At 34.8% G+C, this 43,081-nt stretch carries 39 protein-coding genes and 3 pseudogenes (1 of these 42 cut by a window edge); 20 read left to right on the top strand and 22 right to left on the bottom strand.

All coding sequences use genetic code 11. The annotated features are described in order from the left end of the window. The 10 genes and pseudogenes from K345_RS23415 to K345_RS0102755 form a co-directional block, all read left to right on the top strand. On the top strand, positions 1–1,161 hold a 1,161-nt coding region (locus tag K345_RS23415), incomplete at its 5' end, for a PAAR domain-containing protein (RefSeq protein WP_053228007.1). 2 nt (positions 1,162–1,163) lie between these two features. Then, a complete protein-coding gene (locus tag K345_RS23030; protein WP_156888276.1) occupies positions 1,164–1,319 on the top strand; it encodes a hypothetical protein in 156 nt (51 codons plus the stop codon). Positions 1,320–1,326: 7 nt separating this feature from the next. After that, positions 1,327–2,664: a tetratricopeptide repeat protein gene (locus K345_RS0102790; protein WP_028972884.1), complete on the top strand. Its 1,338-nt coding sequence runs from the start codon at positions 1,327–1,329 to the stop codon at positions 2,662–2,664. A 109-nt stretch (positions 2,665–2,773) separates the two neighbouring features. After that, the gene (locus K345_RS0102785) at positions 2,774–6,127 is read left to right on the top strand and encodes an N-acetylmuramoyl-L-alanine amidase (RefSeq protein ID WP_169714755.1); all 3,354 of its coding nucleotides are present in this window, start codon (positions 2,774–2,776) and stop codon (positions 6,125–6,127) included. Between the two features lie 33 nt (positions 6,128–6,160). After that, the gene (locus K345_RS0102780) at positions 6,161–7,534 is read left to right on the top strand and encodes a hypothetical protein (RefSeq protein WP_028972882.1); all 1,374 of its coding nucleotides are present in this window, start codon (positions 6,161–6,163) and stop codon (positions 7,532–7,534) included. Between the two features lie 101 nt (positions 7,535–7,635). Further along, a complete protein-coding gene (locus K345_RS0102775) occupies positions 7,636–9,039 on the top strand; it encodes an SH3 domain-containing protein (RefSeq protein ID WP_028972881.1) in 1,404 nt (467 codons plus the stop codon). Positions 9,040–9,264: 225 nt separating this feature from the next. Beyond that, positions 9,265–10,053, top strand: coding sequence for a M23 family metallopeptidase (locus K345_RS0102770; protein WP_028972880.1), 789 nt, complete (start codon positions 9,265–9,267; stop codon positions 10,051–10,053). Between the two features lie 149 nt (positions 10,054–10,202). Then, positions 10,203–11,306 (top strand): SH3 domain-containing protein, encoded by a 1,104-nt coding sequence (locus tag K345_RS0102765; RefSeq protein WP_169714754.1) that lies wholly within the window; start codon positions 10,203–10,205, stop codon positions 11,304–11,306. A gap of 49 nt (positions 11,307–11,355) precedes the next feature. Then, a pseudogene (locus K345_RS22755) lies at positions 11,356–12,211 on the top strand (transposase). A gap of 192 nt (positions 12,212–12,403) precedes the next feature. Beyond that, positions 12,404–13,117 carry a hypothetical protein gene (locus K345_RS0102755; protein ID WP_028972877.1) on the top strand — a complete coding sequence of 238 codons (714 nt, stop codon included), beginning with the start codon at positions 12,404–12,406 and terminating at the stop codon, positions 13,115–13,117. Positions 13,118–13,397: 280 nt separating this feature from the next. On the opposite strand, the gene K345_RS19410 is transcribed toward K345_RS0102755, so the two are convergent. The 3 genes from K345_RS19410 to K345_RS19405 all read right to left on the bottom strand — a co-directional run bounded on the left by K345_RS19410 (position 13,398) and on the right by K345_RS19405 (position 16,323). Beyond that, a complete protein-coding gene (locus K345_RS19410) occupies positions 13,398–14,924 on the bottom strand; it encodes a DNA/RNA helicase domain-containing protein (protein ID WP_169714753.1) in 1,527 nt (508 codons plus the stop codon). A gap of 107 nt (positions 14,925–15,031) precedes the next feature. Beyond that, entirely contained in the window at positions 15,032–15,364 is a 333-nt protein-coding gene (locus K345_RS0102745; RefSeq protein ID WP_028972876.1) for a nucleotide pyrophosphohydrolase, read from the bottom strand. 215 nt (positions 15,365–15,579) lie between these two features. Next, positions 15,580–16,323: a DUF1963 domain-containing protein gene (locus K345_RS19405; protein ID WP_053228005.1), complete on the bottom strand. Its 744-nt coding sequence runs from the start codon at positions 16,321–16,323 to the stop codon at positions 15,580–15,582. A gap of 433 nt (positions 16,324–16,756) precedes the next feature. Here K345_RS19405 and K345_RS23750 point away from each other — a divergent pair, with 433 nt between their 5' ends. Next, positions 16,757–17,020: a phage integrase N-terminal SAM-like domain-containing protein gene (locus K345_RS23750; protein ID WP_425423277.1), complete on the top strand. Its 264-nt coding sequence runs from the start codon at positions 16,757–16,759 to the stop codon at positions 17,018–17,020. 107 nt (positions 17,021–17,127) lie between these two features. Next, positions 17,128–17,262, top strand: coding sequence for a hypothetical protein (locus K345_RS23720; protein ID WP_083963597.1), 135 nt, complete (start codon positions 17,128–17,130; stop codon positions 17,260–17,262). A gap of 96 nt (positions 17,263–17,358) precedes the next feature. Here K345_RS23720 and K345_RS0102730 read toward each other — a convergent pair whose 3' ends face one another. From K345_RS0102730 to K345_RS23635, 3 genes are all read right to left on the bottom strand, one after another. Beyond that, positions 17,359–18,303, bottom strand: a complete 945-nt coding sequence (locus K345_RS0102730; RefSeq protein ID WP_028972874.1) for a hypothetical protein — start codon at positions 18,301–18,303, stop codon at positions 17,359–17,361. A gap of 147 nt (positions 18,304–18,450) precedes the next feature. Then, a complete protein-coding gene (locus tag K345_RS0102725; protein ID WP_211227818.1) occupies positions 18,451–18,972 on the bottom strand; it encodes a GNAT family N-acetyltransferase in 522 nt (173 codons plus the stop codon). Positions 18,973–19,256: 284 nt separating this feature from the next. Continuing rightward, a complete protein-coding gene (locus K345_RS23635; RefSeq protein ID WP_281169296.1) occupies positions 19,257–19,385 on the bottom strand; it encodes a hypothetical protein in 129 nt (42 codons plus the stop codon). Between the two features lie 80 nt (positions 19,386–19,465). Here K345_RS23635 and K345_RS0102715 point away from each other — a divergent pair, with 80 nt between their 5' ends. Next, positions 19,466–20,299, top strand: a complete 834-nt coding sequence (locus K345_RS0102715) for a glycoside hydrolase family 16 protein (protein WP_028972872.1) — start codon at positions 19,466–19,468, stop codon at positions 20,297–20,299. Between the two features lie 54 nt (positions 20,300–20,353). On the opposite strand, the gene K345_RS19400 is transcribed toward K345_RS0102715, so the two are convergent. The 3 genes from K345_RS19400 to K345_RS0102695 all read right to left on the bottom strand — a co-directional run bounded on the left by K345_RS19400 (position 20,354) and on the right by K345_RS0102695 (position 22,227). After that, positions 20,354–20,602, bottom strand: coding sequence for a hypothetical protein (locus tag K345_RS19400; protein ID WP_053228004.1), 249 nt, complete (start codon positions 20,600–20,602; stop codon positions 20,354–20,356). A gap of 172 nt (positions 20,603–20,774) precedes the next feature. Next, positions 20,775–21,035 (bottom strand): DUF3781 domain-containing protein, encoded by a 261-nt coding sequence (locus K345_RS0102705; protein ID WP_037570976.1) that lies wholly within the window; start codon positions 21,033–21,035, stop codon positions 20,775–20,777. Between the two features lie 328 nt (positions 21,036–21,363). Beyond that, positions 21,364–22,227: a hypothetical protein gene (locus K345_RS0102695; protein ID WP_028972870.1), complete on the bottom strand. Its 864-nt coding sequence runs from the start codon at positions 22,225–22,227 to the stop codon at positions 21,364–21,366. 225 nt (positions 22,228–22,452) lie between these two features. Here K345_RS0102695 and K345_RS22745 point away from each other — a divergent pair, with 225 nt between their 5' ends. Both K345_RS22745 and K345_RS23715 read left to right on the top strand, forming a co-directional pair. After that, on the top strand, positions 22,453–22,665 hold the full coding sequence (locus K345_RS22745; protein WP_083963596.1) for an ATP-binding protein: 213 nt from the start codon (positions 22,453–22,455) through the stop codon (positions 22,663–22,665). Between the two features lie 158 nt (positions 22,666–22,823). Further along, positions 22,824–22,922: pseudogene (locus tag K345_RS23715) on the top strand (tyrosine-type recombinase/integrase); the annotation flags it as partial. 382 nt (positions 22,923–23,304) lie between these two features. On the opposite strand, the gene K345_RS19395 reads toward K345_RS23715, so the two are convergent. Both K345_RS19395 and K345_RS0102680 read right to left on the bottom strand, forming a co-directional pair. Beyond that, positions 23,305–23,784 (bottom strand): YfbM family protein, encoded by a 480-nt coding sequence (locus tag K345_RS19395; RefSeq protein WP_053228003.1) that lies wholly within the window; start codon positions 23,782–23,784, stop codon positions 23,305–23,307. Positions 23,785–24,023: 239 nt separating this feature from the next. Further along, positions 24,024–24,836, bottom strand: a complete 813-nt coding sequence (locus K345_RS0102680; RefSeq protein ID WP_028972869.1) for an EFR1 family ferrodoxin — start codon at positions 24,834–24,836, stop codon at positions 24,024–24,026. Between the two features lie 354 nt (positions 24,837–25,190). Between K345_RS0102680 and K345_RS23630 the strand changes: the two are divergent. After that, positions 25,191–25,388, top strand: a pseudogene (locus K345_RS23630) (helix-turn-helix domain-containing protein); the annotation flags it as partial. A gap of 212 nt (positions 25,389–25,600) precedes the next feature. After that, positions 25,601–26,233 (top strand): IS30 family transposase, encoded by a 633-nt coding sequence (locus K345_RS23540; protein WP_083963594.1) that lies wholly within the window; start codon positions 25,601–25,603, stop codon positions 26,231–26,233. A gap of 108 nt (positions 26,234–26,341) precedes the next feature. Here K345_RS23540 and K345_RS0102670 read toward each other — a convergent pair whose 3' ends face one another. The 6 genes from K345_RS0102670 to deoD form a co-directional block, all read right to left on the bottom strand. Beyond that, positions 26,342–27,250 (bottom strand): hypothetical protein, encoded by a 909-nt coding sequence (locus K345_RS0102670; RefSeq protein ID WP_028972868.1) that lies wholly within the window; start codon positions 27,248–27,250, stop codon positions 26,342–26,344. Positions 27,251–27,368: 118 nt separating this feature from the next. Further along, positions 27,369–27,539, bottom strand: coding sequence for a hypothetical protein (locus tag K345_RS23020; RefSeq protein ID WP_156888274.1), 171 nt, complete (start codon positions 27,537–27,539; stop codon positions 27,369–27,371). After that, positions 27,518–28,825, bottom strand: a complete 1,308-nt coding sequence (locus K345_RS0102665; protein ID WP_028972867.1) for a toll/interleukin-1 receptor domain-containing protein — start codon at positions 28,823–28,825, stop codon at positions 27,518–27,520. Before K345_RS0102665 ends, K345_RS23020 begins: the two co-directional genes overlap by 22 nt. Before the next feature lie 217 nt (positions 28,826–29,042). Further along, positions 29,043–31,985, bottom strand: a complete 2,943-nt coding sequence (locus K345_RS0102660; RefSeq protein ID WP_083963593.1) for a DEAD/DEAH box helicase — start codon at positions 31,983–31,985, stop codon at positions 29,043–29,045. A 482-nt stretch (positions 31,986–32,467) separates the two neighbouring features. Continuing rightward, positions 32,468–33,166, bottom strand: a complete 699-nt coding sequence (locus K345_RS0102655) for an HU family DNA-binding protein (protein WP_028972865.1) — start codon at positions 33,164–33,166, stop codon at positions 32,468–32,470. Positions 33,167–33,754: 588 nt separating this feature from the next. Then, positions 33,755–34,453, bottom strand: a complete 699-nt coding sequence (gene deoD, locus K345_RS0102645) for a purine-nucleoside phosphorylase (protein WP_028972863.1) — start codon at positions 34,451–34,453, stop codon at positions 33,755–33,757. Positions 34,454–34,653: 200 nt separating this feature from the next. Here deoD and K345_RS0102640 point away from each other — a divergent pair, with 200 nt between their 5' ends. After that, the gene (locus K345_RS0102640) at positions 34,654–35,214 is read left to right on the top strand and encodes a glycerol-3-phosphate responsive antiterminator (protein ID WP_028972862.1); all 561 of its coding nucleotides are present in this window, start codon (positions 34,654–34,656) and stop codon (positions 35,212–35,214) included. Here the strand turns inward: K345_RS0102640 and K345_RS0102635 are convergent. From K345_RS0102635 to K345_RS0102620, 4 genes are read right to left on the bottom strand one after another with little or no spacing between them, the layout of a single operon-like run. After that, the gene (locus K345_RS0102635) at positions 35,207–36,028 is read right to left on the bottom strand and encodes a carbohydrate ABC transporter permease (protein ID WP_028972861.1); all 822 of its coding nucleotides are present in this window, start codon (positions 36,026–36,028) and stop codon (positions 35,207–35,209) included. The genes K345_RS0102640 and K345_RS0102635 overlap by 8 nt on opposite strands. Beyond that, positions 36,018–36,917 (bottom strand): carbohydrate ABC transporter permease, encoded by a 900-nt coding sequence (locus K345_RS0102630; protein ID WP_028972860.1) that lies wholly within the window; start codon positions 36,915–36,917, stop codon positions 36,018–36,020. The genes K345_RS0102635 and K345_RS0102630 overlap by 11 nt, the downstream gene beginning before the upstream one ends. A gap of 10 nt (positions 36,918–36,927) precedes the next feature. Then, entirely contained in the window at positions 36,928–38,220 is a 1,293-nt protein-coding gene (locus K345_RS0102625) for an ABC transporter substrate-binding protein (RefSeq protein ID WP_028972859.1), read from the bottom strand. Then, positions 38,213–39,031: an HAD family hydrolase gene (locus K345_RS0102620; protein ID WP_028972858.1), complete on the bottom strand. Its 819-nt coding sequence runs from the start codon at positions 39,029–39,031 to the stop codon at positions 38,213–38,215. Before K345_RS0102620 ends, K345_RS0102625 begins: the two co-directional genes overlap by 8 nt. A 315-nt stretch (positions 39,032–39,346) precedes the next feature. On the opposite strand from K345_RS0102620, the gene K345_RS0102610 reads away from it, so the two are divergent. After that, positions 39,347–41,668: a methyl-accepting chemotaxis protein gene (locus tag K345_RS0102610; protein WP_028972857.1), complete on the top strand. Its 2,322-nt coding sequence runs from the start codon at positions 39,347–39,349 to the stop codon at positions 41,666–41,668. Here K345_RS0102610 and K345_RS0102605 read toward each other — a convergent pair. After that, positions 41,663–41,995 (bottom strand): PilZ domain-containing protein, encoded by a 333-nt coding sequence (locus K345_RS0102605; protein ID WP_169714749.1) that lies wholly within the window; start codon positions 41,993–41,995, stop codon positions 41,663–41,665. The genes K345_RS0102610 and K345_RS0102605 overlap by 6 nt on opposite strands. Before the next feature lie 62 nt (positions 41,996–42,057). Here K345_RS0102605 and K345_RS0102600 point away from each other — a divergent pair, with 62 nt between their 5' ends. Further along, a protein-coding gene (locus K345_RS0102600; protein WP_028972855.1) for an adenylate/guanylate cyclase domain-containing protein crosses the window boundary here: on the top strand, positions 42,058–43,081 show its 5' portion. Its footprint extends 989 nt past the window's final position; the window shows 1,024 of its 2,013 coding nt (coding positions 1–1,024); its start codon is at positions 42,058–42,060; its stop codon lies off the right edge, out of view.

Here is a 43,081-nt window from a genome sequence, read left to right as displayed (position 1 = left end):
ACCCTCCTCCAATGTAATAGTTCCCTCACCATAGGGACAGGGGATGCCCTGAGTATTGAATCCTCCTCTGGAATGGATATAGTAGCCTCAGGGGATGCTGTACTCGAAGGGAGTAAGATCGACCTTAAAGGCTCCGGGGGTGTTACTGCTGAAATGAAGCAAATAGCCAAGGAGAATGATCAGGTCCTTGGTATCGACTTCCATGACATCCAAGTTCCTTCACCATCAGGACTTACTCTTGTCCCTATGATTCCTCATCCCTACCTGGGAAAACTCGTAGACGGTCTATCACAGGACGTTATGATATCTGGTTCCCCAGCGGCAACCAAAGATTCAACGAGTATGTTTGACACACCAGGACACATTCCCATGCCTCCTGGAGTTCAATTCAAAAAGAATCCCAGTAATGAAGGGGTTGTCTCCTCAGGAACATCTACCAAGGTTCTTATCAATGGTAAAGAAGCCGCCTGCTTAGGTTCTATGGTGAAAACCTGTAGCGATCCCCAAGATCAGGAGACCTGTACCATAGTAGCTGCAGGAGCGGCAGTCCCCCTGCCTATTATGCTCCCGGGTATGGATCCAGATCAGTTCAAACAGGATGGCGGGACGATCTTTAATGTGGAGAACCCTATCGCCAGCAAAGAGGCGGCAGAAGCCTCTCGACAAGAAAGAAGCCTATCCAGTCCTTCCTGGAGCGTCACTTCCGCCCTTATAGGGGAAGAAGTGACTATGAGTGTCTCCACCAGTAACGTTCCTGATATGAGTGTGGTTCACTTTACCATCTGGGATCAAAATGCTGATCAGGAAACTGATTCTCCAGAAAAGAAAGTCTGGGCTCGCGTAGAAGGGGGACAAGCAGAAGCGAAGTGGATTTATTCCTTCCAAGCAGATCCTCAAAATCCTTTGACCGAGAAGCCTAAGTTTATCTTTACAGCTAAGTGTTTTAAGTGTGAAAGAATCGCTAGTGACACAGTTGAAATGGGTGATAAAATCAAAATGGTATTCACTAACCAATTTGATAATCCCCTTAGTAATCTGTCCATCAAACTAATACATGATTCAGGTGATGAGATAACAGGTACAACTGACGACGATGGAGTCTTAGAACTAGAAGACTTAATACCAGGCCAATATCATATAGATCCAGAAGAAGAGGAATAGTCATGGCTAATGAAGAGAACACAACAGAAAGTGAAGAAGAGACAACAAAAACTATTGAAGTTAGCGATCTTGAAATAGTCCAAGGTAAAACTAAAGTTACAACGGGAATAACCAATGAAATCATCATTAAAATGTCTAGCTATAACGAATCGGAGTGAAGGAAATATGAATCAAAGAAAATTACTACTAACATTATTATTAGCCCTACTGAGTCTCCTACTATTAGGATGTCCTCAGAAAGCTGAGGCAGATCAGACAAAAGAAGAACCCTCTCCCAGTGTAGAAGATATCGTACAAACAGAAGAACCTATAAATCCTGGAGATATCGTTATAGAAAAAGCTCCTGTTAACACAGACACAGCTAATAGCCGTGATCCCTATTGGTCCACATTAGGATATGAAACATGGCAAGGAATTACTGATGTTACAGAATTACCTGAATCTTTGATGTTGGATATGCTTAATTTGAATTGGATGACTTGGCAAGCTAATGGTTATTTGACACTGGAAGAAGTGGTCATTAAATATCATCTTAACTTAGGAGAGCTTAATGCTGAAAACCTTAATAGTGCAGGCTATAACCTATATGAGAAGGGTGATTATGAATCAGCTATGGTCTTATTTACAGAAGCCATTGAGCTTGATCCGACCTATGTATATGCCCATTATAATTTTGCCTGTGCAGGATCGCTTTACCTTCAGTATTGGAATAATCAAGATAGCGGCTTATATGCCCAACAGGAAGGATATTATAATGAAAACTTCCTTAATAATGTCCAAGATGCTGTATTTCAAAATCTAAGCCTTTCTTTTTTTCTAGCCTCTAGATATTTAGAAAAATCAAAAACGGATACAGATCTTGAATATATACGAAGTTTAAAACGCTATTCGAACCTTCGCCAAAACTTATCAGAACCTAAGTTCTGGTTTCTCTACGGATTCTATAAAGTGGAACCCAATTCCTATTGGGAGTATCAGCCTGAACTTAATGAACTATCTATTACCCTTGATGGTGGATTTTATTCAGCTAGAGGATTCAAAAATCTATTTAGAGACATTAAAGGAAATACAACAAATCTATGGGAATATCATCTTCATCAATTTATTGACAAAAATCAGGTTAACTTTATTCAGCTAACAACGGATACATTACCCCAATTAAGTTATCGCCTGATTTGGAATATGTATGAAGCTTATGGGGAAAAAGGAAGTCAACCCTACCTCATGGCTCAAAATAATAAGATAGAGATAATTGGTGTGATGATAGTTGATGATTACTGGGATTATGATGGTATTGATCAACTGTATTCCTATCACATTGAGTATCCAAAGTTAGACACTAATGGAAACAGAGTATATTCTTCGTATATAGATTGGATACCTTCTAATAAGCAACACTTTTTTATGACTATAAGTGAATATTACAACAGAAAATCTGAATACTATAAAAAATTAATAAAAGAAAAATTTGAAAAAATGGAGAATAGCGATGGGTCTCTATAGCGATAACTGTGATATTAGCAAGATATCTGGCATAATCAACCGTTACTTAGACTCACATTCATACCTAATTGAAGAGCAGATTTTCGACATTGATTTACCCATCTCTAAAATGAGAAAATTAAAAAAAATCGATGAATATACGAAAGACACTGATCCTTTTAATGACCTTAAAGAAGTCATTAATGAAGGAAAGTTTAACAAGGAATTAATGCCTATTGGCAAAAAAGATAAAAAGGATAAGAAAGCTATATGTTTACATTTTACTGCTGGTGCTACTAAGGGCGCAGACGGTACTACATGTAAGACACCTTCAGATCTTGTTGATGCCAAGCGGCATGCCGTCAATTATTGGGTGTATAGAGACGGGACTATTGTGGAATACATGGAACCTGAATATTGGGCACATCATTCTTCTTGTGGGGATAAATATAATCCACAAGTTATCGCAATTGAAATTGTGAATTATGGGCCCATATATTTAGAAGGTAGTGATTTAAAATGGGTAGATCCACAAGGTAGAATATGGCAATATTGTGAACTTGATGCCGCCCTTAAAGGTCCAGATAAGGCCTATATAGACTTGATGGATAATGATTATGATAAACTTGGTCGATATAAAAAAAACTCTTATCGTGGCTATAGATACTATCCAGCATTTGCTTCAGAACAGGTAGTTAGTGTAGCTAAACTGTTAAAATCCTTATGTAATGAGTATGATATTCCCTATCGTTTTCTTCCTTACGACATGCGTTTTGATAAATTTAGCACAGGCGAAACTACAATGGTGAATGTTTCATTGAAAGAGCTAGTCACAGCTTGGAACTTCATGGACGAGGATAAGGACAAAGCTGGCATTTTTTCCCATGTTAATACGAACGGAGAAGCTAAATGGGATATTGGACCAGCCTTTGACTGGGAGTTTCTAGAGAATTATGGTCGTGGTTGTAATACTTGTTTTCCGCTTGAGATAAAAAGTAATACAATGACTCCTCTTCATTGGCTTAAAAACATCGAAAGTGAAAGTGCCTCTGGTTACTATCCTATTGGAAGTAATCTATCAGTACACACAGGGGTTCATATTTCAACAAGCAATCCAGACTTTACACCAGTTAGAGCAATGGCTAATGGTTATATCATAGCTTTCAAATTCTACACGGAGAAGGAACAATCGGAATTCCCTTTTTACATACCGAACATTAATCAAATAGGCCATGCCGGTTTTATACTTATGAAACATGATTTAAAAAATATAGAATCTAGCGAGGATAAGTGTACATTTTACTCGATGTACATGCATCTACAACCACCTGAAAAAGATCCAAAATACGAGGTACCATTATGGTACTCAAAATTAAAAGCTTTAGTTGAAGGAGGTAAGTTAGATATAAGTTATGGCAGTAGCTTTGGCACAGAGACAGATTCTACAGATAACTTCTATATGAGAGATTCCCATGATGATTTAAAAGAAATCACTTTTATAGAGGGAATACCGAGGATAGCTGGTACGGACAAAAACACATTAGATATAAATAAGTTTAAAATAATAACACTATCGGAACCTTGGTTGCACGTTAATGGTGGTGACATTATTGGCTATACAAAGCCATTAAAATCAGAACAAAATTATGTACACTGGGAAACATTTAGTACTTCTGAAGACAATGACCAAAATTTTAGTTATCTATTAAAGTTAATAAAATCAAAATTTAACACTAATGAGATAAGCTTTGAACATTTGGAAGCTGCAGATGACAGTATATATGAAGCAAATGAGTTAAATAATATGTTTGATAACTCTGAAGGTCGTTTCATTAAATCCCTATTACATAACACTTACTATAAAAAAACTAATAATGATGTTATTAGTGCTTATGATAAAATTAAAAGTGTTTATAATAATCAAAATCACAATTTTGATCTTACCATTCAAGTATTAGATGAGTTAGATTTTGAACTTAAAGATGATATCAAGCTAACTATAAAGAACTCAGAGAACACACTATATTCCCAAAATTATAATGAGTTAATTAATAATAATGGATCTCTTCCTGTTCAGTCACTAGAATTCATCGAATGTGTTTCAGATAGTAATACTTCAGTATCATTTAATATAGAAGAAAGAAACCAATTTGACTTATTCAAAGAATTTGTGAACACACCATATTCCTTTAGAAATAGCCAATTGAATCTACCTTCTACTTATACCTGTATTTATTTCGAAAGAATATTTAACAAGTTAAATAATCAGGGTCGAATAGATTTAAATTTAAACTATGATCAAGAGTTTTATACTAACCGTGCTCTATTTGATTCTCAAGAAGTACCTATCTTTGATTCCATCTTTTCTGGAGCTAATTCTCTAATTAATTTAAATAATAATTTATATTTTAATAATCCAGCTATAATATTATGGATGTTAACATTATTACAGGAAACAATCACTGATTGCTCAAATGATTTTTGGTCCGAAAGGGAAAATCCACTAACTAATTATGGATTTTGCATTGATGATGAAAACAAGAAGCTCGGAGGGGACTGTTATATTCTTATAGTAGCTAAATACTATAGAAGAGGTAAGCCGGATAAAGCCGATGATGATAATTTTCGAACAATAACAATTAATAGTACAGATAATGATGACAAGTCCCTAAAGGTACATTTAGATAACACAGGCAAGTACACTAGTAAATTCACAATTGATAAGTGGGGTAAATACAAAATTGATGAAGGATTATCAACTATACAGGGCTTAGAATCTTCATTTATGATTCCAAAACCTAAATGGGGTAAAATTACTCATGATAAAGAGAATAATGTTTTAACTTTTTCTGATATTGAACACCTTAAAGGTACTGTTAAATGGATAATACATCAAACATTCCATTACAATCATAAAAGTATTGATATTTTATATCCTCTAGAGACTAACTCAATTAGTACTTCTATAACACTTGATTTAAAGAAACTCAAAATGGATCTAAAGCCATATTTTAGCCTATTTGATGAAGAGGATAAGATTGATGAAAGTAAAGAAATGAGCGTAGAAATAAGTGTAAGACTATACAATGTTAGTAGCACTTTTTGGACTTCCTTACCTAAAGAGGAAGATGACACATATTGGGATAAACTAAGAACTCTTGAAAACTATGAATATACATCAAGGTGGCAAAAAACAAAAATGGACTCACTCACATATTTGCCTAATACTCAAATTTGTAATTCTAAAACTTCTAGTGTTCCTGTTCATTTAAGATATTTTAAAAGTGAAACAGATGAACAATTAACAAAATCCGAAATAAAACTTGAAAAGGAAACGAATGTTAAAGTGTTTACTCATCCAATAACAAAGGACTTTATACTTTACACATTGACCGATACTGATAATACAAAAAGTACATTCTGTAAAGTCATCTACAATGAAAAAATGTATTATGTATATGATTCAAGAGTTAAGAAACCATAGAACTTTACATCAGTTTCATCTAAGGAGAAACAATTGGCAAATTATACAAATCTAGGCTCTGCAAAAACTATATTTATCAAGCCTAAAATAAATTTAAAGAAGTTTAATCTCAGTTCAGATAAAGATGCAGATCAATTCAAATTTAAATTAACAATATTGGAATCCCCCTTCAAATCCATAGCAAATTGTAGTTTGACCTATAATACTAATAATGGAATAAATGATATAAGTGATAATTTCTCCTTTTCTTCACCAGACAATACGACATCATTGATTGAATGGGCTAACATTAGCGTTGATACGATTATGAAAGCATTCTATAGAAGTATTGTTTTTAAGAACAAAAATCCAGAAATAGATTTGATATGTAGAATAAAAAATGTGGATCTAATTGAGTGTAAGACAAATCTTGAAATTGATTATTCTATCAAATTAGACATAAAAAGTAACATAGGTGAACAAACAGATAAATGCAATAATGTAGGAAGTAACCGATTTGAGGCTTCTGGATTTAAAAAGACATATCAAAAAATAGGAACACCTTTAAAGTTCTATATAAAAAAAGGAGAAGATTTCTCAAATATGAAGTTCAAACTTTTTATCTGGGAGGCTGACTATAATGGTGAAAAACCAAAATGGCAAAAAATAAATAAAGACAGTGAAGAATATACATTATTTCTCAAAGATAAACCTTCGAATGCAAAAGTTCTTGATCTAAATCCTTCTAATAATCTTGATATATTGGAAACAGAAGAAATAAATATAGGATGGTATAACGACAAAATCAATGTTGGGAATATAGAGATTGGAACAACAGCAGAGTTATATGAGTGGTCAATTATTATAGCGGCATATAGCGGAAATATTGACCTAAATAGTGAGATAGTTTTTAACGACAAAGCGAATTTCTACTATGTCTTATATGACACATTCATGAAATCAAATAAGCTAGCATTTAGCACGCTCACTTACAAAGATAAAACAGATAACTATGATGAGTCTGGTGAAAAATTAGTAGATACCACCTATTCTGTTAGCTTTCAAATAGATAATTTCAGTGCACCACAAAGCTTTGATCCAAGTCAATTTATAAGTTTAAAAATCTATAATAAAAATAATGATATAAATCTCTCAGATACTGACATAGTAATCCAAGAAATCAAGCATGAGCAAAAAGATGTATATGTACTTGTAACCATGTCAATAAATATTTCACCAGAACAAAACGAACAATTAAAGAACTTATACTACTTTATTGATTTGAGACACTATTTTCATAATGGAGGATATATTATTAATTCTGTTGGCTCAAATATTGTAAAGTTAGACCAAGAAAAATTAAAAGTAGTTGATAAAGAAGATAAAGAAGATCAAATTATTGGATATATATATGCAGTAAATAAGTAAATCTCACAGATACAAATGCTTATTTTTTAGTATGATTTTGATATTAAAAAGTATCTATTCTTATTTAATAAAAGAAACCAGTTAAACATTCGGAGTTAAAAATGAAACATCTCGTTATCACAATTATTTTAATAATATTTTTAACTAATAATATGTATTCACAAAGTTTAGAGTTCATAGTTACGGAAAACTGTACAGCATATGATGTTTCAGATAAAAAGGATGATATATTCGAAAAAGGTGAGATATTGGTATACAATAAGGACGATTATTTTTTTTATGATCAAAACACAACTTATAAGATGCTAATCACAGTTTCACGTCCAAATACAAAACATTCTTATTATACTGATCTTGATTGTCTTGCATTACGTAATTCCATTCCTAAACATACAGAACTAGAGAATGATATTTGGATAGAGAAATATAATATTGACATATTGTTGTTGCCAGAGAATCAAAGAGAAAAGTTTATTAACTCAAAAACATCATACTGGAGTGATTATAAACAAGAGTATTTATATGATTTTGGGGATCCTATAAATGAGCCTTGGTACAATTTTTATTCACCACTAGATTTGAATATTGATACATACTATATGAACTTTTCTGCATTCCCAACTTTTTATTCAATGGACTTACTAATATCAAATATAGAGAAAGAAAGCAATAAATATACTTTTACTGTTTTTTCAAAACACCTAGGTAATGATAATAATGTGCAGTTTGAGTTTAGAGACCTTTATTACAAAGATTCTCCCTATAAACTTTTTTTAATCCAAGACGGCGACTACTTAGATATGTACTTAGGCATGATAAGACCTTCAAAAAATGTCTTCTCCTACATACGTGGAAACCAAGAAATGATTGAAGAAATAGAACACTTCGTCAGAAGAGAACCCTATGATCCCAGTAAAATCCTGTGGCCACGTCACGCTAATGGAACCAGTGATTATGACGATAAGACAATCCTTGACCATAAGACAGGGAATGCCTACTTAACATTACATAACTCAACAATAAGAACAGAGCCAGACTCTAACTCTGACATTGTCACTGACATCAAAAAGGACGATGTTGTCACAATACTTGAAAAGACTAACGGTGTAACAATAAACGATATCCAATCAAATTGGCTCAAAGTGAAAACAGATAATAATCAAACTGGCTGGGTATTTGGAGGAGACATATCCTTAAATGATGCCACCTCACGTGAAGAACAGGTACAATATGAAGCAGAACATGCTGAACTTCTCAAAGTAGCCCAGCAGTATCAGGAAAAATTAGAACAAGAACGAAAAGCAGAAGAAGAACAAAAAGCCATAGAGCAAAAAGCCCAAGCTCTCAGAGATGAAGAAGAACGATTGCTACAAGAAGCCATGGATAAATTAATAGATTTCGACGTCTTTCTTAATGTTACTGGAGGAATGCTTGTTTTCATAATCCTACTTATTGTTGTTATTTTAATTTTGAAGAGCAAAAAGAAAAACAGGAAGTCTAAATAACTATATTTGCGCTAGGATTCCAGATAGAAGAGAAATAGAGAATTAGAATATCTAGTTGATCTCATATAATATAAAAAATGATATAAGAGCTATTTTTGTTGATTTTGAAAAAGAAGACTAGTATATACTTTTTGAAAGAAAAAGGATTGAAATGCAAAAATAAGTGAATTTCAAATCACAGCTGAGAAAAGTGATATATGGGAAGGCAATTCTAAGTTAAACGAATTGGTCGATAATAATGGGGGCTTAAACTTTGTACATCCTATATATTTTGCTGATCATCTCCGCAAGGCTGCTGCGATTGATGAAAATCATAAATATAAAAACAAAGCCATTACCTTATATGGTTATCATAAACCTAGTGATGGGAGTATAGTTTCCAAAAAGATTGTTTATGCAAAAGATAATCCGGGATTCATGCCTGATGGTCAATTTTCTTGGACACAATGGTTTAACGAGAAGCCTTATTCATCTGACTATAGACATGAGGGGGTAGATATGGCTGTAGCGGCTGCACTATCCGGAACGGTTCCTATTAAAGCATTAATAAGAGGAAAAGTTGTTTGGAGTCATGATTATCTTAACGATCACTATGGACGTTGTATTATTATCCAAGCAAACCAGAAATATAAAGGATTATATAGGTATTACCTTTTAGCCCATTTAGAGAGAAAGGATTCAATACCTGAAGTTAATTCTATCATTGTTCCTAATCAAATTGTGGGCTACATTGGAAACACAGGACATTGCGTTAGTCATTGGCAATGGGATAATACTGATAAAAAATTAAAACGTGTAGAAAAGGCTATAACAATTAAAAACGAACATCATACTGATAGCAGAAAACATGGTGCTGGTGCACACTTACATTTGCAATTATTTTTGAGTAGTAAGGATCAAGACAAATTCTCTGTTCATCTAAATGAACATCTTAGAGATGAATTTAAATTAGATGAATTTAAAGTTTATAATCCATTCGCATATTCTGAACCGTATATTCTAAATAAGGATTAATAATGAGTTTAAAGAAAATTACAATTTCATTTTTTATATTTTTTTCAATTTTAAAAATATTTTCTCAAGATCTTTCATATGTAGCTAATCAAGATATAGAACTTAGTAAAAATGGATATAACCTGTTTTTAAATAAAGGATCACGAATTTTGTTCAGTAGAAAATATCAAAATGATTTATATTGTGAGTCACCATACTATGATGGTAATTTTAGAATCTATGGGTATGACACACAAAATAATGTGGAAACTTATATAAGTATAAAAGATTTATCCTTAGAAAATATAGTAGCTATATTGCCTAGTAATATTAAGAACTCAGTTTGGTTAATGAATTATTATATGGATCTTTTTGAAAGTAATGAACCAGATATAAAGAAAATTATTTTTTATAATGATAACTCATGGAATACTTGGTTTAATAATTTGAGTATAAATGAACCACCACCATATCCCAAATGGAATGAGAGGTTTAAAGCTCTATATCTAGTAATTAAAGATCAATACATAGTTGCATCAAGAAGCGATTATTGTCAGGTAAACTATATTTTAATAAATCAAATTGTGAATAGTAAAAATACTTTTACTATTTCAGTATATGCATTAAATAAAGAAAGCAATAGTCAAATACAACCGGGTTATGAATCACTATTCCAAATGGATACTCCCTACAACTTAATCTTCGTCCAAGACGGCGACTACCTAGACATGTACATAGACTCTGTCAATGAAGATAATCACATCTTCACCTACGTCAGGGGAACCAAAGAAATGGCTCAAGAAATAGAGCACTTTGTTAGAAGAGAATCCTATGATCCCAGTAAAATCCTTTGGCCACGCCATGCTGATGGAACCAGTGATTATGACAAGGATATAATCCTTAATCACACAACTGGATACTCTTATTTAACCTTACAGAACTGTAACTTACTAGAATCCCCTACTCTTAATTCTAAAGCCATTACAGAATTAAACAAAGATGAAGTTATAACTATTACAGAACAAGGAAAGGAAGAACTTATAGAGGGAGTACAATCCCATTGGCTTAAAGTTACTACTGATGATAATAAAGAAGGCTGGGTATATGGTGGAAATGTATCTTTAAATGATGCTGTATCTAAAACTGAACAAGAACAGTATAAAAAGGAACATGATGATCTTGTCAAATTAACTAGCAAAGTTGAAAAGCAAATAGAGAGAGAAGCGAAAAAAAAACAACTAATTAAAAATATCTGTAATCCCCCCAAGAATTAAGAGTCGATATTTGTAGAAAATTCAAATAATATATGAATGGAGATTCTACATGAGAAAATCAAAATTTACAGACAGTCAAATTATGGCCATGCTTAAACAGGCTGAAAGCGGTATCCCGATACAAGATATTTGCCGAGATAACGGTGTAAGTACTGCTATGTTTTACCGATGGAGATCTAAGTATGGTGGTATGGATACCTCAATGGTTAAGCGATTAAAAGAATTAGAAAGAGAAAATGCGTTGCTTAAAAAAATGTATACAGAAGAAAAACTCAAGAATGAAATTGTGACAGATGCTCTTGAAAAAAAGTGGTAAAGCCATCTGTCAGAAAACAGATGGCTATGTATTATAGAGTTAAGAGACATCTACCAATCAAACTACTGTGTAAGACATTTCATATTAGTGAAAGCTGTTATTACTACACACCAAAATTATCAGAAGAGAACAAACTAATAAGTGACTGGTTATGTAAGCTAACTAACACCCATAGGCGTTAGGGCTTTGGGTTATGCTATATGTACTTAAGGAATGTGATTAGGAATTGAAGTTGATTTTTCGCTTCCATCTGAAAGAATCATTGGATCACTTGAGCAAATAATAGAATGGAGAGGAAAACCACAAAAACTAAGGTGTGACAATGGACCAGAATACATTAGTGATGCTCTTAAAAGTTGGAGTAGAAAAAACTGTATCGAACTATCTTTTATCCAGAAAGGGAAGCAAACACAGAATGCTTACATGCAAATATGAATGGCTATAGTTGAATATCTTCAAATCTATCTATCATGCACAAGAACTTGCGACTAGATGGATGTGGATATACAATAATGAAAGACCTCATTCGTCTTTGGGCGGCATTACCCCTAGAATGGTTTTAAATAATTCTACAAATTACTCCTGTTAATAATGGGGGGATTACAGACCTTGCTCATCAATTATATAAATCTGGTTCATTAACCACCTCCTATTAGTATAAACGCTATAGAAAGTGTTGGCGATTCAGAATTTCTTGATTTTTTATTTTTTAAAAAAAACTAATTGTGTTCATATAGAAAACCTGGTTACAATCATATAAAAATCAATAAAAGGAACAGATATGAAAAAGCTAATTACATTTTTGTTAATTATCTCTACTTTTCTAGTGACAAGCTGTGACATGGATACGGGTTATTCTGAAAGTGAAAATTTTCAGTACGATGCAGTGATCAAGGCAACAGTAGATGATGTTTTTAATGACGACTCTATAACAAACGGTGATAAAAAGGCAGTTATAGACTCACGACTCGCAGAATTATTTCCTGAGTATCAAGGCAGTACAATAGAGATAGACGAAGAATCAACCTCACGATCTTTAACTCTTCTTCCAACTTTTTCAGATGATGATGGAAACTATTATCAATTTGATAAGGAGGATAATACCCTTTATTGTCTGTATGGGACTATTGGACCGCGTAAAGTTCAGATATTTGTCAACTTGTCTGGACTACATAAAATAACAATCTATGAATTTACTGTGAAGACAAAGAAAATTAAGATTAACAATATAACAGGATCTTATAATATCTCTGATTGGAAAGGAGATATACATGTGAAGGCACAGATAACTTGGGATAATGGGACTATTGATAGAAAAATAGCATCAGAGCGAACAGAAGCTGTAACTCTATCAAAGATCTTTTCAATTACGGGGAATCATACAGTTAAAGATTATTACTTCCATGTTTATGAATTTGATAACTATAGAAATTTTCCTAAGGATGATGAAGAAGTAGATTTTGATCATGTCCGATATGGTGGAGACAATAAATAGGAGCCATTTGGCTCCTTTCCTATTCCCTGCTCCCTCCCTGTTTATCAAGAACCAACAAAGCTCCAATAATCCCAAGTATTAGAGTAAGGGGCCAAAAAGCCCCTAATACTTGTACTTGGCCATATGTCCCCTCCCCAAGTTAATAGAATTTTACCATGAGGTTTTATAATCCAAAGGATTTTTGGGGGGATTACACGTACATGGCGGCAATCCTGCCTGTGAAGCAGAATAGTAGGATTTATGCCATAGGGAAATTTGGTTCATACGATTGTTATACGGTTTATTTGTTTTCACGTCCGTATTTTATTTTTGGCTCAGCAGCCATTTGTCTAGAACCTTCTTTTGATATAAAATGACTTAAATAACTAGTTAATTTTGAATCACAGGCATAAATAAACGTTCCCTTAATACCTCTAGTTAAAAGAGTTTTATAGATATTGATTATATATGCCTGTACTTGTTCGATAGATTGTGAACTATGCTTTCCATATTTATCTTTGTAATTTTCTGGAACGAAAAGTATCTTTCCATTTCTAAATATTAATTCCGGGCCAATTATTACTCCACAATAATTTAAATCGTAACCTTGAACAGTATGAATACAACCGATTTCATTAATTGAATTAGGTGTATTTATCCAATCCTCGGTAGTCGCATTCCAACGTAATTTTGTTGATTCTATTTCTATATCATATAGGTTTGGATCATCTTTGCTTATCCAATCCCAAGCATAACCAGCGACTATACGGCACAAACCAAATTGTCTATTAAGAGTTCTAATCTTCTTAACCATTTCGTCGATATTATCAAAAAGACAAAATTTATAATTATCAAAATCTAAATAACTATCTTGTTGTTTTTTTAGGATTCTCTCAATATAAGCTGGGTATTTATCTCCAGCTAAAACACGCTGCTGAGATTTTAGCGAAAACAGATTAGATGATTCTCTAAGATTTGTGAAAACAGCTAAATCGGCATCCGATGGTTTTACGGATTGATTTGGATCATGTAATAGCACAACATGTTTTCCTCTATTTATTATCCAATCCAACTGGCTACTATTTTGAGGATCAATACCTAATTTATTACAAGCATCATCAAATGTTTTATAGTTTGCGAGGTTTCTTCTCTGAGTCAATCTATGTGCTTCATCCACAATAAGAAGATCATATTTTTCTTGTTTTTTTAAAATGTCATAAGGCCCCATTACCATATTTACTTTTAATCCATGAATGTGCTTGAAAATTCTTCTAACAGTCTTTCGTAATGATGTTTGTGGAAATATAACTCCTATTTTGAATGAATTATACGCTTCATCTGAGGCAATATATTTTGCCAAATAAATAGCAAGTATTGTTTTTCCAGATCCAGGCTCACCGTTGATAATACTAGTCGATTCACTTTTCGATTTAAAGATACTATCAAGATTTTCAACTATTTCAAATTGATCCTCAGTTAAGGTTTTGTATGGAGAAAATTTGAATAAATCACTGTTCTCAATTTCAGGAATAGTATGAGATACAACTTCTAATGCCTTAAGCTCATCCCAAATATCATTAAAAAGTATTTTATATTTGTCTTTATTGTAATAGTTGTGATTTCTAAGTCCTCGATTATTATTTTGCAAGGAATAATGCCCATCAGCGGAAATATATTCAATTAATTTTGATTCTATGTCTAAAGTTGCAGATTTGTTAAAAGTTTCATCTTCTATTAAATATATGGTTTTAAATATATCTCTTTTTGAATTATCAAGATGATCTTTCATTCTCTTTACAGCACTTGTTGTTTCACCAACATAAGCCATATTTGAGTTTTTAAGTATATAAACGATTGGCCAATTCTTTCCCTTTGCTCTGAGACTAATTTCTTCTAATGAGTTCTTCTTAAAATGATATTGAGATATGCACCCGATCATAATTTATCTGTTCTCGTTTTTTTACCACTATTTCCTTTAACATTTTGTATCAGGAATCTTTCCTCATTTTCAGAAATTTTTTTGTTCATTATTTCTATTGGATCAACATTTAATTTTTCTGATAGCAGAAATGAATATATGAGGATATCAGCTAATTCATTTGAAACTTCATCCTTATTAATTGAATCACCCCATTGAAAGTGTTCAAGTAATTCACCTGCTTCTATAGAAATTGATTTCGCCAGATTCTCCTCTGTGTGAAATTTTTTCCAATCTCTTGCATTTCTAAAATCTAATATTCTCTTAATAAGTGCTTTATACTCGTTCATTTAGTATTCCTATTCAAAGGTTATATAGCATTATATCGTATTTCTTTTTTATTTTGTCCATTTTTTGAGGACAGTCTGCCGTATAACGCCTAGCTAACCTGCATAGCCGTCCCGAAGGGTTTGGCCCTGTTTTTGTGCCCGGAAAAACTGTGACAAAAGGATACGTCTGGTTCAACTTTATGTTACACAGCAGAAATCATCTTCATATATTTTAATTAAGATTGATTGTAATCAAATCTGCAATCTGAAAAATCTTTATTCTTTAAGTCTGTTTTATCGATAAAAACGCAATGTACTCCTTCACCTAAAAAATTAGAGCCAATATGTAACAATAAAATCTCTTCATTATTAGTATAATATCTAATCTCTTCCTCACTTGCTTGGCAATTTGTATATATACCATAAATTTTAGATACATCATCTCTAGCAAAATAATCCCATTCTTTAATTCCATCATTTACAATAAATCTATCATCAAAGGTCTCTCTGTCGTTTCGAATATTTCCAATTAATTGGCCTGAGTAATACCAATCATTGTGTTCATATTTAATTCTTTGTAATTCTTTTTTTGAACAAGAAGAGTAGAAGACTTTACCTTCATCTCCGTATCCTTTTTCCATAAAGAAATATAAAAAACCCTCTTTAGGAAGCAATCCTAAAGAGTCATGCTGAGAAAATTCAGATAAATTTAATTGAGCCATGAAAAAATGATTTTCAGGATATTCAATATTATTAGGTAAATCGACAATAGGGCCACCAATTCTTGAAGCACCAATAGGAATATCAATTTCTCGATAATCATCATACTTATTTCTATATTCAGCTTCTATTTCCTCTAAAGTCTTTTTAATTGAATACTTTTCACAAAACTCAAGATGCTTTTTAGAATAATTTGAATCTGGTAATAAGTACTCCTTCCCAGTCGGTTCAAATTTAATAATTGAAAAGTCTTTTTCCATAATTAATATCCAGTAATATTTGTATTTGATTTCTGCTGTGTAACATATTACATCTCAACTTTTCCCGTGATCAGATAAAAATCCTAGAAACTACAAAATAATCCCCATTATATACCCAAATCCTCAATCAAAGTTAAATAAACTATTGTTCAGAGGAGCATACCAGTACTACCTTAAGAATAATCTGAAAATAAAACAGCAGAAAATCCCATTATTTTCCACATGGGTCAGAAAATTTAACAAATCATACAATCCTAAACTAAGCATAATAGAAAACCGTAAGGCCTTTTATGAAAGTTTATCTATCCATTATAAAGAATGGCAGATTGAACAAGCTACAGTGGCAATCTCCATTTTTACAAGAGTAAATAGCGACCTTTTCGAGATTAAGCCTCCGGATATTACCACAGAGGGGACCAATTATATTCAACGAATGAAAAGGGAATTACGGCTTCAACATAAATCCTATGCCACTGAAAAGACTTATCTACATTGGCTTGATTCTTTTTTGAAGTATTTTTCGGATTACCCAGAGGATGATTTCTCAGAAAATGCATTAAAAGACGATCTTACCTATTTGGTGTTGAAAAAGAGTGTATCCTTTTCCACCCAACGTCAGGCATTTCGATGCAATATATGGAGGAGGTTTACAGTTAAGAGAATGCTTTCATCTACGTGTAAAGGATTTGGATTTTGAGAAAAAAATAATAACAGTGAGAAAAGGGAAGGTGGGCAAAGATCGCTTGACCCTATTGCCTTCAGGATTAATCAGGCAACAGTTCATACCATTAGTCAGGTTACGACATACGAACCATACAAGAGTTGCTAGAACACTCCTATATCTCGACTACCAGGATTTATACTCATATAACCGACAACAGAACAGTCACATATATCTTGGAGCAAAATCCAATCAAGGATTACATTAGTTGTAGATAACGTCGCCATCAACTACAAAATTGTCCACGAAGTGGTTGGCGCATATTTTGCGTAAGGGAAATGTTTGGTAAAATTTTGTCAGGTTGCATGGCTTTGTTATATTACAATCTTATTTTTACTACATATAAAATGAGTTTTAAGTATTGGCACCGTTGCTTTCAAGGAAATGTTTATGACTTTTTCTTTTATGGATTCAGGCAACTTATCTGTTATATTCAACGGTTCATGGTTAAAAAAATTTATTTCTGGGAGAATCTGCAAATTCCTTTTTTTACCATCTTTATAAAAAAGATACTTGGAAAATTTTAATTTTATAGTTTTTTCTTCTTCGAATAATAAAGCATTTTTGTCATCATGTTTTTTCAAAATAAGGTACATATGTGTAATTATATTGCATTTTTCCGCATAGTCTTTGAATAGCTTATCTATTTCAAAAAGCCTTTTACTACAAGAAAGCCAATGATTAAAAATGAATAATTTTAAAGGTACATAAATAAAATTGCTTTTTAATTTTGTTAATAAGAAAATCTCATTAAACCCACTACCAATAACTGTCTTAATAAAATTTTGAGTTAAGTAAACGCTACTATTCGTACGGCTGAAGTAATCTGTATGATCATCTATTATTAAATTAAAGCTAATACAATTAGAATCATATTTAAGCATCTTTTTATTTTTATCTTCGATGCAATTCTCAAGGACTTCAATATTTACGATAGGTTTATTTGAATCAATGATTGCATTAACTTTTTGTTTATCTCTTTGTGGTGATATTAATTCTATTTCTCGAATGTTAAATCTCCCTTTATCACGTTTATCAATATTTTTGCCCGATATGACGTCTTCTATGTAGTTTGGAATCTTTTCTATTCTTGCATATCCTTCATGTGTAAATAATCGAGTTATCTCAATACCTATTTTTTTACTACAATCAGGTTTTAATTTTAATATAAAATCTGGACATTCTGTTTGTTCGCAGTAAAAATTATAGAATGAATAAATTTTTTTTAAGATTGATAATTCTTCTTCCTTTTTATTCATATAAATTGTGATCCTCCAGCAATATAACGACTCGAATGAGCTACAGACAGTACATAGACGTGATTTTTACTTCGCAAAAAGCATGACGATAGGGCTGACTGCGCCATTCGTTTTGTTATCTTGCGATCATAGTATTCATCATTTTGCCTAAAATTCTTTTTCAAAACATATAGCCAAATTGTTTCCTACATATTTGCCATAATTTTCAATTACATAATATCCATTTCTTAAGTAAAACCTGACCGCTTTTTCATTTACCTTTCTTGTTTCTAGTCTTATTTTTTTATATCCAATAGACATTGCATGTTTTTCCAAACTTTCTAAAATACGAGTCCCAACTTGTGGTTGTTTTGAATACATTCTTTTTATCTCAGCACATTGTCTATTCATTGGACGAATGGCACCACATCCTATCGGTTTATTATTTTCATCTCGTGCTATTAAGAAAATAGATTTATCGTTTTTTAAATCATCAATACAAAATGATGACTGCCCTCCATTTCCAGTAATAGAAGTTAATACTCCTGATAATTCATTCATAAGCTCAAGAGCATCTTCATTATGTGGATCTTCTGGTAAAATTGTTAGTTTCATAAAACTCCGCGAATAAATGCTAAAAGCTATTCTCATAAAATCAATACTTTCACCATGGATGTCGTAATCTTTCATTAAAAAATATTGATACTTTTTGCCGATAACATGTCATGACTGAAGTAAATCCAGCACCTTGGGGCTTGATTAACGTCGACAAAAGTGTAACATACTTTTATTGATTTTTGTCAAAGGATCAATTTGGCTGGAGCTAAGCGGAATCAATTATGACCTGTTATCGGAAGTAAGCCCCGGATTAAATAAATGAACAATTTCATGAATTTGCAATAATTCAAATTTAATTTTAGGAACAAAAAATAAAGTATTACTATTTCCAGGAAAACTTCCTATTGAAGATAGATTTATGAAATCTTAGGGAAATCCATCTTTTGTATACCTATCTTAAGGCTAATAGAATACTCTTCACATAAAGACCTAAAGCTTTGTTGCCCTTTTTTTGCTTTTAGAATAACTTCTTCTTTCAGATCCATAGTTTTTTCTCCATGTCCTGAACCTCAACTGTTAACTATGTCTTGACCCTTTCCTTAGTTTTCATACTACACTATCTTATATGAAAACAAAAATCGCCTTGACCTTATTCTTATGGCTAACATCGTGCTCCGTTATCCCCCAGACAAAAGCCAACAACCTTCCTCCAAGCTTCCCACCAGAAGACTACAGCCTTATCTGGTCGGATGAGTTCAATACAGACGGACTGCCCGATCCTAAGAACTGGATCTATGACACAGAAGCCAATAAAACAGGGTGGTACAACAACGAGCTCCAGTACTACGCCGTTGCCAACCCAGATTACTCCCATATCGAGAATGGAAAATTAATCATTACAGCCCGGAAAGAAAAACTCACAACAAAATCCGATTACGGTGGACAGGAATACACTTCAGCCCGCCTCATTACCAGAGATAAAGCAAGCTGGACCTATGGTTTCATAGAAGTCAGAGCCAAACTCCCAAAAGGTGTTGGGACATGGCCAGCTATATGGATGCTAGGAACAGAGGACCAACCATGGCCGGTAAATGGCGAGATAGATATTATGGAACAAGTAGGAAAAGATCCAACAAAGATTCATGCGACCATTCATACAGCAGCCACAAAAGGAACCTTCGGTATTGGTACCTCAACAACTATAAACGATGCAGATACAGCCTTTCATAATTATCAACTCTATTGGACAGCTGAATACATCATTATCGGAGTAGATGATGTACCTTATTTTACCTTTAAAAATCCTGGGACAGGTACGAAAGAATGGCCCTTCGATAAACCACAATATCTCATACTCAACATAGCCATTGGTGGAGATATGGGAGGACCTGAAGTTGATGACGATATTTTTCCCACATCCATGGAAGTGGATTATGTTAGGGTCTACCAAGCAAAATAGGCCATTGCTCACTTAAGCTTTGTTCTTAACTGCTAGATGACTTTAGGAAAAGCTTCAATCGGTAGTGTACTTAATTGCAATTGCTTTTATACCATAAGCTTCGAACGATGTAAAAAGCATATCTCCTATGGAAATACCATAACCATAGGTCGCTGCTTTACCTATTATAATAATTCCATCAGCGCCAATTTCTTTTGATTTCATGAGAATCTGATCCATTGCCCAATTATCATCTGTATCTTCACAAGATATTTCAGCGAGTTCAATATAAGATATAAATATCAATAATAGAACATAAAACACTAATGGTCACATTAAGCAATATATTAATATGATAGTCAACATAGAGTAGCCCCAGGAAGTGTCTTGGATATTTAACTCCCTATGAGGCTTTTAAGAAAAGTGTTGCACTCCAGATTTGACCTCAGGGAAGACTAAAGCGTATCAGTACCTGAGTTCAAAGAGAAAGCTAAGCTTAATTATTCATTCGATCAACTGTAATAACTCTGTATGTATTTCTATTAACTGTGATTTTTATCATTTCCCTTTTATTCTCAAGATAGAAGTTTTTTCCATGGATCTTAATATCCTCTTCTAGAGTTTCTTCTATAAGCTTTATAATAAACTCTTCGATTTCTTGATCAGGCAGATCTATACTTAACTTCTTTCTGATGCATCCGTATACAAGCTCAGTGTAACAGAGTTTATTCAGTATTTCTCTTTTATGATGTTTCATTCTGATTTGATCACTTCCTTACCTTTAGTGGTGATTGATAACACAGTTTTACTTTATTTTATACGCTTCAATCCATTCATTTTCACGCCCATTGTAATGATCTAACAAACGTACTTCTACTCTCTCAGGACTCCAAGCGACCACACGTTCTAGCCCCATGCACTCTTCATTGGTTATATGACGACGTATTTCCCCATTAGCATAAATTCGATAAGACTGGCAGACTTTGGCAAGCTTGTATTTCTTTTCATTATGGTGTTTTGTGGTAAATCAGTATCATACAAGCTTTTTTTATTCGCTATGAATTAAACCGGACAGCAGTGATATATTACAATAAGTGTTTAGTTTTCCAAAGTTTCATTCTATTTATCTGAAAGCTTCTTCCAAGTTGTTCATATGCCTTTTCCATCAATTCAATAATTTCCAAATTAAAAGGAGAATCATACCAAATGCTTTTTAAGAAGACTAAAGCTGATGCAGGATATTCTTCATTTAAAGCAGTGCGAGAAAGTTCTAAACAACTATCGATATCAGAAGAATGATTTTCATAATTCCCAAAAAATTCCTTTTTAGCAAGGACTCCTATACCATCACTTGTTTTTTCATATCTCCAATTGTGAGGTATTTTTAAATGAACATCAAAATCATTTTTATTTACAAAATATTGATAATATTTTTGAATATCTATATTCAAAGATTTTAACAATTCGATTTTTTTTTGATTCTTTGAAGATTTAATTTTTGCATCAATATTAATCTTTTTCCAGTCATCCGGTAGGCCGAATAATATACTAACAATTGCTTGGTCAGAATTATCACCAATCCATTTAACTTTCTGATCATATGGATTATATAAAACACATGGATATTCTTCAAAATCCAATTCTGGGGCATGAACAATCCAACTATAATTCATGCCATCAATTCCTGTATATGAAAAAGGGACTAATTCAAAAGGGATATTGTAATTTAATTCAGGATAATAGTCGAAATCAGGTTCTTCATAGTCAAAATATGAATTCAATATTGATGGAGATAAATCATTTAATGATGAAACAGTTTTCCAAGCTCTTTCATAAGGAGCTTCATATTGTTCACTATTTTCTTCTATGTATTTTAGAAGATATCCAAATGATTTGGGGATGTTAATGTCATCTGTTATATTTTTCATAACAATTGCATTATCTGCCATGAATGGTAGATTTTTCCTTCAATAATAAATTTATTGTCGCGTATTGCCAATAACGTTTCAAATTTACAAGAAGTTGGCTTGCGTAGCAAGTCAATTTGGGAAAGACCTGAGACCGAAGCTTGAAAAATCGGTTATTGGCAGTATGTGCTGGAGTTCCAAAGTAGTGGGCTATGGATGGCAAATGGTTGCAGCTAAAGAATCAATCATTACAGAATTTAACCTTTAATTTTTCAACAGGTTGTTATACTCGATGATTTTGGACTAGAAAAATTGGGTTTAGTAAGTCGTATGGCTTTACTTGAAATTATTGAAGATAGGCATAAAAGAAAACCTATAATCATCGTACCACAGATACATGTTTCTACATGGCATGACATAATTGATGAGCCTACTATAGCAGATGCTATTCCTGATCGTCTTTTCTACAATTCTTCTTAAAGAAATCAGTGCGATTCAATCCGCTTTTTCCCAATTTCCAAAGATGATAGTCCAATAATCCAATTTGGTGTCCATGTAGTTTTCTCCAAGGAGCAATTATCTATGCTTATGGTAATATCTTTTAGAGCCTATGATTTTGACAGTTACAGTATGACACACAAACCGTACAAGAGTTGCTAGGACACTCCAATATCTCGACTACCAGGATCTATACTCATGTAACCGACAACAGAATACACACATATATTTTGAAGTAAAATCCAATCAAGGGTTATGTTAGTTGTAGATAAGGTCCATTTAACCTGCCAGATTTTCACGAAGTGTCTTGGATATTTAACGCCCTATGAGGCTTTTAAGAAAAGTATTGCACTTCAGGTATGAACTTAGGGATTTAAAGATTTTTTATTATTTTTAAAACAGTAACTGTTTTTTTGTTAATTATTTACAATCGTTATTTTTTATCTATTTTAGGCATGTAGATAACGTTTCGCGAATATGCGAAGTTGCTTCAGTCCTTTGTGGTCTTGATAAAAGCTAGGAAAAGTATAACATACTTTTTTCAGATTTTATCAAGGAAGCAATTTGGGTGGAGCGAAGCGCAACGCATATTCGCTGTTATGTACCTCGCAAAAGGGAGTGTCAGTTGATGAAAAGAATTAGACCTTCTTTTTCATCTACAGCATTATTTATAAACAGTTTCAATTCTTGAAAATATGCTTTTATATAATCTATATCTTCTTGTCTATTCCAAACTTGAGGATAAATTTCATTCATAGATAATTTTCCAACTAAATCGTCTGTTGAAAAATTAAATGAAGATGAATTTAAAAAGTCATTAATATTCTTGACTTCACTAGATAAAAAAGTTCTTGCAGGTCCATATCCCAAATCAATGTTTCCAATAGGTTGTCCACTCATTAAAAAATTTTGAGGAGGGTCTCCTTCCCAAGCTGAACCTGAAATTATAAAATGAATTGCATGCCAGCTTTTATCAAGATCTAATCTTTTTGAACTATCAATATTAGATCCATAGACAAAATCTTCTATTAGATTTGGGTTGGTATGAAACTCATTTATTTTGGCATCTTCACACCTAACCAAATTGCCAATCATACTCATATGTTTCTCCTTTTACGAGGTATTTTAACATAACGTTCCGCGAATATATGAAGTTTCTATCAAAAACGGAGTTTCAAGATAACGACGATTTGAGTAGCAAAATTGTTCGGCGTCTTCGCCGAATTGGCGCGATTCTGGAGTGAGGGCCATTGCCCGAACGTCTTTAGCCAGAATCGTGACAATAAATTTTGACTACTCCAAATCTCTTGTTATGCCGCAATATTATTATAGCAGATAAATTAACTATATGTATTTTGTTCCATCAACTCTTCAATTTTTATATCTTCTGGATATATTCTATTTTGTTGCTTAGATTTTGTTTGTCTAATTTGTATCGATTCTGTTGGACATCTATGTAGACAAGCTAAACAAAAAACACAGTTAACACTTTCATCCCAATATGGTTTATTGTCTCTAAATTTAATTTTTTGAACTGGACAGATTCTTGCACATTTACCACATGAAATACAGGATTCATCTGCATAAAAAGCTTTTTCTAATCTATAATATTTGGTTAGATGATTTAAAGATCTAACAATCGGGAATATTGTATATTCTAATAAGTAATTTCTATAGGTCATTTTTTTAGATATCTTTCTTTCATTTATTATTTGTGCAAATTTCTTAACTTTTTCTTCCATTTTCGTTCTTTCATTTTTTACACTATTATCAACTATTACTTTAAAAACTATATCGAAAGTATTGGGAGTAACTATAAAATTAAACGCATTCAATTCTTTTTTATTCTTCTTTAATTGCCTACTTATCGTTTTGAAAACATTTGCAGGAGCTCCCCCACATGTAACCAATGAAAAAATATATTTGGCTTTTGGACAATAAAATCTCTTAATAAATTCCTTATAATTTTGTGGTACATCAAATGAATGCATTGGAAATAAAAAGCCGACAACATCTGACTCACTTTCAATCCTTTCAACTTTCTTCAATGAATTAATTGATATTAGTTCTACTTCATTGTCTAAGTTTTGCTTTAACATTTTTGCACATTTTAAAGTAAAACCTGTTCCAGTAAAATAATATATTTCGGTCATTTTATACTCCTACTAACTAAATACTTACTTAATATATATTCAAAATTTTTATTCGTTTTTATGCAATTTATTATGTGTTTCATCATTAGCTTATAAAAACATCTCATATAATTTTTCTGAATCAACATCGAATGTTGAAGACCATTAATCCTTAAATAGGCTAAAAACTAAAACAGGTATGATACCTGTGAAAAATTCAGTTACCATGTATTGATTTATATCACTGTCAAAATTAAATCCATTCTTTTTCATTTTCTCTATAAATTGTAAACCCGAATTCAAACCTGAAGTGCAACAACTAGAAATAAAGCAAAGAAAAACATAGAAGTATAAATAAAAACAAGATATCCTCTCTTGGATCTCTATTACCACATAAATTATCAAAGAAGTGAGAATATCTCGCAGAGAAAAAATATCACATCCAACACTCTTTATTATAGCCATATTAGCCAAGAAGAACGTGAAAAAATTATGATTTTATTAACCAAAGGACTTAATCAAAGAACAATTGCGAATAAGCCAGGTCGAAATGTAAGTACAATCTCTAGAGAATTGAAACGTAATAGGGACTTACGCTCTGGAGAATACAGATCAGTCTTAGCAAATCGAAAAAGTAGCAATAGACGGTCTTCTATAAATAAGTCCAAGGTTCTATCTCAAGACCATATTTCCTATATAGAAGCTAAGTTAAAAGACGGTTGGTCTTCACAACAAATCACACAAAGACATAAATTAGAGCATGGAACAGGCTTTATAAGTCATGAATCTCTCTATCAGTATATTCACAAGAGAGCTCTGCATTTAGCACAACAACTTGTAAGAGCAGGAAAAAAAGGAAGAAAAGAAATCTTTATACCTCAAAACATGACTCAAGAATACCTCACAGACGAAGTATCGACCATAGACCTAAAGAAGTGGCCCTACGACAGACAATTGGTCATTGGGAAGCTGATACTATTATATCAAGGCAAAGTAAGTCTTGCTTATTTGTATTAGTGGAAAGAAAAACAAGACTAACATTAATAGCAAAGATGAGCAGTAAAAGTTCCGAGCAGATGCGAAAACATTTAACAAAGCGACTCTCCAGATTTCCTTCTTCCATTAGGAAAACTATTACCTTTGATAATGGAACAGAGAACACTAAGCATATAGATATTGATAAAGAGCTGGGAACAACATCCTACTTTTGTCATCCTTATCATAGTGGGGAAAAGGGCAGCGTAGAAAACGCTAATGGTCTTATTAGGCAATATATTCCTAAGAAAACTGATATTAGAAAAATTAGTAATGACACGATAATCAATATAGAGTATGCACTAAATAATAGACCAAGGAAGTGTCTTGGATATTTAACGCCCTATGAGGCTTTTAAGAAAAGTGTTGCACTTCAGGTTTGAACTCAGGATTTGAAAATTTGGCCTATACCTTATACCTATTGCAAATGATTTCAATTTCTTATTAAACATTTTATCCTCCCTTTAAGTTTCTGTTGATTATATTCTCAATCAGCTTATGACTTCTGTTTGATATTTACCCCACATTTTATAATCAGAAACAATATAAAGATATGTACTTAAGTAAATAATAAAAGAAATAGCATTTACTATCTTATAATTTTCTTTGATTTCAAAATCATTGATGTAGAAGCTATGAATTAAATCTAAATGAGTTTGAAGTTTTCTTAAATTTGGAATTTCCATTATATCAAAAATCTCATATTTATTTTCCGAAACAAGCTGTTCCATTCTACGTTTTAGATCTTCTATTGTAATTAGATTTTTTTTATACGTTTCTTTAAAAGGCTCTATTTTTTTATAAATATCTATTAATATGGATTTGTAATCCTTCTTATCAATACTATTATAAATCAATTCATAATTCCAATTTATAATTGGAGATGACATAATATGTTCTTCAGGTGATTCAATATTATTTCGAAAGAAAAAATTATTAATAAATTTAAAATATTTATTAGTGATCTTGAAGTATTCGCTATTTATATATCTCAAATGATTTAATCTAAAATTTAAGTTTAATCCATATTGATAGAGTAATTCATGATCATAATATTCACGTATTTCTTTTACCAATTTTAATAATGAATATTTCAAGTCAACTTTATTTTTTTCAATGAAACAATACTCTTCAAGAGTATTTCCGATTTCGTCTATTAATCCAGTAGACTTTTCAACTAATTCATTCGTTATCTCGGTAAACCGATTATCAATAAAATGGATTTCTTCTATATACTTTTCACTTGCTTGGCTAAATGCTATAAGGGAATTTGACCTTAACTCATTTTTTGAAATATCAATAGAGTTCCTATTACTTCTTCTAGAAGATGTTATTGAATGAATTAATGAAAAGCTTGCAATTAAAACACTAAACAATGAAATACTTATACTGAGTTCCATACTTTTCCTCTTGGAATATAACGTCGTTTTCAGCTGCAGACCGTTAAGCTGGCGTGGTTATTGCGGAAGCAAGAACCATGACAGTAGGGCTGACTGCTGCAAAACTTTGTTATATACCCTATATATATTCTTCTATTTCTTCTTCTGTTAAGTACATCTGTTGATTTCCGATTGTTTCATTACTAATTTTTTTTATTTCATTTATATATTCATAAGTAAACGTCATAATACTTTGATCAAAACTCAAAATCGATTTTATTGGTATGGCTAAGAATTTTTTATTTTCCATTGAGGGTAATCTGAATCAATAAAGTCCTCTTTGATTTTTGAATAACTATATATCTTTGCTTTACGAATATCCCTTCTGTATCCCTTATATTCACTTTTCATCCATGTAAAGTAATGTTCATTAATTGATCTTGGTATATTCATCAGAAAATAACCATTTTGAAGTTTTATATTTTTATTCTCGGGATTTATTATGTTATATATTGTTTTGAAGTTTTCTAAAGTAACATCATTACCTAGTTTTATCAGTTGAAGATCTGAGATGATTTTTAGGAATTCAGATATATTCCTTTGGATATTTTCTACAAATTTCATTTCTTCAATAATATCACTTTGATTTAAAGCAGATATCTTCTCTTTTGATGTATTTAATTCATTATATTTGTCTTGCCAAAAACGTATATATTCAGCTCTATCAATTGCATTAAAGATTTTTGCATCATTAGTAATGATTGGAAGGATTTTATTTATATAATCTTCATCCTTAATAAATTCTAAAATCTCATACATGCAATTTTTGGATTTTAAATAATAATCACTTATAAGGATTAAACAATAATCAGCAATTCTAATTTTCCCCATGAATTCCTTTATGCTATCTTTATATTTTATATCTCTCTTATCACGTTGTAAAATTATATCCTTAGTATTAAATAAAATATCTAATTCATCAGCATAATTTTCATTAGACCATGAATAAGATATAAATACTTTTAATTCAGAGTGATTTTTTGTTAATGTAATTGAAGGTTCCTTTGGAATTTGCTTCAAACCAATTAACTTTTTTCCAGCTAAAATTCTATTTTCCAATTTTTCTATTTTTTCAAGTATTTCTTTACTTATGGAAACACCTTTGTAATCACCATAATCATAAAACTTTTGAACTTCATTAAGAAATGGAATACATGTCCTATTATCAAATAATTTATTTAATCTATCAGCTGATAAATCTAAATCAGAAATTCTTTTTGCTTCTGATGGATAGACTTCATCGATTAATGTTGTTACATCATAAACCTTAAGAAAATATAATTTCCATTCGATTACTTTATTTGAGTTACCCGAAAGAGATAATACTTCATCAGGAATATCAGCAGCAATATATAAATATGATGGTCCTTCGATTTCTGATAAACATTTATCTCCTCTTATAATTGCTTGCATATCATGAATCATATCAATATCATCAATACAATCGCAAAAAACAATAAATGAGTTCTCATGATGTCTAAGGTAACCTAACTCAGAATATAAGTATGGGATCTTATTTTTTCTATAAACAATCATTTAGGTACAACCTCGATATAAAATTAAAACTATAGTTTTCTTTCCTAAAGTGTATATAACGTCCAAATCAGCTGCAAGTTCGTTCGCGAAGCGATTGGCGCGATTTTTGAGTTCAGCGACGATTAGTCGATGAACGGCCGAAGGCAAAAATTGTGACAAAGAAATTGACAGTTGCATTTGCTTGTTGTATAGACTCTCGTTCATCAATTAAATAGCACTATGATTTCTTATTTCCCCATATTTCAAGATCAGCATTTATACTTCTTGTTCTATCAAATAATGTAGTTAACATTTTCTCGATATTAGTAATTTGACTTGTTTTAAATACTGCTTCTTTAGCCAAACCCGGTTGAACTAAAATTACTTTAAATTTCCAATCATATGGAGAATATTCAAATTCAAAATTTCTGAATTCAACCTCCTTATTGAATAAAACTTTTGATTTCTGAGTACGTTCTAACCTTCCAATTAATTGGCTTATTAAATTTGGAGATTTTATCCAAAACCCACAACGAATTCCCTGATCTATCAGCTCCGTTATATTTTTTTTATCTCCGTTTGGAGTTCTATCTTGATCAGCCTTTGAACTTCTATGCTTAAATTTACAATGAATAAAATAAATTGTTTTATCTGTGCTTGTATTATTGAACCATATTATATCTGCAACTTCACCACTAGAATCATCAACAAAAAAGTAATCTTTATCATCCCGACCTTTAGAAATTACTGATATTACTTTTTCTTGCACATTATATTTATATTTAGAATCAGGTTCTTCTGCTTCCTTGAATATATCTGTATCATCCCAATCAATTTTATCTGATAAAAATAATTCTTGATCAAATCTTTCATTTTGGACTTGAGGAGTGAATAATACGTTATTCTTAATAGTTCTTCCTGACTGCAAAATAATGAGAGGCGAATAATCTTGTAAGAATTCAGATAAATTTATATAACTTTTATTTTTATTATCTATCATATTAATATTAATTCTAATTTGTTTATCTGTCTCAACTTCCCAATATCCTTTTTGATCAATTTCATATTTGCATTCAATTGGATCATCTATAAAATCAAGATTCATCATACAACATATACTTTTCTTATCTAATGACATATTTACAATTGAAATTTTTATGTTTGGATTAGTATAGTCCTCATTTTCAATATATAGTTTTAATATATTTTGTTGTAACTCAATATCATCAAAATAAATAGAAATTGGTTCTTCTGGAATTTCGGTGATAATTTCACTCTTTGCCAACATTCCCATTCTAGGGATTTGAAAATCAATATCTGGTAAATGGATTAAAGTATATAAATGATCACACCAATCAATAAATTTCTGAAGAGAATCCCTTTTAATTGACCAAATCTTACTGTTTTTTGTGGCTATTCCCCTAGTATCTTCACCATGTTTTGATAAAGCATGCCCAGCAGTAAAGTTTCTACCATCAGTCAATCTTAGTGAATTCTCAATTTCATTACCCATATATGTTTTATATTTGGGATTACTGTGCGTGGTACCAGTTATATTCGCCATACCAACCATTACATAATGGCCATCTGTATCTTTTAATCCTTGTATTACAGTTTTGCTTGATGCTTTCCTATAAGTATCTTTGTTAAATAATATATTTCTAATTTTCTGACTATAAAATTCAGAACTTGTATGTTCAAAAAGAAAGTTATCTTTTATATAGAAAATATGAATTTCGTGATTCATTTCTGTATAGAGAGAGTTAATTACCCAAGGAATATTTTCCTCAACCTTAGTAATAAATATGTAAGGATCATTATCATCTCGATCTAGAATATAGTATTCGATATCAGAAGGGAGCTCAGTAATATAGTTTTCTTTTATTGTAAAACCATTTAGCAATTCATAAACGGTTACTGTAAAGAAAGGATTGATTTCATTTTTAGAAAAAGATAATTCATAATTTGCCTGATTACCAAGTCTTCCTACATATGTCGTATTTTGTATTTTTCTATCTATTAATTTTGGTATGATTTTCTCCCATCCATCATCATATCTATATAGTTCTTTTACTTCTCCTTCTATGAAATTAGGATCTGAAATTAATATAGAATTCCCCGTTTGATTATTAAATCTAGATAGGCGACCTATAAATTGTATTGTTGCGGGCAGTGTTTGTGGGGACTTATGCAATACAGCCATTTTTAGAGTAGGAATATCTAATCCTTCACCAACCATACCAACACAAATAATTCCACTGATTTTATTATCTTTACAGTCAGCTACGGTCTTATTGTTATGCTTATCAGTTTTCTTACTATGGATTAATTCTACATTAAAATTTATTGATTTATATACCTTTATAAGTTTCTCTGCATGAGAAATAGAATCCGTTTTGATAAGAACTTTAGCATCATTATTAGTTTTAATTTCTTCTTGATATTTTTTCTTTGCATATTCTGCCAGGATTAAATCATTATCCTTTTTAGATTCTGGTATTGTAGTATTTACTGGAAAATATTTAACAACTCTATAAATTCCATCCTGTATAGCTTTTGATATTGGATAATGATAAATAAGATTTCCAGGAATTCTTTTTTTATCTCTTCTAAAAGGTGTGGCAGTTAAGAGAATTATTTTTGATTCTTTGAAAGAATTCAAAATTGAATCATAGATATTAGCACTAGTATGATGAGCTTCATCAATAAAAACTAAATCAAAATAATTTTCATTTGGTTTAGCTACATTCAATAGATGAGGAGATGAACTGTTAGGAGTAGAAACAACCACATCATAATCTTCGCTTAATTGCTTCCAATCATCATCTGTCTTAATATATCCTATTTGTTCATGTACTATAGGAAAACGGTTATCTATATTCTTATATACTCCAATTTTACAAAGATCATCTAGTGTTGAGAATTTTTGGTTTGTTTGATGCCTTATTACTTGTGAAGGAGTTATTATAAGTACTTTTTTGGCAGTCAATTCAAATGATAATGCCATCATTAATGCCGTTTTGCCAGAACCAGTTGGAAGACTTACAAGTGCTGGATTATTTGAAATGGTAAAATGACTTTTAATGGACCAGATCGCACCTAACTGGCATATTCTAAGGCCATTTACAGAATCTGATTGGTATTTATCAATATTATCAATAAAAAAAAGCATTCTACTCATTTATCCTTTTGTTCTATACAACATATTACATCTCAACTTTTCCCGTGATCAAATAAAATCCTAAAAACTACAAAATAATCACCATTTTATACCCAAATCTTCAATCAAAGTTAAAAAATCAATAGCTATGAACAATATTAACAACTGTTCAGAGGGCCATATGAAAGACAGATTAGTGATATATGAAATTCATGTTCATAAAAAGGTATCTTAATTGGTGTTCCCATATCATCCTAAACCCCAACTGTCACTCATATCTCACCCCTCCCAATTGCCACTGACAGAATTTCAGCCTGTCACCCACACAATTCTAGCCTGTCACCCAGACCACCTGACAATTGACAATGACAGAATTCCTCAATTGACAAATTCCCTCACCCACACTTGTCACCTACAGAATTCTCCACTGGACAAATAAAAAAGCCCCCTTGGCCGTAACCAAGAGGGCTTAAATTATCACTTAAACAAGTTCTACGGGAGATCTACATAACAGTCACTTCATCATAATAAGATCCAGTTCTCAACACAGATCCCGACATAGTCCGAACCTCAACCGTGTAATTCCCTGCTTCCAAATCCTCGGGTATAGAGAGCAAAATGCTAGAAGGCAACGTCCTATAAACAGAGCTGATCTTAGTCACAACATCCGTATCAGAATTGATAAAGAACACACCTGCCTTATCAGAATCTTCACCCTTAAATAAGTTCCCCCTAAGTTCAATAAGAGCACCTGCTACTAGATCAGAACTAAAGCTCTGACTGGTCATATCATAGATCGTATCGATAACAGGAGTCACAGGATTATAGCGAACTCTGGTAACGCTACTCTTACCTTGTACAGTACTAACTAATTGGGTGTTAGGTTTAGCTTTTATCCTAAGGCTATGTTTCGTAGAATCATATTCATCGGAAGTCGAAGCAAAGCCTCCTCCCAGGGATACATAAAAGCGACCAATGTTCGTACTAACCGTATTTCCTAATACCAGTTGTTCTTCTAACACTTCCTTTAGTAGATCCATAACAACCACAATGTCCTGTCGGGATACGGTGGTGTTCTTGTTTGCCATCAAGCCAATCATATCATCATGGTTAACATGAAGGTTTGGTTTGACTCGGGCGATGAATAGGCTGTCTTCTTTTGCTGTTCCTAGTTTGTTTTGGTGTAAATAGTAATTAATCATAAATATAACTCTCCTGGGGCGTCTCATCTTTGTCCCAACTACGGCGTCATCGACCTGAAGACAAATGCTCATGTACAGGGAGTACACTGCGCTTTGGCTTCAGATCTCTTCCTTGTCCTTGGGACAAATCTTTCGACTTTCGGCCTTCTGGCAAGTTCACTACTTTGAACTTTGCTTTTGGCCTAGCTGGTAGCTTTTAGCTACTTTGCCCGGAACTTATAGGCTTTGTTCTCCTTGGCTGTGGCCTTTAGCCTGGGAGTTTACAATTTACCTTGTTCCTTTTCTGTTTTGTTTATTTCCCTGAGCAACGCTCGGGGGTAAGGAGAGGGGTGTGAAAGCCGGTATGCTTGGGTCCTTGGCTTGTGGGCTTTGGTTCTTCCCCTTACATAGGCTTCTTCTCAGCTGTTTTGGGAAAATCGAGAAGTTTTTTGAAAGTTTTTTTCAGGAATTGGAAGTTTTTTCGCACTTTTTTCTTATTCTGCTTAACAAGAATACTTAACAACGGGAGTTTCCAAGGAGTATGGGATGGAAAGGGCATAAAAAAAGCCCCCAACGGGGCTTATGACGGGAAGCAGTGAGATAGCTGTCTTAGCAGATCTCTAAAGCCACTTCCACCATGTCCGCAAAGGATTGTTCCCTTTCCTTAGCAGGTAGGTCATCCCCATTAACCAAGCTGTCCGATACGGTACAGATGGCCAAAGTTTGAACCTTTTTATAAGCTCCAATGGTGTACAGAGCATTAGCTTCCATCTCCATACCAAGGATGCCGTATTCTGCCCATAGCTTCCAGGCATCGGGATCAGGATTATAAAAGCTATCGATACTCACAATACCCCCAGCTTTATAATTCACATCCTGGGCCTTACAGTATTCTACAGCCTTCACAAATAACTCAGGATCAGCCGAAGGTGCAAAGTCCTTACCACCGAAGCGAAGCTTATTCATGTTGCTATCCGTTGAGGCGGTCATGGCAATAATCACATCACGGGCCTTCACTTCTGGGAGTATCCCTCCACAGCTTCCTATACGAATAAGGGTCTTAGCCCCATAAGAATCAATCAATTCATTAGCATAGATCGAAAAGGAAGGCATTCCCATTCCACTACCCTGGATAGACACACGCTTACCCTTGTATGTTCCTGTAAATCCGTACATACCCCGTACTTCATTATAACAAACAGGATTGTCCAGGAATTTCTCTGCAGCCCATTTGGCTCTCAGAGGATCACCAGGCATCAAAACCTTATCAGCGATATCTCCGGGCTTTGCCCCAATATGTGTACTCATCGAATATCCTCCACAAAGTATGAGTTGTATCATCTCTAGGCGATTCTAACAATATTGTTGATGATCAAAGAGCCAAAGTCAACAATTAGGATATAATGTGTAATAAACTAGAAGACCATGACATTTCAAACACAAAACTAACAAACACGCCCATACAAGCTTGATAAAAGAACTCTATAGTCTCCAACAGAGGAGTCCCTATGATAGCAAAACATTTATCCCTTAATCCCTTGATTGCCGCCTGCCAGTACAAGCAGTTAGAACAGGCCATTCAATCCAAGGCCTCCATGGTTCTTCTCCTCAATGGAGGATTGAATGATCTGATCAAACCCCAATTCCAGACTTACACCCAGACCAAGCCCATCCTCATCCACACAGACCTTCTCAAAGGCCTTAGTTCTGATAGGGAATCCATACGATTTCTCAAGGACTTCATCAAGCCAGCGGGGATCGTATCCACCAAGAGCAGTACCTTACGAGCGGCGAAAAAAGAAGGCTTTCTCACCATCCAGCGGACCTTCCTCATTGATACCCATTCCCTGAATATGGCCATTGATTCCATCAAGGAGACCAAGCCCGACGGAGTGGAGATCATGCCCGGGATAGCCGGTAGCATCGTAGAGGAACTCAAGTCCCGTATTGATTGTCCCATCATTCTCGCCGGACTTCTTCGGGATAGGAGGGATATTGATAGCGCCTTCCAGGCTGGGGCGGATGCGGTATCCCTCAGCAATCCCCAGCTTTGGAACTACCCTACTTAATCCCCGTCTTAATAAAGCTATTAATGAACTGCTTCTGGAACACAATGAATAAGATTATCAAAGGGGCCACAACTAAAAGGGTGGCACTACAGGTTTCCGCCCATTTGGCTCCCGTTTCGGCGGACATGGCGTAGATGGCTAGCCCCACCGTCATAGGCCGGTTATGGACGGAGTTCGTCACAATGAGAGGCCAGAGGAAGTCATTCCAGTGATAACTGATGGACACTAAGCCAAAGGCCACATAGGCAGGCTTACTCAAGGGCATGATCACATGCCATAAGATACGCAGAGTCCCACAACCATCCAGACGGGCCGCTTCTTCCATATCCATAGGAATAGATTTGATGGTTTGCCTCAAGAGGAAGATCCCCAAGGAAGTCCCCAGGAAGGGAAGCATAATCGCCAGCTTCGTATCAATCAGATGCAGATCCCTAATGGTTAAGTAATTCGGTACAATCAGGACTTCATTAGGAATGATGATCTGTACTAGGAAGAGGAGAAAGAGAATCTCCTTTCCCCAGAAGCGAAGCCTCGCAAAGGCATAGGCCCCAAAGGTCATGGTGATCACCTGAACACAGAAGATCGTTCCTGCGATAAAAATACTATTCATAAAGTATTGGAAAAAAGGCGCGCCCTGACTCACACTGACAAAGTTCTTCAAAGTAAAGTGGAATTGGAACAAATTCAATGCGGCGGTCTTATCCTTGAAAGCGGTTATGACTAACCAGAATAAAGGAACGAACCACACCACACCTAACAGGGTGGCCAGGGAATATTTAAAGAGCTTATAACTCAGATCTTTCTTAACTAGCATAGTGAATATTCCTATCAGATATCAGGAATTGAACCGCTACCACAAGGAGAAGCAGAACTAAGAGAACAATGGTCAAAGCCGAGGCTCTTCCAATATTCCAGTAACTAAAGGCCATCTCATAGATGTAATACAAGAGCATATTACTAGCATTGTCCGGACCGCCATGAGTCATGATCATCAGGTGATCAACCAACTTGAAGGAAGAGGTAATGGTTAACACAAACACGAATAACAAGGTAGGCATTAACAAAGGAAGGGTCAGACTGAAAAAGGTACGTATTGGCCCAGCCCCATCGAGACGAGCCGCTTCATACACATCGTGACCAATGTTCTGCATCCCTGCCAAAAGGAAGATCATCAAGTAACCTGCATGCTTCCATACAAAGAGCACAATCAAAGAGGGGATGACCAAGTGAGGATCTCCTAACCAGTTATGATCCCCCCTTCCCAAGACAGATAAAAAGGAATCCAAGATCCCATAGGAAGGGGTGAAGATAAACATCCATATATTCGCCGCAGCGATCATGGGAATAACCGTGGGATAGAAGAACAAGACCCGGAGTAAACTCTTATCAGTAGTCTTGTTCTTCTGGTTGACCAGAAGGGCCAGGAATAACCCCAGCCCTATACCAAGAGGCACCGTCCACAAAGCAAACACCAGGGAATTACTTAAGGTCTTCCAGAACACCGGATCATGGATCATTTGATTATAATTCTCTAAACCATAGAAGTAAGGGACCTTTGTAGCCAAATCCTTCCTGAGGAAGGAATACTTAAGATTCCTCACTAAGGGATAGAGAGTAAAGAAAAACACAAACACAAAAGAAGGAAGAATAAAGATCCATGCCTTAAGATTCTCCTGTAGTATCCCTTTATTTCTTGGTGACATATCCCCGTCCCTACTTATAGGATTTTAGAATTTCTTCTGTCTGACTTTGGGCTTTGTTCAACGCCTCTTCAGGGGATGCCTGACCAGTAAGAGCGGACTGAATGTTATCATTAATGATCTTGATCACTTGACCATTCTCATGGGTAGACAACTCAGCCTTAGCATACTGAAGCTGATCGCGAGCCACGGCAGCATAGGGGAATCCCTTGACATATTCTGATAAGGCAGGAGTTTCAAAGGCACTCGCTCTGGTTCCGACATAACCTGTGGCAATACACCATTTGGCTGTCATCTCAGGGGAAGTTAAGAATTTAACCAGCTTCCAAGCCGCTTCTTTTTGGGCATCAGAGATATCTTTGAAGATATAAAGGTTACCACCACCAGTAGGAGAACCGAAGCTCTTGTTGGCAGGAAGGAAAGCCACACCAAAATCGAATGTTGCGTTGTTTTTCATATTCGTAAGGTTCCCTGTTGAGTGGTACATGATAGCCGTCCTCTGTTGAAGGAAGTCAGAAGGAACAGTCTTCCATTCGATGATGCCCTTAGGCATGATCTCATACTTCTGCCCCATATCTTTCCAGAAGCTAAGAGCTTCTATGGCAGCAGGATCATTGAAGTACACTTGGTTACCTTGTTGGTTCATGTAGTTCTTACCACTTTGGATAGTAAGGGCTTGAGCCATCCAGTATTGGTAGCCAGTAGAAGGAATCTCTACACCCCATTGGGTGGTGTTGCCATTCCCATCTTTGACAGTGAGTTTTTGACCATATTCTACTAATTCTTCCCAAGTAGCAGGAGCCTTTTCAGGATCTAAACCGGCTTTGCGGAAGGCATCCTTGTTGTAGTACATAACGATAGTGGAACGTTGGAAAGGTAAGCCCCAAGTTTTTCCCTGAGTTTGACCATTTTCCATAAAAGCAGAATAGAAATCATCAATAGGGAAGTTATCCTTCTTGATAAAATCATCCATGGGGATAATGGCATCCATATCGATGAGAGTAAAAAGCTCTGTTGATAACAAGACCGCTACCGCAGGAGGAGCTCCCCCTTGTTGAGCGGTTTGAGCCTTAACCATGGCATCAAAATAACTACCTGCATATATAGGATTAACCTTTACATCAGGGTTCTGCGTCATAAAATCATTACACATTTCTTCAATTACTTTTGTTAATGGTCCCCCTACAACAACGGGGAAATACATATCGATCTCCGTAACTTTTCCCGATTCCTGACTACCTCCTGCGAATAGGCCAGTAGACATAATAACGAACAAGAACAGACTGACAATACTTAACTTACGCATTTTCTAACTCCTCCTTTAATACCCATCTATTAATCATTTCTATTACTCCGTCTTCATAGGCATGGCGAGTTACAAAGTCCGCGGTGCTCTGTAATCCCGGTTCTGCATTGGCGACGGCTATTCCTAATTGAGCGGCCTTGAGCATATCCATATCGTTGTAGTGATTACCAATGGCGATAGTGGAGCCCAATGAGACATGAAGATATTCGGCTAAGTAGACAAGGGCGGTTCCCTTAGAGATCCCTTGACCAACGATCTCGAGATGATCCGATTCGGACTGGAACATCTGATACTCTTGATCCTGGCCGGGATGGCATTTGGCCCATACCGACTTTAAGAGATCCATATCCCCTAAGAGGAGAATCTTATAAGTACTGAGCCTTCTGATATCCGACCAGGAACAACGACGACAAGGGATGTTTTCTTTTACTTCGTATTGCTTAATACGATCACTATGTTCCAGGCAAAGGGCTTCCCCTTCCCTATAGAGGACAACAGATCCCCCCCGTTCTAACAGGTTGTAGAGAAAAGGCTCCCAGTGCTTAAGGTCATAAGTATTTTCATAGAGGACCGTCCCTTCCCTATTAATGATCTGAGCCCCATTATAAGTAATGATAGGTGTATCAATCCCTAACTCTCTGGCGATAGGGAGAGCAGAGATCTCAGGCCTTCCTGTGGCGATAGTGAATTTGATATTCCTATCCTGTAATCGCCTTACGCCCGCTCTCATCACCTCCAGCCAGGAGCGATCAGCCACCTTATTATTAAGGATGGTCCCATCCAAATCTGATACAACCAAGTCAAACTTCATAGTGCACTCTTCCTTTTATGGCAAAAAAAAAGATCCTGGATAACCAAGGTACCGAATACACCTATCTCCCACCTATGGTGAAAGCCTTTTATGAGTGTATTGGATGCCCTGGTTTTCCAAGATCTCTACCAGATATATATCCTCTGTCTCCGAGAGCTTAGAAGAGTAAAGTTAGGAAATGATGAAAATCAAATTATTCTTGGGTTAACAAAAGTCTTGTTGACGTAAGGAAAAAGGAATGTAAAAATGAGAAAACCTCTTGAACAGTAAAAAACGATTCCAATAAGTTATCTATATATACCCCAAGGAAGAATAATGCAGAAAAAACCGATAGCTATCCTAATGCGTAATTATACAGGTGTTACACCAGAAGCACTATTTAGAGGGATGAGAACAGCCGCCGAAGAACAGGATCAACCCATCCTCGTATTAAATGGGGGCGTACTACATCAGGAATCTGCCTATATTTATGATTATCTAAAATCCCAGGATATAGGGGGGCTGATCACCTGGGCTTCTACGGAAGAGGAAGAAGGAGAAACATTCTACAAGACCTTTGCCAACCTGCCCCGATTGTCTCTATCGGTAAAACTCCCTGATATATTATCCCTGGCAGCAGATAGTTATGCCGGTATGTGTGATGCCGTAGAACACCTGATTAAGGAACATGGGAAAAGCAAGATCCTTTATATCAGAGGTCCAGAACATCACGGATACTCCCAGGAAAGATACCAAGGGTATCTGGATACGCTCAAACGATACAAGATAGCCATTAATGAAGATATGATTTCTCCTCCCGGATCATGGGAAGCCGCCAGAGGTAGTCGAGAATTACAGAATTTCATCAACAACAGAGGACTAAAGGTCGGTCAGGATTTTGACGCTCTGGTCTGTGTCAATGACGACATTGCCCTTAATGCCATGGATGATCTTATCAAAAGGGGATTCAACGTCCCCGACGATGTAGCGATCATTGGTTACAATAATACCCTCAAGGCTCAAGTCTCCACCCCTCCTTTAACAACTGTAGCCATGCCCTTCTATGAGCAGGGCTATGAAGCGATGAACAAGATTGTCAGCATGAAAGGCCCTAGTAATGTGGCCTATTCCATCAAGCTGCCGGCTACCTTGTCTTTGGGACAATCCTGTGGCTGCCTGAACCAAAGCTTCTCCCTAAAAAAAGCAGAGAAGACTGAGGAAACCAAATCAAAATCCAAGAAAAAAGCTCCTACACAGACCTTTGATTCAGAGGATAAAAACCTGATAAACAAGGTCACAAGGCAAGTAGCCGCCCGTTATAAGAACAATGAACTCAAAGCCTATCTTAAGGAGACGATCCCCTCCCTGATCACGGCCATTAAGAAGGACACAGAGGATCAAGCTTATGATCAGATCATGCGCTATATCAGAGAAGGGATTAAAGGGCTCTTGGCCAAAGATTATCCTATTAAAATCCTCCAGGCCATTCTTAAGGGAATTGGGGATAATATTGATATGATCCTTCTGGATAAATCAAAAGCCCTTTGGATAGATTCTATCATTACCAAAGGGCAGATCTTTATCTCCGAAGGGGAGCTAAGGGAGAACAGACGGGCAGCCCTGACCCATCAAGACCAAATATTCCAGCTCCAGAAGGTAAACTCACGGCTTAAAACCATTTTTGATGAGAAAATGCTGCGACAGCAGTTGAGCCAGGACCTCCCGGAACTAGGGATTAGTGAAGCCTATATGGTACTCGGGGAACAAATGTATCCCCTCTTTGGCAATGGCCATCCCCAGAAGCTCAACACCAATGCCCTCTATCCTGAAGGATGGATAGGAAGGGCCAATAAGGACAAATACCTCATCCAGCCTTTGATTCTGAAAGAAGTCAAATTCGGTCATATGATTTATGCTGTGGAGTTAAACAATAACATCCTCTATGACACTTTAACGGAACAAATATCGAGCATCCTCTACAGTATCAATATGGTAGAAGAGAATATCGGTGTAAAGCAAAGGCTTCAGAAAGTCCTGGAGGCTATGGAGCAAAAGATCCATGTCGTATCCCATAACTCATCCAGTATCAACAAAAACATGCAAACCAGTTCCACTGCCATGGCAGGTAATGTAAACAGCATCAAAGAGATAGCAGACAACGTTGAGAATGTTCTGAATATCATCTCCACCAGTGTGGAACTCATCAAAGATACAGATATGGAAGTGTCCCGATTAAAAAGCGAAGCCGACAAAATCGATGAGATCACAGCGATCATTACAGATATCGCAGAAAATACAAAACTCTTGTCCTTTAACGCCTCAGTGGAAGCGGCTCGAGCCGGAAATGAAGGTAAGGGCTTCTCTGTAGTAGCCAAGGAAGTTAAAAAACTGGCTTTTAATACAGCAGACTCTGCCGCCGATATATCTCACATGATCCAGACCGTTCAGGCCAGTACGAATAAGACCACGGAATCTGTTAAGTCCTTACGTCAGATCATCAGTGAGATAGCCGACCTGTCAAAACTGATAAAAGAAACCCTTACAACCCAGTCTGATTCCACCCATGAATTGTCTGAACTAATTAGCCAGGCCGCTTTGGGAACCGGCGAAATCGATACGGCTCTAGAAGAAATCAAGCAGATTGGAAACTCCCTATAGGATAGACATCCGATCCTGCATATCCCGTATTCTTCCTCTATCACGGGGAAGAATATGGGTGAACTCAACTCCCCAATAATACAATTCTGAGGTCTTATACTCCCTGACAACATGAGCCCTTACCATAATAGGTGAGGTAAAGCCATCCTCCGGATCAAAGGTAAAAGATATGTTCTGAAAAGGGCCGATAGACTTAGGAGATACGAGTAAAGCCCCTCCCGGACTTAGATTCTTAAACACAGCCATATGGCTATCTCCCTGATGAGTACTAACAATGACCTCCTGATAGTACTCGTATCGCTTGTATTGACGCTTATCCTCGTCCATATTTAAACTTTTGAACATTATTATTGGCTTTACAAGGATAAAAAGGCTATGATGTTTTCATTATGAAAAAACATAAGGCCTTTAGAGTAGGTATATTAGAACTGTTTCTGCCTTTATTGTTGGTGACAAGCCTAAGCATTATAACTCTCTTCTATATAAAAACAAAACAGTCCAGTTTAAAACTAGCCAAGATCATCGTTAATTCCGCTTCCAATCGTATTAAAGAAAAGACCATATCCTTCCTGGAACCAGCCACTTCCAGTGTGGCCATATTAGGCGGCATCCTGGAAGGGGATCCTGAATATCTCGACTCTGAGACGACCTTGCGCACAATGTGGGAGCTGGTCAAATCGAATCAGCAAATCTATACCCTGTACATAGCAGATAAAGATGGGAATTTCATCCAGGCACGACAAGAACCGGGACGTGCTATCAGACATATTCTGCGCTCAAAGGGAACAGTCGAGGAGACCTGGGAATTCAAGGATGATGATTACGTAACCATTAAGGAACTTGATAGGGATGGTGCTTATGATCCCAGAAATCGTCCCTGGTATGTGAAAGCTCTCACCTTCAATAAACTCTCCTGGTCAGACCTATACGTATTTAGTTCGAATAGAAAGCCCGGTGTTACAGCCAGTATGCCCGTCACCTTAAGAAATGATAAAAATCTTGTCTTAGGAGCGGATATCACTCTCAGTGATTTAGGACATTTTCTTCAACAGATGAGCTTAACAGAGGGAACACAAATCGTATTAACAACACCTTCCCGACAAATCATCGCTTCTAATCAGACAAGTTTGCTCTATACAGGTGATAAAGAGGATTTTTCCGCTTATACCCTGGATGCATTGGAAGACAAGACACTGGTCAATGCGTACAAAGCATCCCAGGAGAAGGATGATCAGCTCTTATATTTTAAAAGCGATAATCTGACTTATTACACAATCAAATCAAGTTTACCGTCCTCTTTAGGATTCAATTGGAACATCTTGATTGTGATTCCCACAGCTGATGTTCTGGGGCCTATTAAATCGACCCTTTATCTCAACCTGGGAATAAGCTTCTGCCTTCTTTTTATCAGTT

Source organism: Spirochaeta cellobiosiphila DSM 17781 (assembly GCF_000426705.1).
Classification (GTDB): Bacteria; Spirochaetota; Spirochaetia; order DSM-17781; family DSM-17781; genus Spirochaeta_E; species Spirochaeta_E cellobiosiphila.
Note: the sequence above shows the minus strand (reverse complement) of the source record. Positions and strands in the feature narration are given on the sequence as shown.

What these genes read in the sequence shown, in the direction of transcription:
- K345_RS0102640 (WP_028972862.1), top strand. Translation starts at nt 34,654, where the DNA reads ATGATAGCAAAACATTTATCCCTTAATCCCTTGATTGCCGCCTGCCAG.
- K345_RS0102610 (WP_028972857.1), top strand. Translation starts at nt 39,347, where the DNA reads ATGCAGAAAAAACCGATAGCTATCCTAATGCGTAATTATACAGGTGTT.
- K345_RS23635 (WP_281169296.1), bottom strand. Translation starts at nt 19,385, where the DNA reads ATGGATCTGAAAGAAGAAGTTATTCTAAAAGCAAAAAAAGGGCAACAA.
- K345_RS23020 (WP_156888274.1), bottom strand. Translation starts at nt 27,539, where the DNA reads ATGGAAAATAAAAAATTCTTAGCCATACCAATAAAATCGATTTTGAGT.
- K345_RS23030 (WP_156888276.1), top strand. Translation starts at nt 1,164, where the DNA reads ATGGCTAATGAAGAGAACACAACAGAAAGTGAAGAAGAGACAACAAAA.
- K345_RS0102625 (WP_028972859.1), bottom strand. Translation starts at nt 38,220, where the DNA reads ATGCGTAAGTTAAGTATTGTCAGTCTGTTCTTGTTCGTTATTATGTCT.
- K345_RS0102715 (WP_028972872.1), top strand. Translation starts at nt 19,466, where the DNA reads ATGAAAACAAAAATCGCCTTGACCTTATTCTTATGGCTAACATCGTGC.
- K345_RS0102745 (WP_028972876.1), bottom strand. Translation starts at nt 15,364, where the DNA reads ATGAACGAGTATAAAGCACTTATTAAGAGAATATTAGATTTTAGAAAT.
- K345_RS0102635 (WP_028972861.1), bottom strand. Translation starts at nt 36,028, where the DNA reads ATGCTAGTTAAGAAAGATCTGAGTTATAAGCTCTTTAAATATTCCCTG.
- K345_RS23750 (WP_425423277.1), top strand. Translation starts at nt 16,757, where the DNA reads ATGAAAAGGGAATTACGGCTTCAACATAAATCCTATGCCACTGAAAAG.
- K345_RS0102665 (WP_028972867.1), bottom strand. Translation starts at nt 28,825, where the DNA reads ATGATTGTTTATAGAAAAAATAAGATCCCATACTTATATTCTGAGTTA.
- K345_RS19395 (WP_053228003.1), bottom strand. Translation starts at nt 23,784, where the DNA reads ATGAGTATGATTGGCAATTTGGTTAGGTGTGAAGATGCCAAAATAAAT.
- K345_RS0102725 (WP_211227818.1), bottom strand. Translation starts at nt 18,972, where the DNA reads ATGAAAGATTACGACATCCATGGTGAAAGTATTGATTTTATGAGAATA.
- K345_RS19405 (WP_053228005.1), bottom strand. Translation starts at nt 16,323, where the DNA reads ATGGAAAAAGACTTTTCAATTATTAAATTTGAACCGACTGGGAAGGAG.
- K345_RS0102620 (WP_028972858.1), bottom strand. Translation starts at nt 39,031, where the DNA reads ATGAAGTTTGACTTGGTTGTATCAGATTTGGATGGGACCATCCTTAAT.
- deoD (WP_028972863.1), bottom strand. Translation starts at nt 34,453, where the DNA reads ATGAGTACACATATTGGGGCAAAGCCCGGAGATATCGCTGATAAGGTT.
- K345_RS0102630 (WP_028972860.1), bottom strand. Translation starts at nt 36,917, where the DNA reads ATGTCACCAAGAAATAAAGGGATACTACAGGAGAATCTTAAGGCATGG.
- K345_RS0102730 (WP_028972874.1), bottom strand. Translation starts at nt 18,303, where the DNA reads ATGAATAAAAAGGAAGAAGAATTATCAATCTTAAAAAAAATTTATTCA.
- K345_RS0102605 (WP_169714749.1), bottom strand. Translation starts at nt 41,995, where the DNA reads ATGGACGAGGATAAGCGTCAATACAAGCGATACGAGTACTATCAGGAG.
- K345_RS19410 (WP_169714753.1), bottom strand. Translation starts at nt 14,924, where the DNA reads ATGGCTTATGTTGGTGAAACAACAAGTGCTGTAAAGAGAATGAAAGAT.
- K345_RS0102660 (WP_083963593.1), bottom strand. Translation starts at nt 31,985, where the DNA reads ATGAGTAGAATGCTTTTTTTTATTGATAATATTGATAAATACCAATCA.
- K345_RS0102680 (WP_028972869.1), bottom strand. Translation starts at nt 24,836, where the DNA reads ATGACCGAAATATATTATTTTACTGGAACAGGTTTTACTTTAAAATGT.
- K345_RS0102755 (WP_028972877.1), top strand. Translation starts at nt 12,404, where the DNA reads ATGAAAAAGCTAATTACATTTTTGTTAATTATCTCTACTTTTCTAGTG.
- K345_RS0102775 (WP_028972881.1), top strand. Translation starts at nt 7,636, where the DNA reads ATGAAACATCTCGTTATCACAATTATTTTAATAATATTTTTAACTAAT.
- K345_RS0102785 (WP_169714755.1), top strand. Translation starts at nt 2,774, where the DNA reads ATGAGAAAATTAAAAAAAATCGATGAATATACGAAAGACACTGATCCT.
- K345_RS0102655 (WP_028972865.1), bottom strand. Translation starts at nt 33,166, where the DNA reads ATGATTAATTACTATTTACACCAAAACAAACTAGGAACAGCAAAAGAA.
- K345_RS0102705 (WP_037570976.1), bottom strand. Translation starts at nt 21,035, where the DNA reads ATGAAACATCATAAAAGAGAAATACTGAATAAACTCTGTTACACTGAG.
- K345_RS0102670 (WP_028972868.1), bottom strand. Translation starts at nt 27,250, where the DNA reads ATGGAACTCAGTATAAGTATTTCATTGTTTAGTGTTTTAATTGCAAGC.
- K345_RS0102790 (WP_028972884.1), top strand. Translation starts at nt 1,327, where the DNA reads ATGAATCAAAGAAAATTACTACTAACATTATTATTAGCCCTACTGAGT.
- K345_RS0102695 (WP_028972870.1), bottom strand. Translation starts at nt 22,227, where the DNA reads ATGGCAGATAATGCAATTGTTATGAAAAATATAACAGATGACATTAAC.